General features: G+C 48.2%; 53 protein-coding genes, 1 rRNA gene and 2 other annotated features (1 of these 56 running past the window's edge). Of the genes, 1 reads left to right on the plus strand and 53 read right to left on the minus strand.

Translation table 11 applies throughout. The features are described 5' to 3' along the window. The 8 genes from E6W40_RS24420 to E6W40_RS24455 all read right to left on the minus strand — a co-directional run. A 16S ribosomal RNA gene (locus tag E6W40_RS24420) occupies nucleotides 1-91 on the minus strand; the annotation flags it as partial. Nucleotides 92-564: 473 nt separating this feature from the next. Further along, entirely contained in the window at nucleotides 565-2451 is a 1887-nt protein-coding gene (locus E6W40_RS24425) for a LysM peptidoglycan-binding domain-containing protein (RefSeq protein WP_136608244.1), read from the minus strand. A 167-nt stretch (nucleotides 2452-2618) separates the two neighbouring features. Then, a complete protein-coding gene (ilvE, locus tag E6W40_RS24430; RefSeq protein ID WP_136608245.1) occupies nucleotides 2619-3503 on the minus strand; it encodes a branched-chain-amino-acid transaminase in 885 nt (294 codons plus the stop codon). A gap of 3 nt (nucleotides 3504-3506) precedes the next feature. Beyond that, nucleotides 3507-4397 (minus strand): prephenate dehydratase, encoded by an 891-nt coding sequence (gene pheA / locus E6W40_RS24435; RefSeq protein WP_136608246.1) that lies wholly within the window; start codon nucleotides 4395-4397, stop codon nucleotides 3507-3509. Continuing rightward, nucleotides 4394-5362 (minus strand): homoserine kinase, encoded by a 969-nt coding sequence (thrB, locus tag E6W40_RS24440; protein WP_136608247.1) that lies wholly within the window; start codon nucleotides 5360-5362, stop codon nucleotides 4394-4396. Before thrB ends, pheA begins: the two co-directional genes overlap by 4 nt. Next, nucleotides 5359-6429, minus strand: a complete 1071-nt coding sequence (gene thrC, locus E6W40_RS24445; RefSeq protein WP_136608248.1) for a threonine synthase — start codon at nucleotides 6427-6429, stop codon at nucleotides 5359-5361. Before thrC ends, thrB begins: the two co-directional genes overlap by 4 nt. A 41-nt stretch (nucleotides 6430-6470) precedes the next feature. Continuing rightward, nucleotides 6471-7757 (minus strand): homoserine dehydrogenase, encoded by a 1287-nt coding sequence (locus E6W40_RS24450; protein WP_136608249.1) that lies wholly within the window; start codon nucleotides 7755-7757, stop codon nucleotides 6471-6473. Nucleotides 7758-7804: 47 nt separating this feature from the next. Further along, nucleotides 7805-8242 carry an ACT domain-containing protein gene (locus tag E6W40_RS24455; protein ID WP_136608250.1) on the minus strand — a complete coding sequence of 146 codons (438 nt, stop codon included), beginning with the start codon at nucleotides 8240-8242 and terminating at the stop codon, nucleotides 7805-7807. A gap of 250 nt (nucleotides 8243-8492) precedes the next feature. Between E6W40_RS24455 and E6W40_RS24460 the strand changes: the two genes are divergently transcribed. Then, nucleotides 8493-9449: an IS30 family transposase gene (locus E6W40_RS24460; RefSeq protein ID WP_136608251.1), complete on the plus strand. Its 957-nt coding sequence runs from the start codon at nucleotides 8493-8495 to the stop codon at nucleotides 9447-9449. A 60-nt stretch (nucleotides 9450-9509) separates the two neighbouring features. Here the strand turns inward: E6W40_RS24460 and obgE are convergent, their stop codons facing one another. The 45 genes from obgE to E6W40_RS24685 all read right to left on the minus strand — a co-directional run. Further along, the gene (obgE, locus tag E6W40_RS24465) at nucleotides 9510-10823 is read right to left on the minus strand and encodes a GTPase ObgE (protein WP_136608252.1); all 1314 of its coding nucleotides are present in this window, start codon (nucleotides 10821-10823) and stop codon (nucleotides 9510-9512) included. Between the two features lie 13 nt (nucleotides 10824-10836). Continuing rightward, a complete protein-coding gene (locus E6W40_RS24470; protein ID WP_246073176.1) occupies nucleotides 10837-11574 on the minus strand; it encodes a Spo0B domain-containing protein in 738 nt (245 codons plus the stop codon). A gap of 288 nt (nucleotides 11575-11862) precedes the next feature. Continuing rightward, the gene (gene rpmA / locus E6W40_RS24475) at nucleotides 11863-12174 is read right to left on the minus strand and encodes a 50S ribosomal protein L27 (RefSeq protein ID WP_076174421.1); all 312 of its coding nucleotides are present in this window, start codon (nucleotides 12172-12174) and stop codon (nucleotides 11863-11865) included. 5 nt (nucleotides 12175-12179) lie between these two features. Beyond that, nucleotides 12180-12524 carry a ribosomal-processing cysteine protease Prp gene (locus tag E6W40_RS24480; RefSeq protein WP_136608254.1) on the minus strand — a complete coding sequence of 115 codons (345 nt, stop codon included), beginning with the start codon at nucleotides 12522-12524 and terminating at the stop codon, nucleotides 12180-12182. A 14-nt stretch (nucleotides 12525-12538) separates the two neighbouring features. Beyond that, complete coding sequence (gene rplU, locus E6W40_RS24485; RefSeq protein ID WP_136608255.1) at nucleotides 12539-12850, minus strand: 50S ribosomal protein L21; 312 nt, start codon at nucleotides 12848-12850, stop codon at nucleotides 12539-12541. A 13-nt stretch (nucleotides 12851-12863) separates the two neighbouring features. After that, nucleotides 12864-12944: a sequence feature (ribosomal protein L21 leader region), on the minus strand. 57 nt (nucleotides 12945-13001) lie between these two features. Continuing rightward, nucleotides 13002-14246: an Rne/Rng family ribonuclease gene (locus tag E6W40_RS24490; protein WP_136608256.1), complete on the minus strand. Its 1245-nt coding sequence runs from the start codon at nucleotides 14244-14246 to the stop codon at nucleotides 13002-13004. Between the two features lie 105 nt (nucleotides 14247-14351). Then, a complete protein-coding gene (locus E6W40_RS24495; protein WP_136608257.1) occupies nucleotides 14352-15206 on the minus strand; it encodes a M50 family metallopeptidase in 855 nt (284 codons plus the stop codon). Further along, entirely contained in the window at nucleotides 15199-16038 is an 840-nt protein-coding gene (locus E6W40_RS24500) for a M23 family metallopeptidase (protein ID WP_136608258.1), read from the minus strand. The genes E6W40_RS24495 and E6W40_RS24500 overlap by 8 nt, the downstream gene beginning before the upstream one ends. A gap of 158 nt (nucleotides 16039-16196) precedes the next feature. Next, a complete protein-coding gene (locus tag E6W40_RS24505) occupies nucleotides 16197-16895 on the minus strand; it encodes an ABC transporter permease (protein ID WP_136608259.1) in 699 nt (232 codons plus the stop codon). A 13-nt stretch (nucleotides 16896-16908) separates the two neighbouring features. Further along, nucleotides 16909-17811, minus strand: a complete 903-nt coding sequence (locus E6W40_RS24510) for an osmoprotectant ABC transporter substrate-binding protein (RefSeq protein ID WP_136608884.1) — start codon at nucleotides 17809-17811, stop codon at nucleotides 16909-16911. Between the two features lie 47 nt (nucleotides 17812-17858). Beyond that, nucleotides 17859-18518, minus strand: a complete 660-nt coding sequence (locus tag E6W40_RS24515; RefSeq protein ID WP_136608260.1) for an ABC transporter permease — start codon at nucleotides 18516-18518, stop codon at nucleotides 17859-17861. Nucleotide 18519: 1 nt separating this feature from the next. After that, on the minus strand, nucleotides 18520-19683 hold the full coding sequence (locus E6W40_RS24520) for an ABC transporter ATP-binding protein (protein ID WP_136608261.1): 1164 nt from the start codon (nucleotides 19681-19683) through the stop codon (nucleotides 18520-18522). A 615-nt stretch (nucleotides 19684-20298) separates the two neighbouring features. Then, nucleotides 20299-20814 carry a DUF2179 domain-containing protein gene (locus E6W40_RS24525; protein ID WP_136608262.1) on the minus strand — a complete coding sequence of 172 codons (516 nt, stop codon included), beginning with the start codon at nucleotides 20812-20814 and terminating at the stop codon, nucleotides 20299-20301. 182 nt (nucleotides 20815-20996) lie between these two features. After that, a complete protein-coding gene (minD, locus tag E6W40_RS24530; protein ID WP_136608263.1) occupies nucleotides 20997-21791 on the minus strand; it encodes a septum site-determining protein MinD in 795 nt (264 codons plus the stop codon). Nucleotides 21792-21794: 3 nt separating this feature from the next. Continuing rightward, nucleotides 21795-22451, minus strand: a complete 657-nt coding sequence (gene minC, locus E6W40_RS24535; protein WP_136608264.1) for a septum site-determining protein MinC — start codon at nucleotides 22449-22451, stop codon at nucleotides 21795-21797. Between the two features lie 76 nt (nucleotides 22452-22527). Next, nucleotides 22528-23058 carry a rod shape-determining protein MreD gene (gene mreD / locus E6W40_RS24540; protein ID WP_136608265.1) on the minus strand — a complete coding sequence of 177 codons (531 nt, stop codon included), beginning with the start codon at nucleotides 23056-23058 and terminating at the stop codon, nucleotides 22528-22530. After that, a complete protein-coding gene (mreC, locus tag E6W40_RS24545) occupies nucleotides 23058-23930 on the minus strand; it encodes a rod shape-determining protein MreC (RefSeq protein ID WP_136608266.1) in 873 nt (290 codons plus the stop codon). The genes mreD and mreC overlap by 1 nt, the downstream gene beginning before the upstream one ends. Before the next feature lie 58 nt (nucleotides 23931-23988). Further along, a complete protein-coding gene (locus E6W40_RS24550; protein WP_136608267.1) occupies nucleotides 23989-25023 on the minus strand; it encodes a rod shape-determining protein in 1035 nt (344 codons plus the stop codon). Between the two features lie 39 nt (nucleotides 25024-25062). Next, a complete protein-coding gene (radC, locus tag E6W40_RS24555) occupies nucleotides 25063-25752 on the minus strand; it encodes a RadC family protein (protein WP_136608268.1) in 690 nt (229 codons plus the stop codon). A gap of 39 nt (nucleotides 25753-25791) precedes the next feature. After that, on the minus strand, nucleotides 25792-26394 hold the full coding sequence (locus E6W40_RS24560; RefSeq protein ID WP_136608269.1) for a Maf family protein: 603 nt from the start codon (nucleotides 26392-26394) through the stop codon (nucleotides 25792-25794). 26 nt (nucleotides 26395-26420) lie between these two features. After that, nucleotides 26421-26663 carry a DUF4321 domain-containing protein gene (locus tag E6W40_RS24565; protein ID WP_136608270.1) on the minus strand — a complete coding sequence of 81 codons (243 nt, stop codon included), beginning with the start codon at nucleotides 26661-26663 and terminating at the stop codon, nucleotides 26421-26423. A 168-nt stretch (nucleotides 26664-26831) separates the two neighbouring features. After that, complete coding sequence (locus tag E6W40_RS24570; RefSeq protein WP_136608271.1) at nucleotides 26832-28085, minus strand: SPOR domain-containing protein; 1254 nt, start codon at nucleotides 28083-28085, stop codon at nucleotides 26832-26834. A gap of 166 nt (nucleotides 28086-28251) precedes the next feature. Next, on the minus strand, nucleotides 28252-29616 hold the full coding sequence (gene murC, locus E6W40_RS24575; protein WP_136608885.1) for a UDP-N-acetylmuramate--L-alanine ligase: 1365 nt from the start codon (nucleotides 29614-29616) through the stop codon (nucleotides 28252-28254). A gap of 4 nt (nucleotides 29617-29620) precedes the next feature. Continuing rightward, the gene (locus E6W40_RS24580) at nucleotides 29621-30991 is read right to left on the minus strand and encodes a bifunctional folylpolyglutamate synthase/dihydrofolate synthase (RefSeq protein ID WP_136608272.1); all 1371 of its coding nucleotides are present in this window, start codon (nucleotides 30989-30991) and stop codon (nucleotides 29621-29623) included. 70 nt (nucleotides 30992-31061) lie between these two features. Then, complete coding sequence (locus E6W40_RS24585; RefSeq protein ID WP_136608886.1) at nucleotides 31062-33728, minus strand: valine--tRNA ligase; 2667 nt, start codon at nucleotides 33726-33728, stop codon at nucleotides 31062-31064. Between the two features lie 61 nt (nucleotides 33729-33789). Further along, nucleotides 33790-34082, minus strand: a binding site (T-box leader). A 202-nt stretch (nucleotides 34083-34284) separates the two neighbouring features. Beyond that, a complete protein-coding gene (locus tag E6W40_RS24590) occupies nucleotides 34285-35601 on the minus strand; it encodes a LysM peptidoglycan-binding domain-containing protein (protein ID WP_136608273.1) in 1317 nt (438 codons plus the stop codon). A gap of 191 nt (nucleotides 35602-35792) precedes the next feature. Beyond that, nucleotides 35793-36695, minus strand: a complete 903-nt coding sequence (locus E6W40_RS24595; protein ID WP_136608274.1) for an RluA family pseudouridine synthase — start codon at nucleotides 36693-36695, stop codon at nucleotides 35793-35795. Then, the gene (gene hemL / locus E6W40_RS24600; protein WP_168929039.1) at nucleotides 36692-37993 is read right to left on the minus strand and encodes a glutamate-1-semialdehyde 2,1-aminomutase; all 1302 of its coding nucleotides are present in this window, start codon (nucleotides 37991-37993) and stop codon (nucleotides 36692-36694) included. Before hemL ends, E6W40_RS24595 begins: the two co-directional genes overlap by 4 nt. A 24-nt stretch (nucleotides 37994-38017) precedes the next feature. Next, nucleotides 38018-39019 carry a porphobilinogen synthase gene (gene hemB / locus E6W40_RS24605; RefSeq protein ID WP_136608275.1) on the minus strand — a complete coding sequence of 334 codons (1002 nt, stop codon included), beginning with the start codon at nucleotides 39017-39019 and terminating at the stop codon, nucleotides 38018-38020. Nucleotides 39020-39041: 22 nt separating this feature from the next. Further along, nucleotides 39042-40595: a uroporphyrinogen-III C-methyltransferase gene (cobA, locus tag E6W40_RS24610; RefSeq protein ID WP_136608276.1), complete on the minus strand. Its 1554-nt coding sequence runs from the start codon at nucleotides 40593-40595 to the stop codon at nucleotides 39042-39044. Nucleotides 40596-40607: 12 nt separating this feature from the next. Next, on the minus strand, nucleotides 40608-41564 hold the full coding sequence (gene hemC, locus E6W40_RS24615; RefSeq protein ID WP_136608277.1) for a hydroxymethylbilane synthase: 957 nt from the start codon (nucleotides 41562-41564) through the stop codon (nucleotides 40608-40610). Nucleotides 41565-41566: 2 nt separating this feature from the next. Continuing rightward, entirely contained in the window at nucleotides 41567-42214 is a 648-nt protein-coding gene (locus E6W40_RS24620) for a precorrin-2 dehydrogenase/sirohydrochlorin ferrochelatase family protein (RefSeq protein ID WP_246073177.1), read from the minus strand. Between the two features lie 7 nt (nucleotides 42215-42221). Then, nucleotides 42222-43043 (minus strand): cytochrome c biogenesis protein CcsA, encoded by an 822-nt coding sequence (gene ccsA / locus E6W40_RS24625; protein WP_136608278.1) that lies wholly within the window; start codon nucleotides 43041-43043, stop codon nucleotides 42222-42224. A 21-nt stretch (nucleotides 43044-43064) separates the two neighbouring features. Continuing rightward, nucleotides 43065-44459 (minus strand): glutamyl-tRNA reductase, encoded by a 1395-nt coding sequence (gene hemA, locus E6W40_RS24630; RefSeq protein WP_136608279.1) that lies wholly within the window; start codon nucleotides 44457-44459, stop codon nucleotides 43065-43067. A 256-nt stretch (nucleotides 44460-44715) separates the two neighbouring features. Continuing rightward, nucleotides 44716-45240: a hypothetical protein gene (locus tag E6W40_RS24635; protein WP_136608280.1), complete on the minus strand. Its 525-nt coding sequence runs from the start codon at nucleotides 45238-45240 to the stop codon at nucleotides 44716-44718. A 139-nt stretch (nucleotides 45241-45379) separates the two neighbouring features. Further along, entirely contained in the window at nucleotides 45380-45778 is a 399-nt protein-coding gene (gene speD, locus E6W40_RS24640) for an adenosylmethionine decarboxylase (protein ID WP_136608281.1), read from the minus strand. A 344-nt stretch (nucleotides 45779-46122) separates the two neighbouring features. Continuing rightward, nucleotides 46123-46710, minus strand: coding sequence for a non-ribosomal peptide synthetase module (locus tag E6W40_RS24645; protein WP_136608282.1), 588 nt, complete (start codon nucleotides 46708-46710; stop codon nucleotides 46123-46125). 293 nt (nucleotides 46711-47003) lie between these two features. After that, complete coding sequence (gene yihA, locus E6W40_RS24650; RefSeq protein ID WP_136608283.1) at nucleotides 47004-47636, minus strand: ribosome biogenesis GTP-binding protein YihA/YsxC; 633 nt, start codon at nucleotides 47634-47636, stop codon at nucleotides 47004-47006. 15 nt (nucleotides 47637-47651) lie between these two features. Beyond that, complete coding sequence (gene lon, locus E6W40_RS24655) at nucleotides 47652-49988, minus strand: endopeptidase La (RefSeq protein WP_136608284.1); 2337 nt, start codon at nucleotides 49986-49988, stop codon at nucleotides 47652-47654. 88 nt (nucleotides 49989-50076) lie between these two features. Next, nucleotides 50077-51843: an ATP-dependent protease LonB gene (gene lonB / locus E6W40_RS24660; RefSeq protein ID WP_136608285.1), complete on the minus strand. Its 1767-nt coding sequence runs from the start codon at nucleotides 51841-51843 to the stop codon at nucleotides 50077-50079. Between the two features lie 213 nt (nucleotides 51844-52056). Continuing rightward, nucleotides 52057-53154 (minus strand): flavodoxin-dependent (E)-4-hydroxy-3-methylbut-2-enyl-diphosphate synthase, encoded by a 1098-nt coding sequence (gene ispG, locus E6W40_RS24665; RefSeq protein WP_136608286.1) that lies wholly within the window; start codon nucleotides 53152-53154, stop codon nucleotides 52057-52059. A 127-nt stretch (nucleotides 53155-53281) separates the two neighbouring features. Then, nucleotides 53282-54538, minus strand: a complete 1257-nt coding sequence (clpX, locus tag E6W40_RS24670) for an ATP-dependent protease ATP-binding subunit ClpX (protein ID WP_136608287.1) — start codon at nucleotides 54536-54538, stop codon at nucleotides 53282-53284. Nucleotides 54539-54550: 12 nt separating this feature from the next. Then, nucleotides 54551-55141: an ATP-dependent Clp endopeptidase proteolytic subunit ClpP gene (gene clpP, locus E6W40_RS24675; protein WP_136608288.1), complete on the minus strand. Its 591-nt coding sequence runs from the start codon at nucleotides 55139-55141 to the stop codon at nucleotides 54551-54553. Nucleotides 55142-55535: 394 nt separating this feature from the next. Next, the gene (gene tig / locus E6W40_RS24680) at nucleotides 55536-56861 is read right to left on the minus strand and encodes a trigger factor (protein WP_136608289.1); all 1326 of its coding nucleotides are present in this window, start codon (nucleotides 56859-56861) and stop codon (nucleotides 55536-55538) included. A gap of 141 nt (nucleotides 56862-57002) precedes the next feature. Further along, a protein-coding gene (locus E6W40_RS24685; RefSeq protein ID WP_136608290.1) for a hypothetical protein crosses the window boundary here: on the minus strand, nucleotides 57003-57671 show its 3' portion. 177 nt of this gene lie beyond the right edge of the window; the window shows 669 of its 846 coding nt (coding positions 178-846); the start codon falls outside the window, past its right edge; the stop codon is at nucleotides 57003-57005.

Here is a 57671-nt window from a genome sequence, read left to right on the forward strand (position 1 = left end):
TTCCCGAAGGAAGTGTAAGAGTCCGCTCGACTTGCATGTATTAGGCACGCCGCCAGCGTTCGTCCTGAGCCAGGATCAAACTCTCCAAGAAAGTTGATAGCTCATTTTGAAACTGACGAGATATAATGAAATTTTGAATTAAGCAATGCTAATCAAAATATTCATTAATGTTAATCTCATTTGTGCTCAATCATCGATTCAGACAAGAAGTCTTGAACCCAATAATTTCGCGTTTCGGCTTTGCAAGCAAAGCCTGTATCTCACTCGTTGTTCAGTTTTCAAAGATCAAATTCTTTCTTTCGTTCATCACCGCATCTCAGCGGCAACTTTTATAATATATCATGGTTTTTCGAGAATTGCAAGCTTTTTTCGAACTTTTTTCATCTCTCAGAACCGTTCGGCATTTAGTAGATTTCTTGGCCGGATTAATAATATAACATATGATTCAGTTAATTAGCAAGCTTATTTTTAAATTAATAAATGAAGAATCCATTTAATCATTACATACACGAAAAACAGACATACAATGTATGTCTGTTTTTGTCTCCACCCTATACTTTTGGCTCAATCTCTAATCCAAGGATTCTTCCGTTTTGAAGAAGAACCTTGTCTTTTGGATTTCTGGGATACATCTTTTTCACGAGAAGCTTTGGCGCTGTTCTTGGTGTTGCTAAGCGTTTTTACCTTTTTGGTGGATTCTACTTTAGCCTCTTCATTTGACTCCGCAGCTTCAAATGATGTACTTGAAGCTTGTGCCGAATTTACACTTGCTGTTGAAACTGGTTCAGGCTGAGTCATTTGCGCTGGATACCCATATGACTGGGCACGGTCCCATTCTGGGTGGCCCATCCCTCCCCAACCTGGAAATTGCATATTCGGATCATGGAATTGCATATCCGGATCATGGCCATAAGCACCTAACTGAGCATTCGGCATCGCTCCATAATTGCCCATCATTGGAGCAGGATACGGATAGCACCATGCTGGATAGGCAAACTGCGGGCATCCTCCTGGGTAATTAAACATTGGATCCACATAACTCGGATTAGGTCCATGATAAGCTGGTGATACATCTGAACAACCACAAGGATTATAAGGAGCAGGTTCATAATACATAGGGGACACGTCGTTATGATGGTAAGGCTGGTTGGGTTGATTGCTTACCGGTGACTGCATATTCGGTTCATAGAACATAGGGGACACGTCGTGATGATGGTAAGGCTGGTTGGGCTGATTGCTTACCGGTGATTGCATATTGGGTTCGTAGGATATCGGAGATACATGATTATGATGATAAGCATGATTAGGCTGATTGCTTACTGGTGACTGCATATTGGGTTCATAAGCTATAGGTGATTGGTGATTTTCCCAATGATTCTCTCCCCATTGTCCTCCAACAGGCATATGAGAATACGGACTTACCCAAGATGGATTCGGCATGCAATCGTCATCTTGAGCACTCTCCACAATGCCTGGATAATTCGATGTCTTTCCTGGATAAGGCATGTTGTTGTAGTTATGTTCTCCAAGAACACCTTCATCACATGGCATATTGTAGAACGATCCTACTTCCTGGGCAGGCACTGGGAACTGCATAAAGGGATGCTGTGCTCCCCAATAATTATCCTCGCATCCGCAAGGCTCCTCATGAGCAGGCTTAACAGCCATCGGCTTATTTTCTGCAAGAGGCATTATATTAGGCATGACATTAGGGACTGTCATTTCAGGCATAACGTTTGGCGTCATATTAGGCATGACATTCGGCATGACATTTGGCATTGTCATCTCAGGCATAATATTCGGTGTCACATTCGGTTTTACCATTTCGGGCATAATGTTTGGCATCACATTCGGCACCGTCATTTCAGGCATAACGTTAGGTATGTTCGGCATGATATTGGGCACATTCGGAAGGGTCATTTCGGGCATAAGATTAGGAAGTGGAAGGTTAGGTATTTCAAGCTGCTGAGGCTGCACGTTGCTTGGAGCGGTAACCTCGGCCTTCGGTGCTGTTTCTTCTTTAGGGCCCGTATAAGCTTTGCCACCAGGAAGTATTTTGTCGTGATTTTCATTCGCATTCGCGTTTGTGTTTGAGTTTGTGGTTGCATTTGAATTCCCACTCGTTTTAGGAATGTTCACAACCTCTCCCACCAGCAAAGCATTCGGATTTTTGAGTTGGGGATTGGCATCGATCATTTCCTTTAGTGAAACACCCCATGCTTTCGACAGCTTCCAGAGACTATCCCCCTGTTTGACGACATGCTTATGGATAATTTGATCATTGCTGGGCACCTGCACCGGAACTGCAGGAATTTTCACCTTTTGTCCGATTTGCAGCTGATTGGGATCAGAAATTTGGGGATTAGCGTCGATGATTTTTTGCAAAGGAATATCATACTTTTTGGAAAGCTCATATAAAGTGTCGCCATTTTTTACAATGTGTATCTTCACGCGGCAAATACCTCCTAAACTCTTATAGGCGCATAAATCGTCCGCCTTCGTTACTACATCTTATGCACAGGATAGGCGGATGACATCCCTTATGACAAAAAAATCCTTTCATGAGCTTGTCATGAAAGGATTTTGGAGAACATGCACGCGTGAACCGGGCTAAATTTTTAAGCTTCCCAGACTTTATAGCCGTCCTGGGTTACCGCTTTACGGAATTCTTCGAGCAATTTCAGCGTTATTGGACCTGCATGGCCTTCACCAATCACCCGTCCGTCAATTTCGCGGGCTGCGATAACCTCTGCGGCCGTACCTGTGAAGAATACCTCGTCTGCTATATACACATCATGCATTGTGAACGGCTCTTCCTTCAGCTTGTAACCAAGCTTCTCGCACAACTCAATAATAGCCAAACGTGTAATACCTTCAAGAGCACCCAGATAGCATGGAGGCGTGTACACAACACCTTTTTTCACTAAGAAAATATTATCACCGGATCCTTCAGTCACATATCCCTGGGCATTTAGCATAATCGCCTCATCCGCTTCAGCCAGATTCGACTGAATTTTCACCAGGATATTGTTCAAATAGTTCAGGGATTTAATCTTCGGATTCAAAGCATCCGGGAGATTGCGGCGCTGGGATACCGAAACGGCTCGCAATCCTTTCAAATAAGCTTCGTCCGAGTAAATGGCAAGCTGTTCAACGATAATGAGCACCGTCGGATTCGGGCAACGTCTTGGATCAAGACCCAAGTTGCCTACTCCACGAGACACAACCAGACGGATATAACCGTTTCTCATATCGTTACGGCGAATCGTTTCCGCCATGGCTTCGCGCATTGCCTCGAATGACAATGGAATGACAAGATCAATGGATTTTGCAGAATCATAGAGACGCTCCAGATGTTCATCGCATTTAAAAATATTACCTTCATAAATGCGGATTCCCTCGAAAATTCCATCACCATATAAAAATCCATGGTCAAAAACGGATACTTTTGCGTTCTCCTTGGTTACAAATTCGCCATCCAAATAGATCCACTGCTCTGACATTAACTACAGCACCTCCGAAATTAATTCCTGATAAGTATAGCTTGGATAGGATCCAAGGACACGAACCTGACAGCCAAGTGCCTCGATTTCTTCAATCGCTGCGGTCAGTAGTACGGAATCCACCGATTCCAAGACATCGATATAAAAATAATAGCTGCCCAGCTTTTTCTTCGTAGGGCGCGATTCAATACGGGATAAGTTCAAACGTCTCCACGCAAAGGTAGCTAGAACCTGATGCAGCGCTCCGGCAAAATCCTCAGGAAGCGTAACCAGGACGCTTGTTTTCATTTGCTTAACCGGCTGCGGAACCTGAGTCAGTTCCTCCTTGCCAATCAATATAAACCGGGTGTAATTGTTATCATGGTCAGTCACACGTTCAGCCAAAATATCCAACTGGTGCGTGGCAGCGCCGAGCGTCGTTCCAATGGCTGCCATTCCAATACCTGGATTATCCTTTACAATTCCGACAGCTTCCGTGGTGCTGCCTGCATTCACAAGCTCCGCTTGGGGAGCATGCTTGCGGATGAACTGCTGGCACTGCGCCATGGCTACAGGATGAGATAATATTTTCTGAATCCGGGTGTAATCCACCCCACCGGACTCCGCAATAAACTCTTCACGGTCACCGATCAAATTCTGGATCGACGGATAAACCCATTCAATCTGCATCGGAATATCCACTTCATTGACGAGCCAATCCATATGAAGACTCACGGAGCCTTCAATGGTATTTTCAATAGGAATGACGCTGTAATCTGTTTTCCCATGCACCGTTGATAAAAACACGTCGGAGATCAGCTTATGGTACACCAGTTCTACTGGTTCATCCCCGAACAAGAGTACAACAGCTTCGTGTGACACCGACCCTTCAGGCAATAATGCTATACGCTTCATGCTTTTACTTCCCCTTTTATCATTTCCAAAAATGAGCCAGACGGCATACTGCCGATCAGCATTGCTCCTTCACGCGAAGGGCTCAGCCAGCTTGCAGAAGCACGAATGCCCTCAGCCTTCATCGTATTCAGCAGATAAGTCTCCAGTTCCTTTTTGCGCTGTGATTGTCGTTCCACCAAAGCCAGCAATGTTGGACCCGCACCGCTAAGTGCAATGCCCAGCGCTCCATGGTCAACAGCATTTTTCAGGATCTCCGCCATACCAGGGACGAGCTCTGCACGGTAAGGCTGATGCAGACGGTCAGACATCGCACGGCTGATTAAATCCAATCTGCCTTGGGCCAAGGCGGCCACCAGCAACGAAGATCTGCTGATATTGTATACCGCGTCCTTCCGGCTGATCTGTTCAGGAAGTGCTTTTCTCGCCTCAGAGGTTGAGAGCTGGAAATCCGGAATGACGACAAGCACCTCCAACTCCTCATGCGGTTCCATGCGTATGTAGTCCGCATGCAGGCCGTCCCATATGGCTGTAATGAGCCCGCCGAACAACGAGGCTCCGACATTGTCAGGATGGTCCTCGATGGCTGTTGCCATATCAAAGAGCTTCGTTTCCGAAAGCGGCGACCCGATTAATTCATTCGCAGCGAACAACGCACCGACAATTGCGGATGCGCTGCTGCCCAGGCCCCGTGTCAGGGGAATATCGGAGTACATGGATATCTCAAGCTCAGGTACCTGAACTCCCGCTTCGCGAAATACCATCTGGGCAACCTTGTACACCAGATTGCTTTTATCTGTCGGGATCCCATCCATTTCGTCTCCATATAAATGAATGACCGTTTCCTTAGACCCTTTCATTCCAATCCATGAGTATATTGAAAGTGCCATACCAAGCGTATCAAACCCCGGACCCAGATTCGCGGTGCTTGCAGGAATTCTCACACATACGCCTTCTGGTTTTATCATGCTCCGGCCTCTTCCAGTTTAGCGATGGCCTCCATAACGGCTGCTTCGGTGTCTGGCACTACAAGAGGATCAGCATTGACCGTTTTCAGCGCGACGTTTGGATCTTTAAGTCCATTCCCTGTCAAAACGCATACGACTGTTTCCCCGCCTTGGAAATAACCCTCTCGCTTGAGCTTAAGCACACCTGCAACGGAAGCCGCAGAAGCCGGCTCAGCAAAAATGCCTTCTCGGGATGCGATCATCCGGTAAGCAGTCAGAATTTCATCATCCGTTACATAATTGATGAGTCCGTTTGACTCCTCAGCTGCAGCAACCGCTGTTTTCCAGCTTGCGGGATTACCGATCCGGATTGCTGTAGCGATCGTTTCAGGCTCAAGAATCGGCTCGCCTTTCACAATGGCCATAGCGCCTTCAGCCTCAAAACCTACCATTTTCGGCAGCGAGGTTGCTTTACCTGCTTCATGGTACTCCTTGAAGCCCTTCCAGTAAGCCGAGATGTTGCCGGCATTACCGACAGGAATAGCCAGCACGTCTGGTGCTTTGCCCAACTGATCGACAACTTCAAATGCCGCCGTCTTTTGACCTTCAATGCGATACGGATTAACCGAGTTCACAAGTGTGATCGGATGCTTCGCCGTAATTTCGCGAACAATCTCCAAAGCCCGGTCAAAATTCCCCTCGATGGCAATTACTTTCGCTCCGTAGATCATAGCTTGAGCCAGCTTGCCGAGCGCGATATTGTTGTTCGGGATAAGTACGATGCAATTCAACCCTGCTCTGGCGGCATATGCTGCTGCTGCTGCAGAAGTGTTACCGGTAGAGGCACACATAATGGTACGGCTGCCTTCTTCGATTGCTTTGGCAACGGCCATGACCATGCCACGGTCCTTAAAAGATCCCGTTGGATTCAGTCCTTCATATTTGAAATACAGATCAAGTCCCAATTCCTCCGAAAGATTCTCCGCACGGATGAGCGGTGTGTTGCCTTCCTTTAATGTAAGCAAAGGCGTGTTTTCATTCACTGGCAGGTACGATTTGTAATTTTGAAGTAGTCCTTGGTATGACATGGGTATGGCTCCTTTTCTCTTTATAGATAAGGCAGAGGGAATTATCCCTCCACGCGGTATACACTCTTGATTTTACGGATGACTTGAAGTCCTTCGAAATGCTGCAGCACTTTGTCCATGCTCGATTTGGTGGCATTATGGGTGACGATGATGATTTCTGCTTCCGGATTCAATTCATTGGGCTGCTGGACCACCGATTCCAGGCTGACTCCAAATTCAGCGAACACCTGGGTGATTCTTGCCAGGACACCTGCCTTATCATCCACATGAAGCAAAATGAAATTTTTAAACGAGATTTGCTCATCGTTCTTCAGCTTCTTCGGCTTGTAAGGGACGATAGCCTTCAGACCGTTCACACCGAGCTTCAGATTCTTGATCACCGCGACCAGATCCGCCACAACCGAGGTGGCCGTTGGCATTTCGCCCGCACCAGCACCATAGAACATCGTCTCGCCTACGGCTTCACCATACACATAAACCGCGTTAAATACTCCGTTTACCGAAGCAATTGGATGTCCTTTACGTACCATGGTCGGCTGAACGCTGATACTCACATGATCATCTTCCCGGTCGGCAATGCCCAGCAGCTTCATCTCATATCCTAAACGCTTTGCATATGTGATATCCTCTTTTGATACTTGAGAGATACCGCGTACACTGACATCCTTCAGCTCCACATTGGTGCGGAAGCCCAGCGTACCGAGAATAGCCATTTTACGGGCTGCATCCAATCCTTCCACATCCGAGGTCGGGTCTGCTTCCGCATAACCAAGCTTCTGCGCCTCTTCGAGCACATCCTCGTACGAAGCGCCTTCCTGACTCATTTTTGTTAAAATAAAGTTCGTCGTCCCATTCACGATCCCCATGATTTTCAATATGCGGTCGGACGAGAAGCCCTCAATTAAAGTCCGTATAATTGGAATGCCGCCGGCAACGCTGGCCTCATAGAAAACATCACATTGCCTTTCTTGTGCCTTGGCCAAAATTTCCGATCCATGTAGAGCCATCAGATCCTTGTTCGCGGTCACGATATGCTTGCCGCGTTCCAAAGCTTCCAGAATATATGCCTTGGTATCTTCAACGCCGCCCATGACCTCAACGACCACATCAATTTCCGGATCACGGATGACTTCCCATGGATCTTCTGTCAGCTTGCTCTTGTCCACGTTGATGCTGCGGATTTTGTCACTGTTCTTCACAGCGATTTTTTCAATGATAATTGGAGAACCGACCTGGCTGCTCAAATCTTCCTGATGTCCTTCCACAATCCTTACGACTCCCGTACCTACGGTGCCAAGTCCCAATAAACCCACTTTTACCGGCTTCATTCCTTTACCTCCTGTTTCATACGTTGTCATTCTATATTCATTTCATTCTAGCCTTGACCGATGAGATTTGCACGTTTGACACCAGCGCAATCCCGCAGGTTTTCCAGCATATCTCCGAGCTCATCGCTCATTCTGGAGACCTCAACGGATATCACAACATTCGCAATTCCCTGGAGCGGGATACTTTGGTGAATTGTCAGTACGTTCCCGCCAAAGCCAGCAACGAGACTTAATACTTTGGACAGCATTCCAGAGCGGTGTTCCATGTCTATGGAGATTGTAACAATACGCTCTCTTTCCAGCTGGTTAATCAGATGGATACCGTCTTTATACTTGTAAAATGCACTGCGGCTCATTCCAACCTGTTCCACAGCTTCATGCACCGTCTTCGCGTCACCGGCCGCAAGCAGCTGCTTTACCTGCATGGTTTTAACCACGGCTTCAGGTAAAATATCTTCACGGACCAAATAATAGCGTTCTTTCACGAACGTCCTCTCCTCAAAGACTGATGTTTTTATATAGTGGACATTATAAAGAATTGTTTCGGACGGGTCAATAGATTTAAGCCTTTTTGTGTTGAAGAGTGTCAAGGAAGCGCTTACGTTTTATTTTTAAGAGACGGATTGTAATATGAAGTGCGACACCTCAAGCTAGGAAAAACAAAAATGGCCCATGCTGGTTTCGTGTAAAATGGAAGTCACCACAACTAAACCATTTATCACAGGAGAACCCAACATGAGCTACTCCCATCTTAGCATAATTGAGCGCGGACAACTAGAAACGTTACATCGACTGGGCTGGTCCTGCCGGGAAATAGGGCGTGAACTGGGCCGTCATCCCTCTACAATCGCACGTGAAGTTGTACGAGGCAGCCAGAAAGAAGAGTATGCGGCTCTACCCGCCCAACAGGCCTACCACGAGCGAAGAGCTTCATGTGTGCCTAACGGGAAGTACAACACAGATCTTGCTGAGCAGATCAACCAGAAGCTGCTGGAGACGTGGTCTCCTGAGCAGATCGCGGAGAAGCGACGGGCGGAAGGGAAGCCTTTCGTTTGCTTCAAGACCATCTACAGATGGCTCTACAAAGGATGCCTTGCAGCTGGAGACGTCAAGGTTCTACGGCATAAAGGCAAGCGTCAGAAACCGGTGGAAACGCGCGGTCGCTTCCTCGTTGGCACCCCAATTAGCAAGAGACCAAAAGAGGTTCGCAAACGCACGTCATTTGGCCATTGGGAGCTCGATACTGTCGTCTCCAGCCGAGGGAATAGTAAAGCCTGTGCGGCTACCTTCATTGAACGGAAGACGCGTCTTTACGTGGCTGTGAAAATGCCAGATAGGACGGCTAACTCCATGGAAATCGCCTTCGGTGTCGTGGCCAGCCAATACCCACAAGGTGCCTTCCAAACGGCGACAACCGATCGAGGGAAAGAGTTCGCTTGCTACGCGAATCTGGAAGCCTTTCACGATATCCAGGTCTATTTTGCAGATCCATATTCCTCTTGGCAGCGGGGCTCCAACGAGAATGGAAACGGCCTACTCCGAGAGTTCTTCCCCAAAGGGCATGACTTCGCTGCCATTACGGATGAACAACTTGCTGATGCGCTCCGGCTGATTAACAACCGCCCCCGAAAATGCCTAGATTGGAAGTCGGCTCACGAAGCCTTCATGGACGAGGTGTCGCACTTAGCTTGACAATCCGTCAAGAAAAAAAGCCGTCCAGGATGCTTATCGCACCTTAAACGGCTTCTCATTTTAGTAGTAACTGCTGCCTTCCACGAACTCAAATTCGAAGTCGGCGATACGGACGATCGTTCCTTCAACCGCGCCGCGTTTACGCAGCTCATCATCAATGCCCATATGACGCATCGTACGCGCAAGCTTTTGAATAGCTTCATGCGAATTCATCTGAATTCTCTTCAGCATCCCTTCAATCTTCACGCTGTGTACGACATATGCCTCATTATCCCTTGTGATGGTAAATGCATTGTTATCGTCTTTCTTATCCAGCTTGTATACTTTTCTTTCCGTAGTCTCGGCCACCTCTTCGATGTGAACCTCTTCCGGAATAGCATCAAGAATATCTGCCGTACGGTAAAGCAGCTCCTGAACACCTTGACGCGTAAGAGAAGAAATCGGCATGATTTCGATGTCAGGTCGCAGACTCTGAACCTGTTCACGAAACATTGCAAGGTTTTCCTCAGCTTCAGGCATGTCCATTTTATTCGCTGCCACGATCTGTGGACGCTCTGCGAGAGCAGCATTGTACAGCTTAAGCTCATCATTGATTTTCACCCAGTCTTCGAATGGGTCACGGCCTTCGGATCCAGCCATATCAACGACATGGATAATGATTCGCGTACGTTCTACATGCCGCAGGAATTCATGTCCCAGACCTACACCTTCATGGGCACCTTCAATGAGTCCAGGCAAATCGGCCATGACAAAGCTCCGGCCATCTCCTGCTTCGACCATACCAAGATTCGGAGTGATCGTTGTGAAATGGTAAGCGCCGATTTTGGGCTCTGCAGCAGAAACCACAGACAGCAGGGTAGATTTCCCGACACTCGGGAAGCCTACGAGACCCACATCAGCCATGACCTTCAGTTCCATAACCAGATAACGCTCCTGGCCCTCTTCACCATTTTCAGCAATCTCTGGAGCTGGGTTGTTCGGTGTAGCGAAGCGGGTGTTACCGCGTCCACCGCGTCCACCGCGTGCTACAACGACCTGCTGGCCGTGGCGAACCATATCCGCGAGCACCTCGCCTGTATCATCATCAATCAGCACGGTCCCTGGCGGAATCCGTACAATCATATTTTCAGCATTCGCACCATGCTGGCTCTTGTTCCGGCCTTTGACCCCGCGCTGGGCTTTAAAATGCCGCTGATAACGGAAATCCATCAGCGTACGCAGACCCTCATCAACGCGGAATATGATATCTCCGCCTCTACCACCGTCACCGCCGGCAGGTCCGCCTTCAGGGACGTATTTCTCCCGGCGAAAGGCCACTAGCCCGTCACCGCCGTCGCCGCCTTTAACGTAAATCTTCGCTTTATCTACAAACATGACTTCACCTTCCTCATGACTCACACGGCACACGCAATTGAAACGAAGCCTGGGAGGGATGAAGCTGCTCCGCTTTCATTTTTTTGCCTTGTACCACATTATAAATTTGCTGCTTCAGCATTTCCGGATCTCCCATAGATCCGTCTTCTTCAAAGCTTACGATAATATCCGCACCTTCCTGACGCAAACTCAAAAGCAGTTTACGGGTATCCCCCCAAGATACTCTTCCACTATATTGATAAGCGCGAATCGTCTGCATGATCACAGCAGCTAAGTCGACACCATCCTGCGGACTCAACTTATCCAGCTGCATATCGTGATCCACTGCAATCTCAAGCTCGAGATTACTGTTTGAAGTCCGGAACGATTGCAGATAAAAGACAAGTGACGGTATGCCAAGCTTTGAAATTTTGCTTTCTTGGTTCATCCGCTCTTTTATTCTTTCCACACAATGTACGGCTTTATCAATTTTCCCAAGCTGAATGTAACCGTACAATATCTGCAGGTCATTCATCCAGTCATGCCGATGGTGATTCAGCGTCCGTATAGCCGCCTCTTCAAAGCTTCGCAGCAATGCCTGCTGTTCTTGCTCATGACGGCGGATAATCAGCATGAAGCTTCCTGCAAGTACAGCCGCCACCCATATCACCAGCACAATGCTCCAGATGAGAGACTTGTCCTGTATAACGAAATATAATGGTATAGCTAAGGATATAGCGAATATAGCCAATAGAGTCTTCCAGGATTTCAATAGCCTCTCCCCGTTCCTTATCACCGATCATTCTTACATCAATTACCAGTATAACACAGCAATCCTTGATAGATCATCCATCAACTGCAAGAAAAAAACATTATCCGCTTGTCCCGCAGTCATAAACATATCTCTTGATCGCCCGGAGAAAGGCCATATTCTGCTCAAAAGCGTTCTATTTGCAATATTGCCACAGCACTTATATTGACCTCATATATTTAAAAAAAGCCTTCGGCAAGCACTGCCGAAGGCTCTTCTCGTTAATCCAACCCGTTTTGTGAAGACAACTTACGCTTCCACTGCTGCCGCTACCGGAGCAACATCAACAGGGTAGACGCTCACTTTTTTGCGATCGCGGCCCCAACGTTCGAATTTCACAACGCCGTCCACTTTTGCAAACAAAGTATCGTCTTTGCCGATGCCCACGTTCGTACCAGGATGAATTTTAGTTCCGCGTTGACGAACCAAAATGCTTCCGCCAGTAACGGTTTGTCCGTCAGCACGCTTAACGCCGAGGCGTTTTGCTTGGCTGTCGCGTCCGTTCTTTGTGGAACCAACACCCTTTTTCGATGCGAACAATTGAAGATTCAACTTTAACATGTTGTCTACCTCCTTCTTTGAGTAATAACTTCTTTTATTTGAATATACTTCCCGTATGATTCTGTAATCGAATTCAGCATAACTACCATAGACTCGAGCAGCAGCTGTGCTTGGCTTTCAGCATTTCCATTCCCGTCAACGGGAAGATAGGCGCTTAAAAAACCATCATTCATTCTGCTGTCCATTACGGTTCCGGTTAATGCTTCCAAAGAATTCACAGTTCCGACCGTGACCGTCGATACGCCGGCGCACACAATATCTTCACCATGTTTCGCATAGTTCGCATGTCCCTTTACCTCAAAGCCATGGATGCTGCCATCCTCTTGACGTAGTATGCGCACGTTAATCAAATCAGTGCACCTTCTTACGCCTGGATTTTTTCGATGGTTACTTTAGTGTAAGGTTGACGATGGCCTTGTTTCTTGTGGTAGTTTTTCTTAGGTTTGTATTTGTATACTACAACCTTTGCACCTTTGCCATGTCTCTCCACTTTTGCGGTTACAGCTGCGCCGGAAACCAGTGGCGTACCTGCTACCAAACCGTTGTCATTAGATACGGCCAATACACGATCGAAAGTCACGCTTTCGCCGTCGCCCGCATTCAATTTTTCGATGTACAATACGTCGCCCTCTTGAACTTTGTATTGTTTACCGCCAGTTTCGATAATTGCGTACATTTGCTTGCACCTCCTCATGTCTCAGACTCGCCTGATCCAGGTGGCTGCCCTAAAGCTGCACTTTTCAACCCGACCGGAGCGGTTACAGCATGTGACAAGCATAAATACCGGACACATACTCATAGATATTAACATAACCCAGGTATCCGAGTCAATGGATGCCTAGTAGGTTTATTTTACCCGTACCTTCACATGTATCACAAGGCTTCGTGAACAGCATGGCTGTATCATCACGCACCTTTTTGCGTGTCAACTCCAACAGACCCAGCTTGGTCCACCCGACGACATGGCTTTTCGTACGATCTTTACTCATACCTGCCTCCAGCCTGTCCACCACATCCTGACGATGCTGGTCCTGCTCCATATCAATAAAATCGACAATAATAATGCCGCCTACATCACGGAGTCTGATCAGCCTGGCGATCTCTTCCGCAGCTAGTAAATTGGTACGCGTTACTGTATCCTCAAGGCTGTCCCCGCCAATATACTTGCCTGTATTCACATCAACGACCGTAAGAGCCTCCGTTTGGTCCCAAACGATCGAGCCACCGCTTTCCAGAATGACCTTGCGCGAGAAATCCCGCTCCATCTGCTCCTGGATGCCAAAGCTTCTGAAAATATGCTCTTGTCCTTGGTACACTTTAACAGGTAAATGACTGCCGTGGGCAATTTCCTCCAGGAACATTTCCGCTTCCCTGGCCCCTTTGGCGCTGTCGATTTGCAATTCATCCTGCTGCGGGTCAAACACATCCCGGATAAACCGCTGTACAATACTTAGATCCTGATGCAAAAGTGAGGGAGCCACGCTGGCGTCTGCACGTTTTTGAATCATCCGCCACTGCTCACGAAGCAAATCAAGATCCCCTGCAATTGCGCACGGATTCTCTTCTTCGGAGACCGTTCTCATGATGATGCCTTCCCCTTCACGCCGGATTTCTTCCCCCAGCATTTTCAGGCGGCTGCGTTCATGCTCTTTGCTGACCTTTTTGGAAACCGCAACATAATCGGCATTCGGCATATACACAACCCATCTTCCTGGGAGTGAGTAATGTGTGGTCACTCTCGGACCCTTGCTACCAAGCGGCTCCTTCATGACCTGTACAACCACTTCCTGCCCGACGCGGAGCAGATTCTCAATCGACGGTTTCTCTTTAGGCTGCTTATCCAGATGCGGATGCAGCACATCGTCCACATACAAAAAAGCATTCTTTTTATGACCGATATCCACAAAAGCCGCCTGCATGCCCGGAAGCACATTGACGACACGTCCTTTATAAAAGCTCCCTACCAGACTGTGATTATGGCTGCGTTCAATCGCAAACTCTACCAGTTTGCCTTCTTCCACGAGGGCCATCTGCGTCTGCTTCGATTCACAATGAACAATCATTTGTTTCATGGCTCCACCCCTGCTAGAAGACATTTCCATTCCATTTTACCATGAAATCCCCTTTTTTTAGCTTATAGCTTAAATTCAATTTTGATCTCATTTCATTTATTAATTTTATATGTGGAGCCCGGCGAAATAAGCCGAAATCAGGCGCTGCTCCGGAAGCATAGCAATAAGGCTGCCCTGCTTGTTAATCACATAAATGACATGATAATTCTCTCTTTTAAATAGACGCAAAATACTGTCCAAATGTTTCGCCTGATCCACAATGATCGGCTGTTCCAACACCCTTGCCCGGGCCTCACTGCCAAATCTATTTTCCCTGTTCATGAGAAATCTGGAAAACCGGTAGGGTACATGCCGATAATCTATCCAGTTGGAGTACAGTAGAAAAATACCGATAAGCAGCAGGTTCAGCTGTATCCGCCCTTCTCCCTGAAGGAACGGCAAAACCGAGAAGAAAACCACGCCCATACTGCATGCAACGCTGATTCTTGAAGACCAGAGCAGCGTTGGGTGATAGGGAAAAAGCAGACTGGCGGCAGCATGCACAACCTTGCCCCCATCCAAAGGGAGAACTGGAAGAAGATTGAATAACGCGATCATGGCGTTCCCATAAATTACATAGTTCAAAAAGGCTCCGTCCCCCGGGATTATCTCACGCAGAAGCAGCGCCGCACCGATCATCAGAACATTTTGAAACGGGCCGGCGAGCGCGATGCCGATCTCTTTCCACGCGGTCAGCTGCCCGTGATCCTCCATCTCCACTACACCGCCAAACGGAAGCAGCTGGACTGAGCGGATACGCACGCCAAAAAGCAGAGCGGCTGTCATATGCCCAAGTTCATGGATAAACACAATAGAAAATAAAACGATCAGTTCTAAAAAATGACCGGTAATGACGGAAAACAGCATTAGGATAACGAAAAAAGGATGCAGTGACAGCTTGATCCCCCGAATATTAATCAATAGGGATCACGCCCGCCGGGTCCACGTAATCACCGTCCTCTTTCAAGGAAAAAAATAAGGTCGGTGTCTCTCCCTCCGCTGCGGCCTTCAGCTGACCAACCGCATCACCGCCTTCAACCCAGTCATTTTTTTGCAGACGGGTGTCTGCCAAATGACCATAGGCGGCCACAAGCTTTCCGGTATGCTGAATGGTAACGGTTATACCCGTCTCCGCATTGCCTGAAACATCAATGACACGTCCTGTTTCTACACTCTTCACCTCAAGCGGAACATTTGAAACCTTACTCGGGGCAATTTCAACACCTTTCAAGTCCACTGCGAAAGCCTGGACGATCTCGCCCTCGATCGGTGGATACAGTGATTTGGAGGCATTTACTTTAAGCGGAGATATCTGATTTTGCCTGAAAATCGGTATGAATGCCGGGGCCTTGCCGAAATGGGACTCGTACCATGCCTCAGCTGCCTGAAAATCCATTTCACGGTTCAGCGACTGCATCACATAATCCTGCGCCTTGATGCTCCAAGGCTGAGGAAATTTAAACAGACCCCAGATGAGAGCAAATATAATCGCGCTGAAAAATAACCGCCACATAAATCCTGAAACGAAACGTGTTTTATGACGAAAGGGGCCGTGTCCTTTTGAATTTTCTTTTTTCCACATTTTCTCCGGATCTGGCTCCGGCATCAGTGATTCAGGCAATCTGCCTTTATTCCAGAGTTGGGGCGTGTCCGAAATAGGCTGCGGCATCGGCTTGACGACTGGATCCTCACTTAGCAAAAGATCCCTGATTCTCTCTTCCCTGCGCTGTTTGATTGAGGATTTCGTATCCATTGAGTGATCCCCTTTCGAGGCTTGTTTTTAATCTATTTTATGAGGGGATGTCCCTGTTTTAGAACAAGCCTGAGCTTGTCGCATGAATAAGCAGCAAGGGGAAATAGACAAAAAAAAGGCCCCCATCATCATGAAGAGGGCCTTTGAACCGAATATTTCTAAAGAATTTTTTGCACTTTGGTTGGAGCTGGAGCAGCGCCGGACTTTCGTTTCGTCAAATCCATTTTACGCTGCAATATCCCAAGTACGATATCCGCCACGATAGCGAGCAAAGCTGCCGGTATCGCACCCGCGAAGATCCGAAGTGAGTTGTTGCTGTTCAATCCAGCGTATATTTCCCGGCCAAGCCCGCCTCCGCCGACAAGAGGTGCGATCGTTACGACCCCAATTGCGATGACAGCCGCAATGCGCAATCCCGACATGATATACGTCAAGGACAACGGAAACCGAACTTTGATGAGCAGCTGAAAGGCGCTCATACCGATTCCTTTTCCGGATTCGAGATAGCTTGGGTCAACCTGCTTCAAACCGACGTAAGTGTTTCGCGCAATGGGGTTCAATGAATACAGGAAAAGTCCCACCATGACGGTTTTCGTTCCAAGCCCCATCCACAGCATGAGCACGACCAGCATGGCCAGGCTCGGTACTACCTGAAGAATGTTCGTAATGAACAAAATGACCTTGGCGGCCCATTTGTTTTTGGAGCAAAGGATACCCAGCGGCACCCCAACGATCACCGCGAGGCCGAGCCCGATAACCACCATCGTAAGATGCTGGATGAAATATTCCCACAGCATGCCGCTGTTACGGGAAACATAAGACAAAAAGTCTGAAAATGTTAAATGTTTACTTTCCATTGCTTACCCTCCTTTAGCCTTTCAAGAGGCCCTTTTGCTTCAAGTACGCATTGGCAACCTCACGCTCGCTTTTCTTCTCGATGTCCACCTGATAATTGAGAGATATCATTGTATCCGCATTCAGATGGCCGATTAAAGGCGCTATGGCATCCTTAATTTCGGGATGCTTTTTCAGAAGATCCGAACGCAGCACCGGGCTGGCATCATACGGAGGGAAGAATTGCTTGTCATCCTGCAGTGTCTGCAAATTATAAGCTTTCAGACGTGAGTCTGTTGAATAGGCCAGTACAATGTCGACCTGCTTGTTGGCAACGGCGCTGTACACCAGACTGATTTCCATAGGGAATATCTGGCCAAACTTGATTCCATACGCCTTGGAAAATGCAGGATATCCATCCGTACTTCTTTCCAGCCACGTTGTATCCACACCAAGCTTCATATTAGCCATATCTTTCTTGACATCGGATATCTTGGTATAGCCTTTGGATTCTGCAAGCTCTTTTCTTATTGTGAATGCATAAGTATTTTCAAATCCCAGAGGCTCCATCCAAGTGAATTGATAATGCTTCTGAAAGCCCTCCTGGGCTTCCTTCAAAACCTCTTTGCGGTCTTTAGTACCGCTGATCGGAAAATGGTTATTGAAAATTTCACCTGTATATAAAGTCGCCATCTGTACATCGTCTCTTTTCATCGCATTGATGACCAGGGAGCTCGATGCCAGATCCGGAATGATGTCCACGTTCAGATTGGTACGGTCTTCGATAAGAGCCTTGTACATCTCGGCAAGAATCTTAGTTTCGGTATAGGTTTGTGTACCGATTGTGACTTCGCTTTTTATACCACAGGCGGAAGTTAAACCGGTAAAAATGATTGCACAGACCAGCATCGGTATCCATTTGAGCTTATTCAGTTTCATCACGCCTCCCTTGTTCAGTCTGGGTCGCTGGTTCCATAATATCCTACTCATATGGCAGCATCCCGTATCTGATGATAACGTCTGCTGAGCCAGCCCTCTAGGAGTCCGAGCAAACCGTCAGCTACGAGAGCAAGCAGGATGGCGCCAATGCCGCCGATAAATATCATCTCCGGCTTATTAACACCAAGCCCCGATACGATGAGCTGGCCCAGACCTCCAGCACCAATCAGGGAGGCGAGTGTTGCCCAGCTGATGATATAAACGGTGGTAATTCGGATTCCCGACATAATGTAGGGCAGCGATAAAGGAAGCTGAATTCGTAAAATCGTCTGTGCCGTACTGTACCCCATGCCTCTGGCGGAATTCAGCACACCTTCATCGACGGAATGAAAACCATCATAGGTGTTCCGCAGGATTGGCATCAGGGAATATAGCAGCAGCGCCAAAATGGCAGGCTTCATGCCGATACCGAGCAGCGGAATCAGAATGGCCAGAAGCGCCAGGCTTGGAATCGTTTGAAACAAATTGGCTATAAAAAATACAACACTGTTTATCCAGCCCACCCGGCTGTATACCAGCAAAATACCGACCGGCACGGCAATAATCGTACCCAGGATCACTGCAGAGAACGACAAGACGAGATGTTCCTGCAGAGCCTTCAGAATATCCGGATAACGTTCCGTGATAAAGCTCCAGAATGCATTCATATCACTCATCCTCTCCGTTCAGCAGCGGAGGGACCATGGTAGGATATACTTCGGCCAAATGTTTAACTACACTGCCTCTTGTAATTAACCCGAGGAATCGGTTATTACTGTCTATTACAGGGAGATTACTCAGCTGGTGGCTATCCATAATTTCGATCGCCTGCGGAAGCGTGCTTCCGGAAGCAACGGAATAACGAACCGGATGCATAACATCCGCCACGGTTTTGCCTTCCTCACCGTATTGGTCAAGTACTCGATAGATAGAAACCGCTCCCTGCAACTGTTTATTGCGGTCCACAATCAGCAGTGAATCAACCCGCTTCATCTCCATCATTTTGATGGCTTCCGCAAGTCCCCTGCCCGGGAAAGCAGTTACCGGGTTGGTAATCATCACTTCATCCACAAGCGGGATTTCATAGATGCTTTCATTCTCGTTCTCCAGACGCTTGGAACCGATAAAGTTACGGACAAAATCATTGGCCGGATGACGCAAAATGGTGTCCGGTTTACCGGTTTGTACCACTTCGCCATCTTTCATCAAAATGATAGTATCCGCAATCTTGATGGCTTCATCCATATCATGCGTAACAAAGATAATTGTTTTATGAAGGTCCTGCTGAAGCCGGATCAGCTCATCCTGCAGCTGCTCGCGGCTGATGGGATCCAATGCGGAGAACGGCTCGTCCATCAGTATGATGTCAGGATCAGCCGCCAGTGCGCGTGCAACGCCCACACGCTGCTGCTGTCCACCGCTAAGCTCCGATGGATAACGGTTGCTGTATATGGTATGATCCAGACCAACCATATCCAGCAATTCATTGACTTTTTGATCGATTTTGTCTTTATCCCACTTTTTCAGACGCGGAACAACGCCCACGTTTTTGGAGATATTCATATGCGGAAACAAGCCGACACTTTGAATGACATAGCCGATATTGCGCCGCAGTTCAACCGGATTCAATCCAGAGATATCCTTACCATCGATCAGCACTTTGCCTGATGAGGATGAATTGAGCGCGTTAATCAGCTTCATCGTTGTCGATTTGCCGCAGCCGCTTGGCCCAATAAGGACAGTAATTTCCCCCTCTTTGAATTCGAGATTAATGTCTTTCAATGCATGAAAGCCATTATCATAAACCTTGTTCACATGCTCCAGTACTATCATTCAATCGCCCCTTTGCAAGCAGTATCCATATTATGCGGAGCATTTGGCAAATCATCCATCGGGGAACCAAAAAACTGCTGAAAGAAATTTGTGATGCCAGGGTCAAGGGAAGGCGACAGCCTTGTTATGTAGGAACGGAAATAAAGCTAAGTAAGATGGCTCTCAAAGATTAATGGAATGGGATTAAGCGCATTGATAAGGGTTGGAAAAACGATCAAAGAGGAAGGCCTGAGGGTATTAACAAATTCAAGTCAAAAATCTTCGTTACGGCATTAACTTACATACCTTAAATTCCACCTTAATATGCATTGTAGCTTTCCAAACTGTGCAATCACCCTATAATATCCATGCCATCCATCCGAAACATTCCAAGCCTGTAAGCCCATGTTCATATACAAGTAAGTATGCGCTCTCATGCGCAAACACCCCGTTCTTGTATATCTAGGAGAAATCATGCTGCAGCCCTTTTGGAAGCCTTCAGCTGCTTCTCCTAGCCCAAATGGATAATATGCAAAATGCGTATGCAGGCAACAAACCCTTTTAGCCTAGGACTGTATACCTGCAATAATATGTTTTATACATTTACCCATTTTGCCTAGGGATGAAACACAAATATTATTTTTTAGTTCCGCGGGTCCAAAATCCTCCATGAAGCTGGACCGGCTCTGTGACAACGATAAAGGCCTTTGGATCCAGCTCGAGAATCATGTTGTACAGCTTTTTCTGATTTTTACGCTTCGCCAAAACCTCGAACACCAGTCGATGACCATCTCGGCCACTCCCAATCCATGAGGTAACCCCATATCCATTATCGCGCAAAACATTGGCCATACCACTCTCCGGATCATTTAGAATAACCTTCATAGTGATGTATCCAAGCGCGATCCGCCCCTCAATCCAAGAACCAACCAAAACCCCTAACCCATAGCCGACGGCATAAACCACAAGGCTGATCGGCTGATTCACATATTTAAGGACGATACTGAGACCGAGTACATATATGGTTATTTCAAACATGCTGAGAACCGCAGCCAGATACTTCTGACCTTTCAACGTCAAGATCATACGCAGTGTAAAAAAAGAGACATATACAATTTGAATAATAAAAATGGATGCAAGTATTCCAAGCATTCCGGATCACTCCTTTGTCAGTCTGAGATGAGTAACGGCGTTTACGGCTGTGCCGGACAAAAATTTTCTGTATGATGTAACTTAACCTGATTTGAAGCCCTATTATACAGGTCCACTGAAAACTTATAATTCTACAATCTAAAAAAGCCGCTGCTAGATCGCAGCGGCTTCGGGCATTTAGGTCAACCCATGCCAAATAGCTTTTTGAATTTCGAGAACATGCCCTTCTTCTGATCCAAATGCATCAGAGGCACCGTATCTCCCAGGATACGACGGGCAATATTGCGGTATGCGATGGCTGCCCGCGAGTCGGGATTCATCACCGTTGGCTCTCCGCTGTTTGCGGCTTTAATAACATACTCGTCGTCAGGTACGATACCGATCAGATCAATATTCAGAACCTGGAGCACATCTTCAATATCCAGCATATCCCCCGTTTTCACCATATTCGGACGGATACGATTAACGACCAGCTTCGGAGATTCCACGGAGGAGCTTTCCAGTAGACCGATAATCCGGTCGGCATCACGAACAGCCGCATTTTCAGGCGTTGTCACGACAATAGCCTTGTCCGCGCCGGCGATGGCATTCTTGAATCCTTGCTCGATCCCGGCCGGGCAGTCGATAATTACATACTCATACTCTTTTTTCAGTTCAAGTATAATGTCTCTGACCTGCTCTGGCGACACGGCGTTTTTATCCTTCGTCTGGGCGGCCGGCAGCATATACAGCTCATCGAAACGTTTGTCTTTTACAAGCGCCTGATTCAAACGGCAGCGTCCTTCCGCAACATCACATAAATCGTAGATGATCCGATTTTCCAGACCCATGACCACATCCAAATTGCGCAGGCCAATGTCCGTATCCACCAGACAGACCTTCTTGCCAAGCAGCGCAAGCGCAGTCCCGATATTCGCCGATGTGGTGGTTTTCCCAACTCCGCCTTTACCGGAAGTAACGACAATAGCCTCTCCCATGTGCTACACCCCTTTAAACACGTTAAAATCACGCCGTATCCTTACAATGTTGCTGATCTTGTCGATTTGCATGGCTCCATTCTGCAAAAATGCAAATTCCATACTGGTTTCACGCGTTTCCCATTCATCGGGCGGACGGCTTATTTGTTCTGCAATCCGAAGCTGTGTCGGGGCAAAATGGGATGCAGCGATAATGGCTTCTTCATTGCCTTCAAACCCTGCATGCACCATCCCCCGCAGAGCACCCAGTATATAAATGTCACCCGTGCATAGAATGCTGCCTCCCGGGTTCACGTCTCCCAAAAAAAGCAAATCTCCATTATGGCGCAGCACTTGTCCGGAGCGCACCATACCACTCATAATCGCATAGACGGGAGCCTGCTCCGGCTCCGATTCAGGAAATTCGACAGAGCGGATGAGCAAATTCCCCTTTTGTTTTAAAATATCGAGCATGTTTTGCTTCTGATCTTCCGTAATGCGCCTTGAACCCATCTTTACATCCACATGAATAATGGGGCCGGTCAAAATATTTTGATGGCTGTGCTCCAATTTGTACCGAAGCTCACTCAACAGTTCATCATATTCACATTCATCGTCAAGCAGGAATACCAGGCCATCTTTGATGCCCTTGATCGTGACATGATTCGATTTCACTGCCATGCCTGTCCCCCCTATCTCATTACATTTCGTCTTCGGATGGCGAAGTTCCTGCTGGAAAAGAAAAATGGCGGTGAGATTACGCCGCCTTCTCTTTTTTCTCCCGTCTTGCAATCTTTTCAAGCTGCTTACGGAGAGGAACATAGATTATAAGCCCGAACACAAAATGGACAACGAGATCGGGTAAGATATGATGCAGGAGATTCCAGTCATAGGAGACCTGCGTTAACGAAAACACCCGGTAAATGGCAAACAGCATGCTATCAAATAGCAGGCTTCCCAGAATGACCACCGTCATCATCAGCGGCATGGGAGCCCGGGGAGCACGAAAGATAAAGCCCATGATATAAGTGGAAAATCCCATCACCAGGGAATAAGTGCCGATCATTTCCCCATAAAAAACAACATCATGGAGCATACCGAATATAATGCCGAGAACGAGTGCTGTATGTCGATGATGATATACGGATACAAATAACAAAACGATAAAAACCAGATTCGGCATGATGACATTTTGCCAGGAGACGGGCAGCAGCCATGGAATGATTGTCCCTTCAATAATAAACAGAAGGAACAGCAGCAGGACTAGAACTTGCTTGCGCACCATCATTACTGCTGAACCTCCGGAGTAAAGACGACGAACAGCTGCTTCCAGTCCTGGAATTCCGCCTCAGGCTCAATCGTTGCTGTCTTCGTTTTACCGAATTTGCTCTCCTGAACACTTTTCACCTTGCCGATAATCAAACCGCGTGGATACTTATCCGTATCCCCTAATGACACGATCATGTCGTCCTTTTTAATCGGGTCTGTTTGCTTGATTTGGGTCATTAAGAGCATCTGGGTTGCATCGTCATAGCTCTCTATAATACCAAAGGTCTGATGATTATTCATCGATGTCGCTGCAATTCCGTTGGAGTTCGGGTCCTTCGCATCCATCGTCGTAATCAGCTTTACTGTAGATGTAAAATTGCTGACATGACTGATTACACCCACAAGTCCTTTAATAGAAATCACCGACTGGCCGACCTTAACACCATCACGTTCACCAAGGTCGATCACCAGAGAACGGTTCACGGTGTCCGAATTCACACTGATGACCTGCGCAATATGATAGCTGTAATCGAACTTCTCCATTTGGGCTTTCGTGAAGTGAAGTGACTCCTTGAGCGACTTATTTTCTTCTTCCATGAAATTATAATTGGCCTTTTCACGTGTATACTGAGCCAACGCAACTTTCAGCTTCTCATTTTCCTTGTATGTCTCGCGCATATTGCCGATATCTTTAAACAAGCCCGCTACATAGCCAGCGGGCTTATAAAATATATTCTGGGCAAAGCCGACAGTGTCTCTGAGAAACTTCTCGGGCCAGGATAGTGTTGCCCTGGGACCGAGCGTGAAACCCATCAGCGCGATAAACATGACAAGGGCTATTAAAATCACAAATAAGCGTTTGTTGCCAAGCAGCTTAAACAGTTTCAACACCCTCTAACTCTACTGATTTCTCTCCCATTATCAGGGGTTGACCCACAATATATCAGCCTTAGCGTTTGGAGCGTACGGCCGAGCTGCTGCGGGATTTAAACAGATGAATGTTCTCAAGCGCCTTACCTGTACCGATTGCAACACAGTCAAGTGGATTCTCAGCCACAATGACAGGCATGCCTGTTTCTTCGGCAAGCAGCTTGTCCAGATTGCGCAGCAGAGCTCCGCCGCCTGTAAGTACGATACCACGGTCCATAATATCTGCCGCCAGTTCCGGTGGACATTTCTCCAACGTAACCTTTACAGCTTCCACAATGGCATTAACGGTGTCAGAAAGTGCTTCACTGATTTCATCAGATGTGATCGTAATGGTCTTTGGCAATCCTGTCACCAGGTCACGACCGCGAATTTCACTGGTCTCCACCTGTTCCAAAGGAAGTGCGGAGCCAATCTCCATTTTAAGCGATTCCGAGGTTCTTTCACCAATCATCAGGTTATACTGGCGTTTGATGTATTGAATGATCGATTCATCCATTTCATCACCGGCTACCCGAACGGAGCGGCTGGTTACAATTCCTCCAAGAGAAATAACGGCAACTTCTGTTGTACCGCCACCGATATCTACCACCATACTGCCTGTAGGTTCCCATACCGGCAAATCAGCACCAATGGCTGCTGCGAATGGTTCTTCGATAGTATAGGCTTCACGTGCACCAGCCTGTTTGGTTGCATCTTCAACTGCGCGCTGTTCAACGGCCGTAATACCGGAAGGTACACATACCATTACATTCGGATGGCGTTGAAACATCGAACGCTGCTTCTGTGCCTGACGGATAAAATATTTAATCATTGTTGCCGTCGTGTCGAAGTCAGCAATAACGCCGTCCTTCATCGGACGGATGGCACGGATGTTGCCCGGCGTACGTCCGATCATTTTCTTGGCGGACTCACCTACAGCCTCAATGGTTTTCGTATCCGTACGGATCGCAACAACAGAAGGTTCTCTAACAACAATTCCTTTTCCACGGACATAGACAAGCGTGTTTGCTGTCCCCAAATCAATTCCCAAGTCTTTCGTGAAACTTCCTAACATGCTGTAATCTCCCTTTCTTCGTCAATCTCAACTATTATATTACATCAAGCCTTGCTCCTTCAAACTGACGAATTCCCCGTCACCGATAATCAGATGATCCAGCACCTCTATGCCCACAATTTCTCCTGCTTCCTTCAAACGGGAAGTAAGGGAAATATCTTCTGGACTTGGCGTGGGATCTCCACTCGGATGGTTATGTGCGCAGACAAGCGATGCACTGCTGCACTTGATGGCTGCACGAAACACCTCGCGCGGATGTACGATGGAGGCGTTCAGACTGCCAATCGAAAGCGTCTCTTGAGCAATAATGTGATTTTTCGTATTTAGAAATAAACAAACAAAATGTTCTTTTTGCAGATAACGCAGCTGTTCCATAAGTACTTCGGCCGCATCTCGCGGACTGCGGATAATCACCGGCTCATCCATTCGGGTACGGACAAGCCGCTGCCCAAGCTCGATTCCAGCTTTGAGTTGAACGGCTTTGGCACTGCCGATGCCTTTAATGGCCATTAATTCCTCAATGCTCATATCCACAAGCTGGCGCATACTGCCGACCTGCTTCAAAATGCGCTGGGCCAGATGCACGGCGGATTCCCGCTGTGTACCCGTCCGAAGTAAAATAGCCAACAATTCAGCGTGGCTCAAGGCGCCCGCCCCATACTGCAGCATGCGTTCTCTGGGTCTTTCCTGATGGGGGATGTCGCGCAGCATATACGTTTGCGGCTCCATAGTTCCCCTACTTTCCCTTCACTCAAATCTCATCCACGCTCAGAGGATGTCTATCCCAAATTCCGACAACATGTCGGAAAGTAACGAAACAGGCAATCCAACGACGGTAAAATAACAGCCCTCAATCCGTTCCACCAAAGTGGCGCCAAGTCCTTGAATACCATATGCGCCAGCTTTGTCGCCGGGCTCGCCGCTTTTTACGTAAGCATCTATTTTCGAATCCGAAAGCTCCTTCATGGTTACCTTGGTTGATCGATGACGCACAAGCGTTTGACCATTGGCCGCATCAATACATGCAATTCCCGTGTATACATGATGGGTGTTACCCTGCAGAGAATTCAGCATCCGAAAGGCGTCTCTATCATCCACGGGTTTTCCAAGAACCTGATTCCCCAGAACAACGATGGTGTCACTGCCAATAATAACGGCATTTTTCTCCGGATCCGCAATAAGAGAGTATACAGCTTGCGCTTTGCGCAGCGCCAAACCTTCAACAATCTGCTGGGGAGTCCAGTCGTCTGGAGTATGTTCATCCGCATGGCTGGGATGGATCTCGTACGGTATATGTAGAGAAGCAACCAGCTCCTGCCTTCTGGGTGAGGTCGATGCCAGTACGATACGGCGTGAATGGTTTGATTTCAATGAAAGGATCTCCTTTGACTCTGTAGTTACAGCCTGCGATACAGCCACACGGAGACAATGATGCCGATCAAACTTAGCAGGCTCAAATTCATTTGAATGGTGATGTCGTAGCTGATAATGTCTAAATTAGCTTGCGGTGACCACTTAATCAGTGTTGATGCAGTCAGAAAAGAAAGGGCTTGTACAGGTTCCAGGGCCTTTGCGATCCAAGCACCAGCCAGCCAGCCAAGCAGCAAAAACAAGAGCAGTATTCCTACGTTCTTTTTCATCCTTCTCTTCCCTCGCCATATTTTGACACCCAATTTATTATACGGTTATTTGGACATCAATACAAACACAAATCCGGTATGGGGAACTATTTCCAGTTCCATACCGGACCCGCTTTGTTATATGAATTGAACTCCGGTATATGCTTACCTACAGTTCATTTTATAGGACTATGCTTTTTCCAGTTTTGAGATCAATTCCTTCTGCTCCGAGATATACTGCATCATGCTGGACTGCACTTCCCATAAATGTCCTTTGGAACGGTTCCGATTGTATTCCGTAATTGCTGATACCGCGCTATTCATGGTTTGCTCCATTTGTCTGCCGAGTTCTTCCTCGCCTGTTCCAAGTCCGGTTTGGAGCGATTTCATCGCCTCCATCCAGCGGCTGTGCAGGTCAGTCAGAGCGGCGGTGTTCTCGGCATTCAGAGCAGCTGGGCTTTCTTGGCCGAGCAGTGCCGCCGATAGCTGACTAAGATTCGACACAAGTTCAGAGCTCACAGCAAAATATTGATTAACAATATCTGCTTCCCCACCAAATTCCATCGTACTGGCCGCAGGCAGCGTGATTTCTTTGACATACAACTCCAGACCTTGAGCTTTCAACTGATTACTGAGGAGCTTGGCCTGTTCACGGTCCGTCGACATGCCTGCATACACGCGGTTTTCCTGTTCAGAATCCGTACCTGCAGCAATACCATACTGCTGAAGCTCTTTTTGAGCCTGCTCCACTCGTTCCTTACTGCTGAACACCCCGTATTGTAGCATATAATACGATTGCCCCTGCACCTTTACAGCCACGGGAGCCGCTTTACCCGTTTCTGTCTGCGCCTGAGACACACTTTCCGTACTTGGCTTCACTGGGATTATAGAGCCCTCGGAACCGTCCTTGAAGAAGGACAGCACCACAAATCCGAACAGGGCTCCAGTCACAATCGCACCCGTGACGGTACCGATTACCTTCCACAGAGAGGCTGGTCGTCTCGGACGATAAGATGCATCGCCCAGTTCCGGATATACCGAGTCTGCAAGGTCCCTCCATTCATCCTTATGATCCGATACTCCGGTGTCATATGGATCAAGATCATACCCATCATTTCGGTTAAACCCCTCTTCAACCTGATAGGGCTGTTCGCCTGACAGCATCTCGCTCCAGGGATCATCTTTGTGAAAAGGATCCGTCCAGCCCTGCATAGGACCCGGGATCACAGTCAGAGATTTCCGATTTTTTTGAACTGATTCCTCTGTATGTTCACGCCGCGGGGCATGGCTGCTATCAGAATGCTCCAGTCCCGGTATATCCTGAATGGACATCTTCTCTTCAGATGTATGCTTGGCGGCTTTCTGTTCCTCCTGCACAACTTTAAGCTTATGGGAGCTTTCCTCATTAAAGCGGAAAGTCATTCTCGCTTTGTTCAATGTCATACACCTCACCCTTGTCTCATTACAAAGTATATATGACAGATTGTCCGAAGATATGCTGCATAAAAGAAAGTCAACCTTAGAATACAAAAAAAGAGACTGCCCCGATCCGCGGTAATCAGCGGATGAGGCAGTCTCTCAGCTATGTAAGCAGCAGCCCTAAAAAGGCCTATAGCTCCTTCGCCAGCTCGTAACCAACTTTCCATATATCACCGGCGCCCATTGTAATCACAAGCGTCCCCGGCTGTATTCTCTGCTTCAAATCAGACAGCACATCTTCCTTCGTCGGAAGATATCTGGCTCCGGCATTACTGTTCTGTACGATTAATTCAACCAGCTTGGAAGAATGCACGCCTTCAATCTGCTTTTCTCCTGCAGGCGAATAAATATCGGTGATAATCACTTCGTCTGCCTCACTAAATGCTCTACTAAAGGCATCCAGCAGGAAAAAAGTGCGCGAGTAACGCTGCGGCTGGAACACGGCAATGATCTTTTTACCGGTCGCCTTAGCAGCACTGATCGTCGCTTCGATCTCCGTTGGATGATGTGCATAATCATCGATGATGAGAATATCGTTTTTCTCGCCCAGCACCTGGAAGCGGCGCTTGGCACCATGAAACTTGGAGATTCCCTCAACGATTTGCTCAAACGGAATACCTGCTTTCAGGCAGGAAATGACAGTGGCCATCGCATTGTAAACGTTATGGCGTCCCGGTACCGACAATTCCACTTTTCCGAGAGATTGGCCTTTATGATTCATGGTAAAGGATACATGCCGGTCGCCAAGCACCATATCGGTTGCTGTATATTCCGCGTCCGTATCAATGCCGTAAGTGGCTACCTGACAGCGAATGCCTGGAATAATGGCCTGAATGTTGACATCATCCCCGCAAACCACAGCCGTTCCGTCTTCACGGATTTGATTCAAAAACTGAACATAAGCTTTCTTCAGCTTCTCAAAGTCCCCGTCATAGTTTTCCAGATGGTCGGCTTCGATATTGGTCACAATACCCAGCCATGGATGATACTGCAGGAACGAGCCATCGCTTTCATCCGCTTCGGCAACGACAAAGTCTCCTTTACCGGCCTTCGCGTTCGTTCCCACATTCATAATTTCCCCACCGATAATGTAGGTCGGGTCAACGCCGCATTCTTCCATCACCAAAGCGACCATGGAGGATGTGGTTGTCTTGCCGTGAGCGCCAGCAACCGCTACGCCTTTGCGCTCATTCAGCAGTCTTGCAAGCATCTGTGATCGATGCAGAATCGGAATGTTAAGCTGTTCCGCTTCCACTCTCTCCACATTGTCTTGGGACAAAGCCGTCGAATACACAACCAAATCTGCTCCGTGTACCTGCTCTGCCGTATGTCCGATATAAATTTTGGCACCTTTGGCAGCCAATTTTTCCGTTAATTCCTGGGAAGCCACATCCGAACCCGTGACCTTATATCCCATTTCCAGCATAACCCTAGCAATGGCGCTCATCCCGTAGCCACCAATACCGATAAAATGAACATGTTCAGAATTCAACAGATTTTCACCAACCTTTTTCAGAATCGGTCTGACCCAGCAGAGCGGCCCGCACATCCGATATTAAATAAAGCGTGCCGGATACCACCGCCAAATCCTCCGCTTCTGTCCGTGACTTAAGTAGTTCTAGCGCGTTTTTCCAATCCGGTTCTACGATGATCTGCAAACCTGGTTTGCCATAGGAATGCATTAGCCCCTCCGCAAGTTCATGCAGCGCTGCAGCGTCCATTTTTTTCCGGAAGTCCGGCTCGGTCAGGATAAGCGTATCCACTATAGGAAGTATATGCTTCAAATAGGATTCATGATGCTTATTCGACAGCATTCCCATCATCAAAATTAAACGTTCATGCGGATAGTGCCTTTCAATGCTCTTCCGTAAGGATTCCGCACCCTCCGGATTATGGGCTCCATCCAGGACGATGCGGGGCGCAGAGGATACTTCTTCCATCCGCCCTGCCCACACCGTTTCGCGGAATCCTTTTAAAATATCCTCTTCATCCATAACAAAAGCCATGTACTGACGCAAAATCTCCAAAGCCATTAGCGCTCCGGCCGCATTGGCAACCTGGTGCACACCCTTCATGCCGATTTCAACATCATATTCACGAAATGGCCCCTTGAAATGAAAGGTTTGATACGGACCCTGTTCACCCGTATATTCATAGCTGAATTTTTCGCCTGCCAAATACAGTGTTGTCCGGCATTCCTCCGCTTTTGTCCGCAGTACTTCAACAACTCCCGGCTGCTCCACGCAGCTGACCACAGGCACGCCCGATTTAATAATGCCCGCTTTTTCGAAAGCAATCTGCTCTACGGTATCGCCGAGTACATCGGTATGGTCCATGCCCACATTGGTAATGACCGAAATCACCGGAAATACAATATTTGTTACATCCAGCCTTCCCCCAAGTCCCGTCTCCCATACGACAATATCCGGCACGCATTCCTCCGCATAATACAAAATCGCGAGAGCCGTCGAAACCTCGAACATGGTGGGCGAACCCAGCTCGGTTGCTGCGATCTCCTCCACAATCGGATATAGACGATTCGCAAACGCCAAAAGGGTTTCCTCGGGAATATCCTCACCGTTATATTGAAAACGGTTCGTGAATTTGGTGATAAAGGGGGACGTGAATGTTCCCACCGAATAGCCGCTTTGCAAGAGAACCCGAGTCAAATACGCACAGGTAGAGCCTTTGCCGTTCGTTCCTGCAATATGAATGAATTTAAGGCGCCGATGAGGGTTATTAAGCATCTCCATCATCTTTTCAATTCTTGACATACCGGGGCGGATCCCGAAAGGAATCAGCCCGTTAATCCAGTCTACAGCTTCTGTATATGTGTGCAGGTACGCAGAGGCTTCAAATTGATCTCCCATTTACCATTTCACCTTCTGAATTTATTTGTCCAGGATACTGCATGCTCCCCAGTGAATCGTTTTTCTAAAATCAGCCCTTCAGTTCTTCAATCCGTGCAATAACCTTGCTCCGCTTATCAGAGTAATCAGCCATTTTCGCCTTTTCCTCTTCAATGACTTTCGCAGGTGCCTTGGATACAAAGCCCTCATTACCTAGCTTCTTCTCAACGCGCAGTACTTCATTGTTCAAGTTCTGCAGCTCTTTTTCTAGACGCGCAATTTCCTGATCAATATCGATCAGACCCGCAAGCGGCAGATACAGCTCAGCGCCTGTAACAATCGCGGTCATCGCTTTATCCGGACTCTCAAGTCCCAGACTTGCCGTAAAACTTGAAGTATTGCAGAAGCGCTGCACATAAATTTCATTGCGAGTTACGATTTGAAGCACCTGATCATCTCCGGCCTTCAGCATAAGCTCAACCTTTTTGCTCATCGGCACGTTTACTTCGGCACGGATATTTCGTACTGCTCGGATGATATCCATCAGCAGTGACATTTCACGCGCAGCTCCTTCATTTTCAAGAGCAGCATCAAATTCCGGCCAAGCAGCCAGTGTAATGGACTCGCCTTGATGCGGAAGATGCTGCCAGATCTCTTCGGAAATGAACGGCATAAACGGATGCATCATGCGCAGCGTACGGTCAAGCACGTAGGCAAGTACTGATTTTGTCGTATTCTTCGCTGTCTCGTTTTCCCCGTACAGGGACAGTTTGGAGAATTCGATATACCAGTCGCAGAGGTCATCCCAGATGAAGTTATACAGCAGGCGGCCAGTCTCACCAAATTCATAGGCATCTATTAGACGCGTGATATCACGGGAAGTTTCGTTCAGGCGATGCAGAATCCAGCGATCAGCCGTACTGAGTTCACCGCTTATGTCAATGTCGTCATAAGTGAAGCCCTCTAGGTTCATCAAGGCAAAACGTGATGCATTCCAGATCTTGTTGGCAAAATTCCGGGCCTGTTCCACGCGCTCCCAGCGGAAGCGGAGATCCTGCCCAGGCGTGCTGCTGGTGGAGATCATATAGCGCATCGCATCCGCGCCGTACTGTTCGATGACTTCCAGCGGATCCACACCGTTGCCAAGCGACTTGGACATCTTCTTGCCTTCCGGATCACGAACCAGACCATGCATCAGTACGTCCTTGAATGGAATCTCACCGGTAAATTCAAGTGCAGTAAAGATCATGCGGGCAACCCAGAAATAGATGATATCATATCCGGTAACCAAAACGTCTGTCGGATAGTAACGCTTCAGATCCTCCGTTTGGTCAGGCCAGCCAAGGGTCGAGAACGGCCACAGGGCGGAGCTGAACCAGGTGTCCAGAACGTCTTCATCTTGACGGAGATCGGTGCTGCCGCACTTGGAGCATTTTGTCACATCATCGTGAGCAACATGAATCTCGCCGCAGGCTTCGCAGTACCATGCCGGAATGCGGTGACCCCACCAGAGCTGGCGGGAAATACACCAGTCACGCACGTTTTCGATCCAGTTCAGATAAGTTTTTTCAAAACGGTCCGGTACAAAGTTTACGCCTTTGCCTGATTTCTGCGCCTCTATGGCCACTTCGGCCAGCGGCTGCATCTTAACGAACCACTGTGTGGACAGGTAAGGCTCAACGACAGCGCCCGTACGTTCACTATGTCCAACCTGATGAAGATGGTCATCGATTTTGATCAGGACGCCTTGCTCCTTCAAATCCTGAACGATTTGCTTACGGCAGTCGCTGCGGTCCATGCCCTGGTATTTGCCAGCCAGTTCATTCATTGTACCCGTTTCATCCATAACCGTAATTTGCGGCAGGTCATGGCGAAGTCCTACCTCGAAATCGTTCGGATCATGGGAAGGTGTAATTTTAACAGCGCCGCTTCCGAATTCCTTATCAACGTACTCATCTGCAATGACCGGAATTTCACGGCCAACAATCGGCAGAACGAGCATTTTTCCGATCATATCCTTATAGCGCTCATCCTTTGGATGAACGGCTACAGCCGAATCCCCAAGCATGGTTTCCGGACGTGTGGTGGCTACCGTGATATGCCCGCTTCCATCCTTCAAAGGATAGGAGAGGTGATACAGATGCCCTTGAACCTCTTTGTATTCAACTTCAATATCAGAGAGGGCCGTACGAGCAGCCGGATCCCAGTTGATGATACGTTTGCCGCGGTAGATCAGACCTTTTTCATGAAGCTTTACAAAAACCTCGCGTACGGCTTTGGACAGGCCCTCATCCAGCGTAAAACGTTCTCTGGAGTAATCAAGGGAAAAGCCCATTTTCGACCACTGCTCATGGATGGTTTCAGCGTATTTGTCTTTCCACTCCCATACCTTTTCCAGGAACTTCTCCCGGCCCAGATCATAGCGAGTAACGCCTTCTTCGCGAAGCTTTTGCTCCACTTTCGTCTGGGTGGCGATACCGGCGTGGTCCGAGCCTGGAAGCCAAAGGGCGTCATAGCCCTGCATCCGTTTGGTGCGGATCAGGATATCCTGCAGCGTAAAGTCGAGCGCATGCCCGATGTGAAGCATGCCTGTAACATTCGGAGGGGGAATGACAATCGTATAAGGCTTCGCGTCTTTGCGCTGTCCAGCCTTGAAAAACTCCCCTTCCATCCAGTATTTATACCATTTTTCTTCGGCTGCCTTCGGATCATAGGTCGTCGGCATTTCTGTCGTCAGTTTGTTGTCCTGCTCTGTCATCATTGCATTCCTCCATCACAAGATCAGCTTTGTGCTAAAAAAACAAAAAAGCCCCTCGTCCTCAAAGGACGAAAGGCTGTTCTTTCGCGGTACCACCTTTGTTTCGCGTATGCCTAATGCAAATACATCTCACCTTAGACATGGCAGACTGCTCTCAAGCAAATGCCTTCAAGTACGCGACACTTCATGCAGATAACGGCTGCAGCCGGTCTGCTCTAACCCGAGAAATCGGCTCAAACAGACAACTCCCGGGCGACTTCGGTTGAATGCATCCTGCGGAATCTCACAGCGCAGCAAAGCAATTCCACTCTCTGAAGGGCATATCATCCTACTCTTCCCGATCATCGTTCTTGACAAAATATAAGAATATCATAACTTGGTTGTCGACTTAAGTCAACATAGAGCGTGCTGCTGTCCAGGCGTCGTTTCACGCTATAGAATTATTATTAACTTATGTATGAATCTTAAACAAGGGTACCGGGCAATAACACAAAAAAGCGCCCGGCCTTTTCTTCCAGTACCGGACGCCCTTCTTATGATTTTCATCATGCCATTCCTACGGAATGTATAAAATTTGGCCTTCCTCAACCGTTTGCTCGGCCAGCCGGTTATGGAGCAGGATTTCGCGGGCGGTGAGCTGATAGCGGTTAGCAATCGTCTCCAGCGTTTCCTCCCGCTGAACAATGCATAGCCGCACTTTACGGAATTGATTTTTTTCCGAGCTGCTTCCCAGAAACAGATTCTGCCACTGAATATCATCGCTGCCGTTCGCTTCCCGTTCCGTTTCTTCACGCTGAGGCTCTTCCAATACAGCCTGCTGCTCCTGCTCTTTCAGTGAACGGCTCGAAGCCAGAATTGAGGAAAAACCGATGGATTCCTTGTCATCCCTTTGCGCATCTTTTTTGCTACCAAGAGCGATTCGCATTTCCCGTTCATCCGTAGGTTCTTCCTTGGGTACCGATTCCTGCTGGAAGGCACTGAACGGAAATGCCGGCTCGTGAATAGATTCCTGATCAACAGACGTCAGGTAGATATTCGTCTCTTGATCCTCTTCCGCCGGAATCGCGGTATTTTCTGGGTGTAACAGTTCCGATTCATCTTCATGCTCAAAATGCCAGACGTTCGAAGATGCCTTATTCCCGCTGCGTTCCGGGGATTCCTTGTCCGTATGTAACGCGGTGGGAGCGGGTACTTCTTCAGGCTCCGACGTCTCCTCAGGGGTCCGCTGCTGGGAATAAGTTTCGGCAGCCGTTTCGGCCTGCGGCAGGATTTCGGTGAAATCTGATGCTTCAAAGCCTTCAGGGACGGTAAAGCTCTCCGCTGCATATGCCGGCGCTTGGTTATCCGCTGAATACGATGCATCGTTCGTTTCCCTGATCTCCGCCTCATCCGCGCTGCCCTCCTCTTCCTCCAAAAAAGCAGCCAGTACTGCATCCTCAGCAGGATCATCTGACGCATGTATGACCGTAAATTCATCAGCATTCCATGCAGGTGCCGGGTCGCTTACAGCGGTTTCGATTCCGCGTAGGGACAACACACCCGTGATGTTCAAGCTGCGTTTGGACAAGAGATCTACATCAAAATTTTCAATTTCAACGGCAATCTCGTCCAGCGAAGACACACGATTTGTAGGTACGGTGATTTCCACAGGAATAAAATGCTCAAGACGCTGTGTACCGTCCTCCTCCCCATCGCCTCTGTACAGCCCGCTTAAAAGCAAGTGGCCACGAAGTGCGACCTGCTCCCCCTGGCTGATGACCTGAATATGAGGCAGCAGCTCGATTTCTTCCAGCTCGGCAATTCCAGACACATCTTCCGATAGATGAATTCGCTCATAAATATCAAAACGCAAACCGTAGGACTGGTCAAACACAGAATTGTCCTCCTTTCGGCATATTTCTAACCATGAGTCTGCTCACGGCATGAGCCCCAAAATGCGTTACTCATTCTATCTATATGCTCCAAATATAAGGGCATTCCAGTTTTGCACCAGTCCGGCAGTTTGCGCCGATATTTTCTGGACATTATGCGAATTCTTCGCTTTTTGCCAAGAATCATATGTGCTTATTTTATATTGCACAGCTTCTCATGCAGCTGCTGCAGATCAATGGGCCAAGGATCGGCAATATCAATTCGTTCTCCAGTGAAAGGATGGGTGAACCCAAGCTGTTCGCCGTGCAGCGCCTGCCTTCCAATCAAGGCCGTACTTCCGCCATAAAGCGAGTCGCCCAGCAGCGGATGCCCCAAATGGCTGAGATGAACACGGATTTGATGCGTACGGCCTGTCTCCAGCTCAAGATGTACGAGAGAGGAATTCTTGAACAACTCGCCTACACGTATGCGCGTTACTGCGTTTTGACCGGATGGAGAGACCCGTCTTCGCTGCTTATGGTGGCGATCCTTGCCGATTGGCAGATCAATTACTGACAGCTCGGCCGATACCTTGCCCTGCACGAAGGCTGCATAGCTCCGCGCAATGCGCTTGTGGCGCATATCCTCATCCAGCTTAAGCTGAGCCCACTCATTTTTGGCATATAGAACAGGTCCGGTCGTACATTGGTCAAGCCTATGAATATGCCGTACGGCTACTTCCTCGCCCTGCATCTGAAAATACGCTGCAACCGCATGATCGAGTGTCGGCTCTGCGTTGCCTTTGCTGCCATCAGGATGAATATTCATGCCTGCAGGCTTATGCACAACCAGACAGAAATCATCTTCATACAGGATATCAAGCTCATGCCATATTGGTTCAATTCCCGCTGCTTGAACGGGAAAGAGGGCCAGCCGCAGCCGGTCCCCTTTCCATTCTATCGCCTTATTTGCGTGCAGCTGCTTCATAAGCTTTTCCGGCATTCCCAGTGTCTCCAGCAGCCAAGCTGGTGTAGCTTCGTCCCGGTTTGCAGCCCCGCTCAAGCTTTTCCCGGGAATCAGCTCCAGCCATTGACCGCGGCGAGTCCATGTTCTCACAGGTTTTTCAAGGCGTTGTAGTTGGCTTCAATCGTAGCATCGATATCCTCTATGCTGTGCGCAGCCGATACAAACATCCCCTCGAACTGGGAAGGAGCCACACTGACGCCCTCTTCTACCAGATTGGCAAAATACTTGGTAAAGCGCTGAAGATCGCTAGCTTTGGCTGTATCATAGTTCACCACAGGTCCTTCCGTGAAGAACGGACAAACCATGGAACCGACACGGTTCAAGGTCACAGGAACGCCTAACTGCCTGGCATTTTTCTCAAAACCTGCCGCAAGGCGCGAAGCGCGCTCCTCGAGCTGCTCGTACACCTCAGGTGTCAGCAATTTAAGCGTCGTATATCCGGCAACCATTGCCAGCGGGTTACCACTTAACGTTCCCGCCTGGTAAATTGGTCCGGATGGGGCGATCTGCTCCATAATTTCGCGTTTACCGCCATAAGCGCCCACTGGAAGGCCACCGCCGATGACCTTGCCAAGACAAGTCAGATCAGGTGTAATGCCCAACAGGCCCTGCGCACAGTTGATGTTCACACGGAAACCCGTCATCACCTCATCAAAAATCAAAAGGCTGCCATAACGTGTTGTAATCTCACGAAGACCTTGCAGGAAACCTGGAAGCGGAGGCACAACCCCCATATTGCCGGCAATCGGCTCGACAATGACGCAGGCGATCTCCTCGCCAAAACGTTCAAAGGCCACTTTTACGGACTCGAGATCATTATAGGCTACTGTAATCGTGCTCGATGCAACACTTTCAGGTACGCCAGGGCTGTCAGGCAGACCAAGCGTAGCTACGCCTGAACCCGCTTTGATCAGCAGGCTGTCCGCATGTCCGTGGTAGGAGCCTTCAAATTTCAAAATTTTGCCCCGCCCTGTATACCCGCGTGCAAGACGGATTGCACTCATCGTTGCTTCCGTTCCCGAGTTCACCATCCGCACAACATCAATCGAAGGAACACGTTCACAGACCAGTTTGGCCATTTCCGTTTCGATAAGGGTTGGAGCGCCAAAGCTTGTGCCTTTTGATGCCGTTTCCTGAATGGCCGAGATAACCTCCGGATGGGCATGTCCCATAATAAGCGGGCCCCAGGAGCCGATATAATCAATAAAACTGTTGCCATCGATGTCATAGATCCGTGAGCCCTTGGCATGATCCACATAAATGGGTGTCAGGCCAACTGATTTAAAAGCCCGCACAGGACTGTTAACCCCGCCGGGAAGATAATGCTTGGCTTCTTCAAACGCCGTGCGGGAAGCCTCTTCTTTACGTTTTCCAGACATATTGCTCATGAAAGTCACTCCCGTGTCGTTATTTTAATGCTCCTGCATCCAGCGGGCGGCATCTTTTGCGAAATAAGTGATAATGATATCGGCTCCAGCGCGCTTCATGCCTGTCAGCATTTCCTGCACAATCGCCTTTTCATTGATCCATCCCTGCATTGCTGCAGCCTTCACCATGGAATATTCGCCGCTCACGTTATAGGCAACCAGCGGCAGATCGAACTGATCTTTCAGCATCCGAATGACATCCATGTACGCCAGTGCTGGTTTAACCATCAGCATATCTGCACCTTCGAGTACATCCGTTTCGGCTTCGCGAAGAGCTTCGCGTACGTTGGCCGGATCCATCTGATAGGTTTTGCGGTCGCCAAACTGCGGAGCGGAATCAGCCGCTTCACGGAAAGGTCCGTAGAAGGCAGAAGCGTATTTAACCGAATAAGACATAATCGGCACATGTTCAAATCCGGCTTCATCAAGGCCCGCACGGATCGCCTGTACAAATCCGTCCATCATATTGGACGGCGCAATAATATCCGCTCCGGCCTTGGCCTGGGATACGGCAGTTTTCGTAAGCAGCTCAAGCGATTCATCATTCATCACATCACCATGTATCTGACCGTCGACTTCAAAGGTATGAACCATACCGCAGTGACCATGATCGGTAAATTCGCATAAGCAGGTATCTGCTACAACGAGCAGATCAGGGTACCAGCCTTTGATCAGGCGGGTCGCTTCTTGAACAATACCGTCTTCTGCAAAACCGGATGTGCCTACGCTGTCTTTCGTCTCCGGAATACCAAACAGCAGTACGGCAGGGATGCCAAGTGCCACAATTTCGTCTACTTCAGACTTCAGGGTATCGAGCGAAAAATGATACACGCCAGGCATCGAGGAAATTTCATTTTTAACTCCTTTTCCGTAGGTAACGAAAATCGGCATAATCAAGTCGTTAACATGAAGTACGGTTTCACGCACTAAATTACGCATGCCTGCGGATTGGCGCAAACGCCGGTGTCTTACAATTGGAAAACTCATATCTATTACCTCCTGTATCGCTTTATTTCACTTGTTGATGATCCTTTTTCATGTATGAACAGAGCGATTCCATCAGCCCTTCAATCGTCGATTGCTCGGCAACCATACTCACACGCAGTCCGGCATCCCGGGCTGTCTGGGCTGTCACTTCTCCAATGCAGGCGGCTTCGACTGTACTGAGCAGCTGCACCGGATCCTGAACGCCCATCTGCTTCAGCTTCCCGATTAGATGCGAGACTGTCGAGGAGCTGGTAAAGGTGACGATATGAATCGCATGATCCTCAAGCAGCCTGATGAGCTCGTGGTCTTCATCCTGGCTCATCACCGTCTGGTAGGTATCAATAGCAGTGACATCCAGCCCTAGTTCTTCCAGTTTTTCAGGCATCCAAGTTCTTGCCAGGTTACCGCGAGGCAGAAGTACCCTCTGACCAGGCTTGAGCTGGCTGCCAAGTGTTTCAATCAGCCCCTCAGCCTGAAAACGCTCTGGAAGCTCGACCGGCACAATCCCGCGTTCTATTAACGCTTGTGCAGTCGCCGGACCTACAGCGGCGATCTTGGCCCCGTAAAGGCTGCGAACATCCTGACCTTGCTCTGCCAGATGCCGGTAGAAATATTCAACGCCATTAACGCTGGTAAAAAACACCCAATCATAGGTATTAAGCTGAGAAAGTGAGTCCTGTATCCGGACAAGTTTATCCCGATCCTGCGGATAGACGGTTTCAATGACCGGGAATTCATAGGACTCACCGCCAAGCTCATCAATCCGGTTTACAAGCTCCGAGGCCTGGGACTTTGCACGAGTGACCAGGATGCGCTTGCCGAAAAGAGGAAGGAACTCCGCCCACTTCAGCTGCTCTCTCTGGAGCACCACGTCGCCAACCACAATAACAGCTGGCGGCTGAAAATTAGCAGCTATTACACGCTGCTCAATATCCGCTAGAGTTCCTGTCAGTGTATCTTGTTCAGCGCGGGTCCCCCACCGAACAAGAGCCACCGGCGTGTGACCGGGACGGCCATGCTCCATGAGCTGATCCGCAATATATCCAATTTTGGACACACCCATCATGAAAATAAGTGTACCTGTCGCATTCGTAACCTTCTCCCAATCAATCATCCGGTCAAGCTTGTCCGGACTTTCATGCCCGGTAATAATCGAAAGCGAAGATGCCATCTCCCGGTGAGTGACAGGAATACCGGCATAAGCGGGAACGCTGATGGCGGCCGTTACACCGGGTACAATCTCGTAAGTAATACCATTCTTCTTAAGCAATCCGGCTTCTTCACCGACGCGGCCGAAAATGGTAGGATCGCCGCCTTTTAACCGGACAACCACATTGCCTTCCAGAGCCAGATCGACCAGAAGCTGATTGATTTCTTCCTGCTTCATTGTATGTCGGTCTGGCAGCTTGCCAACATATATTTTACGTGTACCCGGCTTCACAGCCCCAAGAAGCTGCGGGGCCGCAAGACGGTCGTAGACAACCACATCCGCTTTTTGCAGACATTCCAGACCTTTCACAGTAATTAACTTGGCATGGCCTGGGCCTGCACCAACCAGATATACTTTTCCCGCCATCTCCCCATCCCCTTATTCCCTGACTTGTTCGAGAATTTTCTCCGCTCCCCGCTCAATCAGCATTCCGGCTACATCTTCACCAAGCTTCACCGGATCCGTGCCGAGCAGTGTTTCCTTAAGGATTACATCCCCATCCGGAGAACCAACCATTCCTGTCAATTGTATAACGTTTTGCCCCGCAAGGGAATGTCCCTCCGGTGCCTCGACCAGTACGGCATAGGCTCCGATGGGAACCTGGCAGCCGCCATTTAGCACGCCCAGAAATTTACGTTCAGCAGTGACCGTCAGCTCCGATTCTTTGTCGTTATATAAGGAAAGCACCTTCAGCAGCTCTGCATCATCTTGACGGCATTCAATGCCAAGTGCACCTTGTCCAACTGCAGGCAAACAGGTTTCAACCGGAAGATAAGCAGTTATTCTGTCTTCCCAGCCCATCCGGTAAAGACCAGCAGCTGCCAATAGAATCGCCTGAAACCCTTCTGTTTCAAGCTTCTTCAGACGTGAATCAATATTGCCGCGAACTGGCTCAAGTTCCAGATCAGGGCGGTATGCCTTGAGCTGGCTGGAACGGCGGAGACTACTAGTCCCTACTTTAGCTCCATGCGGCAGATCATCAAGGCTTTTTCCTTCGAGCGTAATCAGACAATCCCGGGGGTCCACTCGGCGGGGCACTGCGCCATTCACCAGACCCTCCTGCAGTACGGAAGGCATGTCCTTCATGCTATGTACCGCCATGTCTATCTCGCCGTCCATCAAAGCCTGCTCGATTTCTTTGACAAACAATCCCTTGCCTCCCACCTTAGAGAGGGTCACATCCAGTATGCGGTCACCTTTGGTGACGATTTTCTTCACTTCAAAATCGAAATCAAAGCCATGCTCTTTGCAAAGCCGTTTCAGGTCATCGATGACCTGGCCTGTCTGTGTCAGTGCCAGCGCACTTTGTCTGCTTCCCACTACGATTGTCCGCATTCTCATTCCTCCTGATTGTCGTTGATCCACTGCCTGATTTCCTCCGGACTCCAGAGTCTGAAGGTACCCTGCCGCAGCGATTCCAGCATATCCGGTCCACATGCCTTCCTTAGCAATTTTTGCCGGACTGCCGGATCGCTAACCTGTTCTTGGATCATCTTCCGCATATCATATAAACTATCGAGATATTCCTCGTATTCCGTTCCGAAATCATCTTCCAGCTTCCTCCGGATGGCTCTCGCAGCGAGAGGACCCGCACCCGAGGTAGAAACGGCTATCAGAAGACGGCCGCGCCGGAGGACACTGGGATGTATAAAACTGCCAAGAGCCGGTTGGTCAGTCACATTGGCAATAATCCCTCTCGCCTTGGCTTCTTCCGCTACCCGTCTGTTCACTTCCGGATCATCTGCGGCGGCATGAACCATAAACGCCCCTTCCAGATCCCCTTCAGCATACTTACGGGGCAGCCAGTTCAGCTTGCCTTGATCATGATATTGCCGGAGGGCCACTGTTATCGAAGGGCTGATAACGGTCACGTTCGCAGCACCCGTGAGCAGCTCCTTGATCTTTCTTTCGGCGACCTGCCCTCCTCCAATGACCATGCAGATCCTATTTTCACAATCCAGCATGATAGGTATATATGTAGGCAAGCCGTCATCACTCCCCATTCCAGCCGTGAAAGTCAGACCATGTATTGAGCACAAAAATGATGATTATAAAAACATACCCTGTCAGAATCCATTTAGCCATAAGTGAGCCGGTATGCTGATGAGAGCGTTTCTTGAACAGATAGAAATAATAGAATCCCAGTCCCGCCAAGGTAGCCAGCACCTTCAAATCCAAAAGCAGATTCAGCCTTCCCTCCGAGATGACTGATAAAGCCGCTACGATAAAGGAAACCGTCAGCATCGGTGTACCGATAAATGCCAGAGAATAGGCGTATTTATCCAGCATTTCAAGACTCGGCAAACGCCGTACCGTATCCGTCCATTTCTTTCCTTTCAATTTTCGGTGAAGAAAAAGATACATCCCCGCGAAAACCGCGGCAACCGTATAGATGACAAAGCTGAGATTGGCCAGCGTGATATGGAGCACAAGCAGCCCATGAACCGTCTCCCAATGCCGAAGCGGATTGTTCCCCGGTGAAAACCAGAGCCTGTTCAAAATCTGGATGCTGAATCCTACAATACCTAAAAGTAAAACGGCAAATTCCGCCCGCTGCAGCAAATTGATAATCAGGGAAGCAACGACAAGACTAAACGCAAGCAGGAGCAGAAAATCAAACGGCGTAAAAATAGGAAGCGCCCGTTCCTCCATAGCCCGGATAAACAGGGCGCCCGCCTGCAAGACCGCAACTACAGCAAGAAGCCCTGTGCCCATCCGCTTCGCGCTCCGATTGCGTCGAATGCAATCCGAGATAAAAAACAGAAGGCTCAGGGCAAAGATATAAATACCGGCATCATAAAATCCAGTGAGCATGTCCACTCCCCCTGACGGCCATTAAAGGCCTGCTGGTGTCAGCGAACCTTTGAAGGCAAACGGTTTGTTTTCATGCTTTTCTCGGTTGAGTTCACTTTTGACCGTACTTGACTGCTGCAGGTTACTCGCGTCCTGCCCGGCTTCATCCAAATCCTCTTCCAAAGCAAAAATCTGTGTGAAGTAATCCAGCGCTTCATTCCCGTTCTTTGCTGCCGTCATTTCTTTGATTCGGTTAATCGGATCATGCATCATCTGATTGACGATGCTCTTCGTCAGACGGCGGATGACTTTACGCTGATGCTCATCCAGCTCTGGTAGCTTGTTAAACAAGCTTTGCAGAGTCTCTTCATGGATATTGGAGGACTTTTCCTGCAGTGCCCGAATCGCCGGTCTAACACCCAGTGTCTTCAGCCATTGATGGAACTCGTCCATTTCTTCTTTGATCATCACTTCAATTTTAGCCGCCTCGGCTCTGCGCATCTCCAGATTGCTCTCGACAATCCCTTCAAGATCATCAATATCATACAGGAAGACGTTGTTCAGTTCGGCAATCGCCGGATCAATATCCCGTGGTACGGCAATATCAATAATGAACAGAGGACGGGATTGGCGTTTCTTCATGCTTTCACTGACCTGGGCGCGGTCCAGGACATAATCCTTGGCTCCTGTGGAGCTGATCAGGATATCCACCTCATGCAGCCGCTCCAGGGCCTTTTCCATCGTACAAGGCGTCCCCTTGAATTTGCTTGCAAGCTCTTCCGCACGGGCCAGCGTACGGTTAGCCACAATAACCTCTTCCGCACCATTTGCGTACAAGTGCTTCACCGTGAGCTCGCTCATTTTACCGGCACCGAGAATCAGCACCTTTTTATCATCAAACATGCCAAAAATCCGTTTGCCCAGCTCTACAGCAGCATAGCTGACGGAAACGGCGCTTTCGCCGATCGAGGTTTCAGAATGCGCTCTTTTGCCAAGTGTTACAGCTTGTTTAAACAACATATTAAACCATGTACCCGTCGCTTTTTCCTGCTGACTTTGCAAAAATGCTGTACGGACCTGGCCTAAGATTTGCGTTTCTCCAATCACCATGGAATCCAGTCCGCAAGTTACACGGAACAAGTGGGAGATTGCCTGCTCATCTTCATATATATATAAATGCTGGGTAAATTCCTCGCGAGGAATATCAAACCACTGTTCCATAAAACTGCGGATGAAGTATCCACACATATGCAAACGGTCCACCACAACATAAATTTCCGTACGGTTACATGTCGCAACGACGACGCCTTCCATCACGCTTTTGGTCAGCATCAGCTGGCTGAGCGCTTCCGGCAATTCATTCTGTTCAAACGTAAAACGTTCCCTTACTTCTACAGGCGCTGTGCGATAGTTCAATCCGACAACGACGATGTGCATTTTGATGTTCACCTGCCTAAGTTTCGTTTCAAAAAAAAAGATCCAATTTAGGATAATTTTTTTGGCTTCTATTCATTTTCACTATGTTAATTATATCACAGTTGTAAAGTGTCCCCTGAATTATTTTATGAAATGTTTATGAAAATACTTCGATTGAGCTAAAGCCTGATTACCTTTAGTTCATTCTGTTTGTTCAGGAGGTTTTTACTATCTTGCCATAAATGGCAGCAGTTTATACTGTCTTATTAACCATCATCTATTTACCTTTAATCAGAGCTGCAAGCTGCTTGCCCGTTTTTTCAAGCTCATCGTTTTTCGAAGATATCACATGTCCACTTTCGCTGAGGAGCTGTTGATAGGACGGAACGACACCTAAAAAGAGCTCACTGTATTTAACAAGAAGCTCCCTCTCCATTTCACTCAGCGGTCTATTTCCGCCGATTTGCCAAGTGGTCAGAGTATCTACGAGGTCCCCTATTGCTGAAAAAGTGTAAACCTTATCCTTACCAAGCGAGTTCACCAGCCGGTCATGGGCGAAAGCAGCCGAATATGCCGCCAGCTTCAGAGCATTCAATTGACTTGTGTTTTCACTGTCCGACGCGTCCATGAGCGAGGTGTTCAGCACCTGCATCTGAAAAAGAGATACCTCGTACAGCATTTTCTCCGCATCCGCATGCCCTGCCTGCGGCCGCATCATTCGGTACCCCTGGTACACGAGAATTGTAAGCAGCAACAGGATCAGGCTCGCAAAAAGTAGATCTCTAGATCTTCGTCTTCTCATTTAAACCAGCCCCCTAAAGCTTCGTTCATGAGCTTTTAGCTTGTTCCATAACTACAGTATATGGGGCCTTCTGAAAACAAATAACCATGGAGAGCGATCTCCATGGTTATGAATCATTATCATTATAAGCGTCCAGCCTCTATACCAGCTCGACTTGTTTCATTTCCGGTGTTTCCACCTTCAACTCGCCCAAACCGCGTACAAGCTTCTTCGCATACGTTTTTTCAGGCTTCAATACGGATACCAGGTAATCGATTGCCAGTTGTGGATCGACTGTTTCGCCACAGGTGTAGCAATCAATCGCTGCAAATCCTCTCTCGGGATAAGTATGAATCGAGAGGTGGCTTTCTGACAGCAGAACAAGCACTGTCGCTCCTTGAGGTTCAAACTGCTTGGATTGTACCGACATTACTGTAGCACCACATGCTTCTGCAGCCTCAACCATTTGAGCTTGCAAAAATTCCGCGTCGTTCAGCATATCAAAGTCGACTCCCCAAGTGTCAACAGCAACGTGTCTTCCGAAAGTTAAGTATTCCATCTTCCGGTTTCCCCCTTCCTAGGAATAAAATGTTTGAAAATTTCATCCGCTAGGACCTACGTCATTCACTTCCCGAGGGAATAATCTCTCGCAACATTCAATGTCCTGAGTGAATCCTGGTTCCTAATATATTCTTTTCAACGAGATTAAAAATAACATCTATCAGGGCGAATTGCAATACTTTTTTTGAATATCCTCTGCGTTTTATTTTTCCACAATTGTCCCAGTCAAAATGCGGATAAATACATGTTGAATATGCTTTTGCTTAGCGGCGCAAGCACATGATTTCCAACAAAAAAGGAACTCCCTCGTAGCGAAGGAGTTCCTCTTGTCAATGTATGGGTTTAAGCCTCTAATGCAAACCATTTAGCGGTGCCCTGCCGCAGTTTTTCATCAATGCGGGCAATTTGTTCACTGGTTTTCGCTTTATTTCGTTCATCAAGCCAGTAGTTAATATTTTGATAAAGACGCGAGATCTCCTGTTCAACAGAATCCAGCTGATACACACGCTGCAGTTCACCTGCAGTATGTTTGTACTCATACACCAGCTTGCTCTGAGAAGGGGTTACTTCCGCAATTTTTCGAACGGAGCCGTTTTCATAATAATACATCATTGTGAATCCATGATAAATCCGGTTAACAATGCCTTCGCCCTTGCAGGCGATAAAAAGCTTGCGTACCAGGTTGGTCATACGAGGGTTCACCAAGCGGCATGACAACTCACAGAAGTACAAGCCATTCTTACTTTCAAGAGGAAAATGAACCTCCTCACCGCTTTCGTCTTCCAGCACAATCTCTTGTCCTCCGCTGTCCAGCACCTTAACAATCGCTTGCATGTGACAGCATTCAGCCGAATGCATAAACTGGTTCAATTGAAGCTCCGTCATTTGAAAAGTGGCTTTAACATACTCTGTGGCTAACCGCTGAGCCATAAAAATCTCCTCAATTCTTTTTTATGATTATAGAACGTATAAGTTTTCAGCGGTGCTGAAATGATTCTATAATCGCAAGAAAAATTTCCGAATCCTTAGTATTATTATACAGCACAACTTAAAACGATTGCTTGCGGACGAAACCATGATTTTTCTTCATATTTCATAAAAAAACGGATTAAAACGGATTTTTGAGCAAACTTTTTACGGGATGCTCACTTTCCTGCCGGATAAAGTCTGAATCCCTACGCGATACGCTGAAATTTTATGCAATTTCCGTTTCGTGTTCTCCCTTATTCAGCCGTTTGCTCTGGATCAGGTTGATCGTTCTCTTCCTGGTTCAGACCCGCTATGGATTCAATATGAGCCCATAACTCATCTTTACCCACTCCGGTCTCCGATGAATACATGACGAAAGAATCTGTTTTACGCATCAGGAGACCTTCCTTCATCTGCTTCACATGCTTTTGCCAGCGGCTCTTCGGAATCTTGTCCGCCTTGGTGGCCACCACGCAGATCGGAATCTCATAATGTTTCAGCCAATCATACATCAACTCATCATCCTTGGATGGTGGATGACGCAGGTCGACGATCAGAAGTACCATTTTAAGCGTCTCACGCTCAAGCAGGTATCTTTCGATCATTTTGCCCCATACCTGCCGCTGGGTCTTAGACACCTTTGCGTAGCCGTATCCGGGAAAATCGACGAAATACAATTCCTCATTAATGCGGTAATAGTTGAGATGCTGGGTCTTACCGGGTGTAGAACTGGTTCTGGCCAAATTCTTACGATTGATCATACGGTTAATTAATGATGACTTGCCTACATTGGAACGCCCTGCCAGAGCAATCTCCGGCAAGGCGTCCTCAGGATATTGGTCAGGGCCAACGGCACTGATTACAAATTCCGCTTGGGTTACTTTCATGTCAATGTGTCCTCTCTAATGCACTCCCGCCTGTTCCACAAGCGCATGCTTCAGCACTTGGTCCATATGGGACACCGGAACAAACTCCACTTCATTTTTAACACTGTCGGGAATGTCGCGCAGATCCCGCTCGTTGTCTTTCGGGAGCAATATTTTCTTGTAGCCTGCACGGTGCGCCGCTAGTGATTTTTCCTTCAGGCCGCCAATGGGAAGCACCCGTCCGCGCAGTGTAATTTCGCCGGTCATCGCCACATGCTTGGATACATGCTTTTTGGTAAGAGCCGAAATAAGAGCGGTCGCAATCGTAATTCCGGCCGATGGGCCGTCTTTTGGAATAGCACCTTCAGGAATATGAATATGAATATCATTCTTCTCATGGAAGTCGGGCATGATGCCGAGCTCTTCAGCCTTGCTGCGTGTATAACTGAATGCAGCCTGGGCAGATTCCTTCATCACATCTCCGAGCTTTCCGGTTAATGTGAGCTTGCCTGAGCCCGGTACGACAGTTACCTCAATCATCAGCGTTTCACCGCCAACCTCTGTCCAGGCAAGGCCTGTAACCGTACCAATCTGGTCCTCGAGATCAGCCACGCCATGACGGAACTTGGCAGCGCCCAGATATTCTTTAATATCATCGGGTTCCATCGTAATGGATTCCGTTCCATCCGAAACAATTTGTTTGGCAGCTTTGCGGCACAGCGCCGCTACCTGCTGCTCCAAGTTGCGGACTCCAGACTCGCGCGTGTACTCCCGGACTACTTTAAGCAGTGCCTCTTCTCCAATGTGAAGCTGCTCCTCCAAGAGACCATGCTCTCTTTTCTGCTTTGGCAGAAGATAGCGCTTGGCAATTTGCAGTTTCTCCAGCTCCGTGTAGCCTGGAATATTGAGTACTTCCATCCGGTCCAGTAAAGGCCGAGGTATATTGTGAATTGCATTCGCAGTCGTAATAAACATAACCTGTGACAGATCAAATGGAATTTCAATAAAATGATCGCTGAACGTGTTATTTTGTTCAGGATCGAGCACTTCCAGCAGTGCGGAAGAAGGGTCACCACGGAAATCGGATGCCATCTTATCGATCTCATCCAGGAGAAACACAGGATTCAAAGCCCCGGCGTTTTTCATCCCTTGGATAATGCGTCCCGGCATCGCCCCCACATAGGTACGTCGGTGACCACGAATTTCGGCTTCATCACGGACTCCGCCAAGCGAAATGCGGACGAACTTCCGGTTCAGCGATCTGGCAATGGAACGTGCGAGCGAGGTTTTACCCACGCCTGGAGGGCCAACCAGACACAGAATGGGCCCCTTCATCTTTTTAACGAGCTTCTGTACCGCCAAATACTCCAGTACACGCTCTTTCGGTTTATCCAGACTGTAATGGTCTTCGTCCAGCACCTGTTCGGCTTTATGGATATCCAGGTCATCTTCTGTTTTGTTACTCCATGGAAGGGCCAGCAGCCAGTCCAGATAGTTGCGGATTACACCGCCCTCAGCAGAACTGGAAGGCATTTTTTCCAGACGGTCTATTTCCTTTTCGACCTTCTCCTTCACCTTCTCCGGAAGCTCCTGCTTCTCCATAAGATCACGCAGTTCTTCAACTTCCCCGGTGCGTCCTTCTTTCTCGCCAAGCTCCTTCTGGATTGCCTTCATCTGCTCACGCAGATAGTATTCCTTCTGGGTTTTCTCCATCTGCTTCTTCACACGCTGGTTGATCTTGCGTTCCAGCTCCAGTACTTCGCGCTCATTATTCAGGATATCCAGCAGCTTTTCGAGACGTTTGCCGACATCGACCGTTTCGAGAATCTCCTGTTTATCCTTGATTTTAAGTGACAAGTGACTGGTAATGACATCTGCGAGACGTCCGGGCTCCTCAATATCAGATACCGCAGCAAGCGTCTCGGGAGTGACCTTTTTGGATAAATTGATATAATGCTCAAACTGGCTCAGAACTGTACGCATCAGCGCATCCACTTCAGGATTGTCGCTGTCCTCTTCATGCAGTTCCCGGGCGAGGACTTCATAATACTCCTCGTTGTCCGTATACTGTATAATTTCGGCGCGTTCCATCCCTTCCACTAGGACACGGATGGTGCCGTTTGGAAGCTTAAGCATTTGTCTCACGTTGGCTACTGTGCCAATACGGAAAATATCTTCTTGCGTCGGTTCTTCTATGTTCACCTCAGATTGAGAACAAAGGAGAATCAGGTTATCTTCCACCATTGCTTTTTCCAGAGCCTTGACCGATTTCTCCCGGCCTACATCGAGATGCAGTACCATGCTCGGGTAGACTAGAAGGCCTCTCAAAGGCAATAACGGAAAACGGCGGCCTTTCGCTTTACTCAGCCCCATCGCTTTCGCACCTCCAGCCGTTCTCAGGTTATAACATCTGGTTATATTTTAGCAAATGTTCACAGAAAACACCAATAATTAAGCTGCTTCAACATGTCCCTGCATCGGTAATTTGTCCGGAACGGCCAGGCTTCGCCTGTAAAAATGGAGCAGCAGGCCCCTGTGGAAAGATTTCCGGAGCCGCACTCTTATCCATCGCATCATTCAAATCCTCATGCATTTGAACATCAAGCGCTGGCTCCAGTTCAATTCCAAAGACATGCAGGAATACCTCTTGCACATTTTCCACTGGAATAACCCTCAGACCATCCAGGTCCTCGAACAGGGTTTGCCAGTTTTCCTTCGGAATAATCACCGTGGTGGCCCCCGCCTGGAATGCAGCTTCGACCTTGGCGATGACGCCGCCAATTGGCTTCACCCGTCCATGGATACTGATTTCTCCTGTCATGGCGATCTGGTTATCAACGGGAAGACCCCTGACTGCCGACATAATGGCTGTAGCCATGGCAATCCCTGCAGAAGGTCCGTCGATTGGCGTTCCTCCTGGAAAGTTGATATGCAGATCATAATCACTTGGTTTAAGCCCCAGGGAACGGAGTACGGTAAGTACATTTTCAACCGAACCCTTAGCCATGCTTTTACGACGCAGCGTTCTGCTGCTACCGCCGATTTCTTCTTCCTCTACCACACCCGTAATATTGTATTTGCCTTGCCCTGCTGCAACCGGTACCGCGGTCACTTCAATTTCGAGCAGAGTCCCCATATTCGGTCCATAAACCGCCAGACCGTTTACGAATCCCACCTGTGGGCGGTCTGGAATTTTGCGGTCCGGACGCGGCTGAAGCTGACTGCTGCTGGCAACCCACTCCACATCGGAAGCTGCAAGCGAATCCCTTTTCTCCGTCAGAGCGAGCCCGGCTGCAAGCTGGATGATGTTTACGGCTTCGCGTCCGTTAGTCGCATACTGTTTTACAACATCAACGGCTTCGGGGCAGGGTTTGAGTCCAATTTTCTGAATGGCATCCTCAGCAATCCTTCCGATCTCATCCGGCAGTAGGGGACGGAAATAAATTTCCATGCAGCGGGAACGCAGAGCAGGAGGTAATTCCTGCGGGGAACGCGTTGTGGCTCCCACAAGACGGAAATCCGCGGGCAGCCCGTTCTGGAAAATATCATGGACATACGCAGGCGTATTGTTGTCTTCTGAATTGTAGTATGCACTCTCGAGCAAAACTTTACGGTCTTCCAGTACTTTTAACAACTTATTCATCTGAATCGGATGCAATTCCCCAATTTCGTCCACAAACAACATTCCGCCATGCGCTTTTGTGACAGCACCCGGTTTAGGCTGTGGAATGCCGGCAACGCCCATAGAGCCTGCGCCTTGATATATTGGATCATGTACGGAACCAATTAATGGATCGGCAATACCGCGCTCGTCAAAACGAGCAGTCGTCGCATCAATCTCCGTAAACTTGGCATCGGCTTTAAAAGGAGAAGCAGGATTTCGTTTCGCTTCTTCCATCACGACACGAGCGGCAGCGGTTTTCCCTACCCCCGGTGGTCCATAAATAATGACATGCTGCGGGTTACCGCTGCACAGTGCGGCCTTCAACGCTCTTAAGCCGTCTTTCTGGCCTACGATATCCTGAAGTGATTGCGGCCTCGTTTTCTCTGCTAACGGCTTCGTCAGCGAGATGGAGCGAAGCTTCCGCAACTTGTCCATTTCTTTTCGGGACTCCCGGTCCACAGCAGTACGGTTGGTTTTCTGACCGCGAAGCAAATTCCAAAAATAGATGCCGATGATGACGGCAAAGAAAAATTGAATCAACATCATAACCATGCTTAAGTTCATTTCATAAACCCTCCCGTTTCTCATGAGTGGCCAGTTTCCCCTTCAATTCTACTTTGCTTTTTACGGGTTGGCCTGATACATGGTAGTATAGCCGTTTCACAACCAGGTAAACGCCCGAAGCATGATTTAAGGACACAATTTTCAAAAATACTGCACAAAAAAAGCTGCATGCCCTTTAGAAAGCAAAAGGCAATGCAGCTTGTTTTTACTTGATTAATGCTTACGGCCCGGAATTTCCCCGGTTTCTTCATATACTTTGACGATGGAGTCAATTTCTTTCTTCAGTTCGACCACCATTTCTGCTTCTGGTACCTTGCGGATCATTTCTCCGTAGCGGAACAGCAGACCTTCACCACGTCCACCGGCAATACCGATGTCTGCCTCACGCGCTTCACCCGGTCCATTAACAGCGCAGCCCAAAACCGATACCTTAATTGGCACTTTCAGTTTTGAAATGTATTCCTCAACCTCGTTTGCAATCGAGAACAAATCGATATCAAGACGTCCGCAGGTCGGGCAGGATACCAGCGTAGCTGCATTGGAAATAAGACCGAAGGTTTTCAAGAGCTCACGTGCCACCTTAATCTCTTCAACCGGATCCGCACTCAGCGAGATGCGCAGCGTACTGCCAATCCCCATAGACAGCAGCGCACCAATGCCCGCCGAGCTCTTGATCGTACCCGAGAACAATGTTCCGGATTCAGTAATCCCGAGATGAAGCGGATAAGGTATGACTTCCGCCGCTTTGCGGTAAGCTTCTATCGCCATTGGCACATCAGATGCCTTCAGTGACACGATAATATCGTGAAAATCCAGCTCTTCCAAAATATTAATGTGGAACAAGGCACTCTCTACCATCGCTTCCGGAGTCGGATATCCGTATTTCTCGAGCAGATGGCTTTCCAGTGAGCCCGCATTCACACCAATACGAATAGGAATGCCGCGCTCCTTACATGCTTTGACAACCGCTTCGACTTTGTCACGGCTGCCGATGTTTCCTGGATTAATCCGAACTTTATCGATGCCATTCTCAATCGCCTTTAGGGCAAGCTGATAGTTAAAATGAATATCCGCAACCAGCGGTATATGAATGCGTTTTTTGATTTCCTTGATCGCTTCAGCAGCTTCCTTGTTATTCACCGTCACGCGAACCAGCTGACAACCGGCTTCCTCCAAACGAAGGATTTCAACTACAGTCGCTTCCACATCTGCGGTTTTCGTCGTACACATGCTTTGAATGATGACTTCATTGCTTCCGCCGATCGTCAAATTACCGACTTTAACAGGTCTTGTGTCTTTTCTCAAAAACATGATCTTTTTTCTCTCCCATAACGCCAAGACTCCACCCCTGCCCCTCTAAAAAGGCCTTCGGCCAGAGGGGAGAAGTGGAGAACCGGCAATGAATTTCCGAAAGAAGCCTTACCTTCCAAAGAAAGGATTAGGCACTTTCTTCCTGTTTATTCTCTTTCTTGCTGATCAATTCCGGCACGATCTTTTCCTTTACAACCTGCTCTGTAATGACGCAGTCCTTGATATCATCGCGGGAAGGAACTTCATACATCACATCGAGCATGATGCCTTCGATAATCGCTCTCAGACCGCGGGCGCCGGTATTGCGCTTAATCGCTTCTCTCGCGATAGCCTCAAGAGCATCCGGCTCGAATTTCAGTGCGACATTATCCATCTCAAGCAGCTTTTGATACTGCTTTGTCAGCGCATTTTTCGGCTCGGAAAGGATGCGCACGAGTGTCTTTTCATCCAACGGCTCCAGTGTGGAGATGATTGGAAGACGCCCTACGAATTCCGGAATCAGACCGAATTTCAGCAGATCCTCCGGAAGCACCAAACCAAGGTATTCACCTGGTTTAAGGTCCTTTTGGTTTTCGCCACCGGCATTAAAGCCAATCACTTTTTTGCCGATCCGGCGTTTGATCATTTGTTCGAGGCCGTCAAAGGCACCGCCGCAAATGAACAGAACGTTGGTCGTATCGATTTGGATAAATTCCTGATGAGGGTGTTTGCGTCCGCCTTGTGGTGGAACAGAAGCAACCGTTCCTTCAAGAATTTTCAGAAGCGCCTGCTGCACACCTTCCCCGGAAACGTCACGTGTAATCGACGGATTCTCGGATTTGCGGGCTACTTTATCAATCTCATCAATATAAATAATGCCGCGTTCGGCTTTTTCCACGTCATAATCTGCAGCCTGGATCAGCTTCAGCAAAATATTCTCAACGTCTTCACCGACATAGCCGGCCTCCGTCAGAGAAGTTGCATCCGCAATCGCAAATGGCACGTTCAAAATTTTAGCCATGGTTTGAGCCAGCAGCGTCTTACCTGAACCGGTAGGACCCAAGAGTAGAATGTTACTCTTTTGCAGCTCCACATCTTCAATTTTGCTGCCTGTGTTGATCCGTTTATAGTGGTTATAAACAGCCACTGAGAGCGATTTCTTCGCTTGCTCCTGGCCGATGATGTATTGATCCAGAATATCGCAGATTTCCTTAGGCTTCGGAATATCTTTGAGATCCAGCTCTTCGTCATGACCGAGCTCTTCCTCTACAATCTCCGTGCAGAGTTCAATACATTCATCGCATATATAAACTCCGGGACCGGCAACAAGCTTACGCACTTGTTCCTGTGATTTCCCGCAAAAAGAGCATTTCAGCTGCCCTTTTTCATCGTTAAATTTAAACATGTAAACACCCCTTTAAGATATAATCGGTGAAGTGAGAACCTGGTCGATAATGCCGTAAGCCTTCGCTTCCTCCGCGCTCATGAAAAAGTCACGATCTGTATCGCGTTCAATTTTTTCAAGGGGCTGACCTGTGCGTTCCACATATATTTGATTGAGCTTTTCTCTTGTCTTAATGATCCAGCTCGCATGGATCTGGATGTCGGCTGCCTGCCCCTGAACTCCTCCCAGCGGTTGATGGATCATCACTTCGCTGTTGGTTAGCGCAAATCGTTTACCGGGTGCTCCAGCTGTCAGCAAAAGTGAGCCCATACTTGCCGCCATGCCCACGCAGATGGTTGATACATCCGGTTTAATGTACTGCATTGTATCATATATCCCCATCCCTGCCGTTACAGAGCCACCAGGAGAATTGATATATAAATGGATATCCTTCTCGGGATCCTCTGCAGCAAGGAACAATAACTGTGCTATGACGAGATTGGCGACATCATCGTCGATTGCGCTGCTGAGAAAAATAATGCGGTCCTTCAATAATCTGGAGTAGATATCGTAAGATCTCTCTCCTCGACTTGTTTGCTCTACAACCATAGGTATCAGACTCATGTGTCCAACCTCTTTTCCATTCAAAGATGTAATGCGTTCCATCAATCTTACAGCATTATTTTAACATGTTCAAAGCATGATGTCATTTTTCACTTTATACCCCGCAATACAGTGTATGAACCCGGCCCAGAAATATAGCCTGCACGAAACCTGACACCTTTATAAGATATCAGAAACATAAGCTTCAAGGCAGGATGTACATCGATAAACGTTTTTCTTATGTATGGAAGAGAGAATTTTATCCATTTTATACTTTAATTAGGAATAAAATGGATACTCCCAGTTAAAAATAAGGCACGCAATGGAATATACGTGCCTTATCTCTCTATAGATTCATATGATAGGCATCACTTACGTCATGCCTGCAATTGAATTCTCAATGATCTTCCGTTTATTATTCAGCTGTTTCTTCAGCAGCTTCTTCGCTACCTTCAACTTCCTTGCTGCTTTCAAGGAGAAGTTCTACGGTTTTACGAAGGGAAATTTCGTCACGCAGGCTTGCAAGCGATCCGTTTGCTGCCAAAATGTTGCGAATTTCGTCAGTGGAACGTTTGTAGGCTTCAGCCATTGTTTCGAGTTCCTTGTTGATGTCTTCTTCAGTTACTTCAATGTTTTCTTCTTTAGCGATTTGCTCAAGAACGAGGTTGTTACGAACGCGTTTTTCAGCGTCGTCCTTCATTTGCTCTTGCAGATCAGCCGTTGTTTGTCCGGAGAAGCTCAGGAACATTTCAAGGTTCATGCCTTGGCCGCGCAGACGGTTGTCAAAGTCACGCATCATGTTTTCGATTTCGCCGTCGATCATCGCTTGTGGAATTTCCACTTCAGCATTTTCAGAAACCTTGTCTACAACAGCGGATTCTTTTTTGCCTTTAGCTTCTTGTCCCTTGCGAGCCAGAAGTTCTTTTTTCAGATCTTCCTTGTATTCGTTCAGCGTTTCAAATTCACTTACGTCTTTTGCAAATTCGTCATCCAGCTCAGGCAGCTGTTTGCGTTTGATTTCGTGAACTTTGACTTTGAAGATCGCTTGCTTGTTAGCCAGCTCTTCCGCATGGTAAGTCTCAGGGAATGTCACTTCAACATCTTTGAAGTCGCCTGTTGCCAGGCCGACAACCTGCTCTTCGAAACCAGGGATGAATGTGCCGCTTCCAAGTTCAAGGGAGTAACGTTCTGCTTTGCCGCCTTCAAAAGGAGCACCGTCTACATAGCCGTCAAAGTCAATAACCGCGATGTCGCCGTCTTGAGCTGCACCTTCGTCGATGACAGCAAGCTCAGCATGACGCTCTTGCAGACGACCCAATTCTTCGTTCACTTCTTCTTCGGATACTTCCACTTTTTGTGTAGTTACTTCTACGCCTTTGTAATCGCCAAGAGTAACTTCAGGCTTAACCGTTACTTTTGCTTTGAATTTAAAGGCTTGTCCTTTTTCGAATTGATCAATTTCAACTTCAGGACGGTCTACAGGAAAGATGTCCGTTTCGTTAACGGCTTCTGAATATACCTCTGGAAGCAAAATATCAATGGCGTCTTGGTACAGAGCTTCTACTCCGTAACGAGCTTCAAAAATCGGACGAGGTACTTTACCTTTACGGAATCCAGGTACACTCGCCTTTTTAACTACTTTATTAAAGGCCTTATCAAGCGCATCAGACACACGATCCGCTTCTACTTCAACATCAAGAACGCCAAGGTTCTTCTCTATTTTTTCCCAAGTTGCTTTCATTTTATGCCTTCCCCTCCAAAAATATTTCACATGGTCATTAGTTTTAACACGCACAGAATAACCACTATAGTATAAACAAGATCGTCCCCTTTTTCAAGGGCAACCCTCTAGCAAGTCCTCAGGTAGAACTTCCCGTTTTTTCTATACATTCGTCCCCGCGGCAACAAACTGCTTCATCGTGCGGTACGCCTGCTCAAAAATAAAGCGCATCGTGTCCGTTACTCCGTACATGTATCTGATCTCTTCATCGCTGCGGCTGCCCGTCAGACTCTCTGAAACAATCTGGTGCAGAGATGCTGCCCAGATGTCGATCGTCTCATCATTTTCATCCACTATGGAAAAGTAATCATCCGTACCGTAAATAGCCATGATAAATTGTGTCCACAGCTCCTGCGCAAAGTAAAAAAGCGTAGGCTCCTGAACCTCTGTCTGCCCGGCTACCCGTTCTGTAACCAGACCGACCTGCGTTGGAAATTCATCCGGGCTCAGCGGTACTGCTTCTACATCGATCCTGGCACGTTCCTGACCCCGAAGCAGTTCTATGTTCCCCTGCATTCCACGTTTGCGAAGCGTCTGCAAGACTCTGAATTGAAGCAGTGGATGGAGCTCCTGGCTTTGCAGCCATTGTACAAGCTCCTCATCGATGGCAGCACCTTCGAGATAAGACAACTGCTCCAGTGCGAGCATATTTTGTTCACTTAGCGGTTCCTGCATGGCCGTCTGCAGCAGCTTATCGGCATAGAAGCTATCCTCTGCCAGCTTGGCGTGGACATTCTGACGTTTCATCTCATCCTCGTTTGGCTCACTCTC

It is taken from the genome of Paenibacillus dokdonensis, assembly GCF_004916975.1.
Taxonomy (GTDB): domain Bacteria; phylum Bacillota; class Bacilli; order Paenibacillales; family Paenibacillaceae; genus Paenibacillus_AQ; species Paenibacillus_AQ dokdonensis.

Coding starts and splice junctions, on each gene's coding strand:
- ilvE (WP_136608245.1), bottom strand. CDS start 3,503: ATGTCAGAGCAGTGGATCTATTTGGATGGCGAATTTGTAACCAAGGAG.
- thrB (WP_136608247.1), bottom strand. CDS start 5,362: ATGATAAAACCAGAAGGCGTATGTGTGAGAATTCCTGCAAGCACCGCG.
- thrC (WP_136608248.1), bottom strand. CDS start 6,429: ATGTCATACCAAGGACTACTTCAAAATTACAAATCGTACCTGCCAGTG.
- hemC (WP_136608277.1), bottom strand. CDS start 41,564: ATGCGGACAATCGTAGTGGGAAGCAGACAAAGTGCGCTGGCACTGACA.
- clpX (WP_136608287.1), bottom strand. CDS start 54,538: ATGTTTAAATTTAACGATGAAAAAGGGCAGCTGAAATGCTCTTTTTGC.
- obgE (WP_136608252.1), bottom strand. CDS start 10,823: ATGTTTGTAGATAAAGCGAAGATTTACGTTAAAGGCGGCGACGGCGGT.
- E6W40_RS24460 (WP_136608251.1), top strand. CDS start 8,493: ATGAGCTACTCCCATCTTAGCATAATTGAGCGCGGACAACTAGAAACG.
- minD (WP_136608263.1), bottom strand. CDS start 21,791: ATGGGAGAGGCTATTGTCGTTACTTCCGGTAAAGGCGGAGTTGGGAAA.
- yihA (WP_136608283.1), bottom strand. CDS start 47,636: ATGAAAGTAACCCAAGCGGAATTTGTAATCAGTGCCGTTGGCCCTGAC.
- E6W40_RS24525 (WP_136608262.1), bottom strand. CDS start 20,814: ATGCTTGGAATACTTGCATCCATTTTTATTATTCAAATTGTATATGTC.
- hemB (WP_136608275.1), bottom strand. CDS start 39,019: ATGAGTTTTCCAATTGTAAGACACCGGCGTTTGCGCCAATCCGCAGGC.
- cobA (WP_136608276.1), bottom strand. CDS start 40,595: ATGGCGGGAAAAGTATATCTGGTTGGTGCAGGCCCAGGCCATGCCAAG.
- E6W40_RS24450 (WP_136608249.1), bottom strand. CDS start 7,757: ATGAAGCCGGTAAAAGTGGGTTTATTGGGACTTGGCACCGTAGGTACG.
- hemA (WP_136608279.1), bottom strand. CDS start 44,459: ATGCACATCGTCGTTGTCGGATTGAACTATCGCACAGCGCCTGTAGAA.
- E6W40_RS24510 (WP_136608884.1), bottom strand. CDS start 17,811: ATGAAACTGAATAAGCTCAAATGGATACCGATGCTGGTCTGTGCAATC.
- lon (WP_136608284.1), bottom strand. CDS start 49,988: ATGGGGCTGAGTAAAGCGAAAGGCCGCCGTTTTCCGTTATTGCCTTTG.
- hemL (WP_168929039.1), bottom strand. CDS start 37,993: ATGAGCAATATGTCTGGAAAACGTAAAGAAGAGGCTTCCCGCACGGCG.
- E6W40_RS24635 (WP_136608280.1), bottom strand. CDS start 45,240: ATGAGAAGACGAAGATCTAGAGATCTACTTTTTGCGAGCCTGATCCTG.
- E6W40_RS24550 (WP_136608267.1), bottom strand. CDS start 25,023: ATGTTAGGAAGTTTCACGAAAGACTTGGGAATTGATTTGGGGACAGCA.
- minC (WP_136608264.1), bottom strand. CDS start 22,451: ATGGCAGTGAAATCGAATCATGTCACGATCAAGGGCATCAAAGATGGC.
- E6W40_RS24505 (WP_136608259.1), bottom strand. CDS start 16,895: ATGGAAAGTAAACATTTAACATTTTCAGACTTTTTGTCTTATGTTTCC.
- E6W40_RS24515 (WP_136608260.1), bottom strand. CDS start 18,518: ATGAATGCATTCTGGAGCTTTATCACGGAACGTTATCCGGATATTCTG.
- E6W40_RS24585 (WP_136608886.1), bottom strand. CDS start 33,728: ATGACAGAGCAGGACAACAAACTGACGACAGAAATGCCGACGACCTAT.
- clpP (WP_136608288.1), bottom strand. CDS start 55,141: ATGAGTCTGATACCTATGGTTGTAGAGCAAACAAGTCGAGGAGAGAGA.
- rplU (WP_136608255.1), bottom strand. CDS start 12,850: ATGTACGCAATTATCGAAACTGGCGGTAAACAATACAAAGTTCAAGAG.
- E6W40_RS24570 (WP_136608271.1), bottom strand. CDS start 28,085: ATGACATTGAACAAAGCGAGAATGACTTTCCGCTTTAATGAGGAAAGC.
- pheA (WP_136608246.1), bottom strand. CDS start 4,397: ATGAAGCGTATAGCATTATTGCCTGAAGGGTCGGTGTCACACGAAGCT.
- ccsA (WP_136608278.1), bottom strand. CDS start 43,043: ATGCTCACTGGATTTTATGATGCCGGTATTTATATCTTTGCCCTGAGC.
- tig (WP_136608289.1), bottom strand. CDS start 56,861: ATGAAAGCAACTTGGGAAAAAATAGAGAAGAACCTTGGCGTTCTTGAT.
- E6W40_RS24500 (WP_136608258.1), bottom strand. CDS start 16,038: ATGGATACGAAATCCTCAATCAAACAGCGCAGGGAAGAGAGAATCAGG.
- E6W40_RS24520 (WP_136608261.1), bottom strand. CDS start 19,683: ATGATAGTACTGGAGCATGTGAACAAGGTTTATGATAATGGCTTTCAT.
- E6W40_RS24645 (WP_136608282.1), bottom strand. CDS start 46,710: ATGGCTCAGCGGTTAGCCACAGAGTATGTTAAAGCCACTTTTCAAATG.
- lonB (WP_136608285.1), bottom strand. CDS start 51,843: ATGAACTTAAGCATGGTTATGATGTTGATTCAATTTTTCTTTGCCGTC.
- E6W40_RS24565 (WP_136608270.1), bottom strand. CDS start 26,663: ATGAAAAAGAACGTAGGAATACTGCTCTTGTTTTTGCTGCTTGGCTGG.
- E6W40_RS24580 (WP_136608272.1), bottom strand. CDS start 30,991: ATGGGAGATCAATTTGAAGCCTCTGCGTACCTGCACACATATACAGAA.
- ispG (WP_136608286.1), bottom strand. CDS start 53,154: ATGTTTTTGAGAAAAGACACAAGACCTGTTAAAGTCGGTAATTTGACG.
- mreD (WP_136608265.1), bottom strand. CDS start 23,058: ATGATGGTGCGCAAGCAAGTTCTAGTCCTGCTGCTGTTCCTTCTGTTT.
- rpmA (WP_076174421.1), bottom strand. CDS start 12,174: ATGTTAAAGTTGAATCTTCAATTGTTCGCATCGAAAAAGGGTGTTGGT.
- E6W40_RS24490 (WP_136608256.1), bottom strand. CDS start 14,246: ATGAAACAAATGATTGTTCATTGTGAATCGAAGCAGACGCAGATGGCC.
- radC (WP_136608268.1), bottom strand. CDS start 25,752: ATGGAGCCGCAAACGTATATGCTGCGCGACATCCCCCATCAGGAAAGA.
- speD (WP_136608281.1), bottom strand. CDS start 45,778: ATGGAATACTTAACTTTCGGAAGACACGTTGCTGTTGACACTTGGGGA.